The sequence below is a fragment of the Arthrobacter sp. DMZ02-1R genome (assembly GCF_057747935.1).
On record NZ_CM173230.1, the window covers coordinates 2,146,782 to 2,202,860 of the forward strand.

The window sequence follows — 56,079 nt, forward strand, 5'->3', positions numbered from 1 at the left end:
GGTGCGTTCCTGCGGTGATGCCGCCGGTGACGCCAGGAGCCTGGCTGCGTGAACATAGTCCGCGGCGAGCGTCGCCTTCAGCGCGGCGGTCCGGGCTTCCAGCCGGGCCACTTCGGCGAGGCCGTCCAGGCAATCATCCGCCAGGCGACGGAGCGGATCGGTGTCCCGTGGTGGATCGGCGTCTGGCGGGGAATCGAGGCCGGGCGTCTCGGCACGCACTGCGCCGGCGCCGCTGAAGGCAGCGAGCACAGCAACGGACGCGGCGACGGCCTCCATGGCCGCGCTGCTGTCCGCGCCCCAAGCTGTCCCTCCATCCATACCCACAGCATCCCAGGAGGCACCGACAATTTAGCGCCGCCGCTTGGGCTGGTACGCGACACCGAGCAGGCACCGACTGGCGCCGAGGAGACCGGCGCCCCGAGGAGTGTTTGGGCAGTCCCGCGCTCCTCCGTCGGTGACGGTTGCCGGTGGATGTGCTTGGCTTGGAAGAACTGCCCTGCCGGGCGAAACTAGGAGCCGGGCGAAACCAAGAGGAGCCAAAGTGCCTATCTGTCAGACAGCTACGTTTCAGGTCCAAGCCGGTGCCGTCGAGCGGGTCAAAGCGGCTATCGAAGTATTCGTAGACTACGTCAAGGCGAACGAACCGGGAACCCGGCTCTATTCTGCTTGGCAGGACGCTGAGGATCCCACCAAGTTCTTCCACCTGTTCATCTTCGAAGACGAGAGAGCACACGAGGCCCACGGGAGATCCGCAGAGGTGGCGGCATTCGAAGCCGTCTACCAGCCTGTCCTCACTGCCGGTCCGGTGGTGTTCACCGACTACGCAATGGTTGCCAGCAACATCTAAGAACCCCCGCCCTGCTCCAGCAAGGTCAATGTGTCACGTTCCGGGCGACGGCACGGCGGTTTCGTTCAAAGTACCCGTTTCAACAGACCGCTCCGCGGTAGGTCAGCTGGCGACTTCCCACAAAAAGGGGGGCCGGCGGCGTCTGGGGTAGAGAGCCCCGAGCCCCGGGCTCCAGGGGCCCTCCCGCCGTCGGCCCCGTCCAATGCCGGTCCCGGAGGGACGGCCGGTTTGTCTCAAGCCGCGGATGTATGCCTGTATTAATTCAACATCTTTTCCGGCCCTGAGGCACGAGTGCCGCCTACTCGTTTTCCAGGTAGAGCCGGCCAAACACGCGGGCAGCCCTACGCATGCAACGCGTTCTCCAACTCTTTGTCCACCCGTGCCAGCTCGGCAAGAAGCCGGGTCAGCAGCTCGGTACCCGATTGGCCACAGCCCTTGCGCCCCAGATCCTCCAGTTCCTGGCATAGGGATGCAGCACCGGTGGCCCCGATACTGGCGGCGGAGCCCTTGAGTGTGTGGGCGGCTTGTTCGAGTGCGCCTCCGCCACCATCGTCCAATGCCTGATGAAGCGCGGCGACGCTGGTGGGGACGCCGCGGCGGAAGGCTCCGGCAGCTGAGGGCAAGAGACCGTGCCCGTCCGCCGGACCCAATTCACGAAGAACCGCGAGGCGTCCCGGATCAACAGCCGGCGCTTCAGCTTCGGGACTTACCCCGCGGGGAACCCACCGCTTCAGGGCTTCATCCAGGGCAACCAGATCGACCGGTTTGCTGAGGTAGTCGTCCATGCCGGCGGAGAGGCAGCGCTCGCGGTCTTCGTCCTGGGCTCCGGCTGTCATGGCGATGATGGGCAGGCGCGCGGAGCGGCTCTCCCGTGCCCGAATGCTCCTGGTGGCTTCGAAGCCGTCCATGACCGGCATATGGCAATCCATGAGCACTGCCGCGTAGGAGTGGGCGGCGATGGCGGAGACAGCCTCGGCGCCATCGGCAACCACCTCTGCTTGGTAGCCCAGCTTGGCAACCATTTCGCAGGCGACGAGCTGGTTCACCTCATTGTCCTCCACCACAAGGATCCGGCCCCGGGAAGGCCTGTCCGGCATCGGAGGCCGCGCCAGTGAGGACACTGGTTCGCTCGCCGGGTTGCCCGCCACCAGCCGCATAAGGCGGTCGTGGAGTTCTGAGCCGCGTACGGGTTTCGTGAGCCATTCGCTGATTCCGGCCTCAGTCATATCGGCCTTGGATACCTGGGACGCGGACGTCAGCATCATGAGCCGGATGCCGCGCAGGGCGGGGTCGCTGGAGAGCTCCCGGGCAAGCTCAAGGCCGTCCATGTCCGGCATGCACATGTCGAGCACTGCAACGTCGAAGGGTTGCCCGGAGGCGGCTGCCGTCCGGGATCGTTCGAGGGCCGTGCGCGCGTCCGCCACCGCGTCCGGCCGCAGTCCCCACGTGTTCAACTGCGATTCCAACACGAACCTATTGGTGGCATTGTCGTCGACCACCAGCACGCGCAGGCCCGTCAGTAGGCCCGGAACCGGAGGGGCGGAAAGGCGCCCGCGTTCCTTAGCCAGCGGCAACCGGATAGAGAACCAGAACGTGCTTCCCTCACCCGGGGTGCTGGTCACACCGATTTCCCCGCCCATCACTTCCGTCAGACGCCGGCATATGGCCAGCCCCAGTCCGGTTCCACCGTACCGACGCGTGGTGGAGGCGTCCGCTTGGGAGAACGAATCGAACAAGCGCAGATGATCCGCGGTATCGATGCCGATACCGGTATCACTGACCTCGAACCGCAGTAGCGCGGTTCTTGCGTCCTGGTCCGCGACGTTCACCCGGATGGCCACCTCACCGGACGCGGTGAACTTTACGGCGTTCGAAGCCAGGTTCAGCAGGATCTGCCGGATCCGGCCGGCATCACCGGCTAGCTGTGCGGGAACATCGGGATGGCAGTACGCGATGAGTTCCAGGCCCTTGCCCTGTGCGGCTTCGGCCAGGAGCCCGGCAACCTGATCCATCAGGTACTGCGGATCGAAGGAGGTGATGTCCAGGTCGATTTTCCCCGCCTCCAGCTTCGAGAAATCCAGGATGTCGTTGATCAGGGTCAACAAAGCTCCGGCAGCGGTCTGAACCCCTTCGGCGTATTTGCGTTGCGCTTCATCCAATGGTGTGTCCAGCAGAAGCGTAGTCAGGCCTATGACTCCGTTCATAGGTGTACGGATCTCATGGCTCATCGTCGCCAGGAACTCGGACTTCAACCTGCTCGATTCCAGGGCCGCCTCCTGGGCAGCCCGCAGCTCGGCTTCAGCGGCACGCCGCGCGGTGATGTCCTGCCCGATGGTCGCAATTCCGACCACTCCGTGTTCGCCGCGGATCGGGGAAACCGTCAAGGACACGGGCACGATAGACCCATCCTTTCGCACCCGGTCTGTCTCGAAACTACGGGCCTGTCCGCCATTCAGGACAGCGGCCAGCACCCCGTCCTCCGCCTGGAGGTGGTCCGGAATGAGGAGCCGGACGTTCTGCCCGGTCGCTTCAGCGGCAGTGTATCCGTACAGCTTTTTGGCCCCAGGGTTCCAGCTGGTGATGAGGCCCTCAGGCGTCATACCAATGATTGCGTCAGCCGAGGACTCAACGATGGCGGCCAGGCCCTCCACTTGGGCGAGCGCCTCCCGCGCCTGTTCCCGTGCGAGCTGGCGGGAAGTAACGTCGCGGAAACTCCAGACCCGTCCCACGATCTCATCCCCGACCAGTTGAGGCCGGGAATACCGCTCAAACGTCCGCCCGTCACGGAATTCCAACATATCCAGGCTCTCCGCCCCTGGATCGGCGTAGAGTTCCTGGACCTTGCCTATGAAGCCGTCGGGATCCGTGAGCTGATCCAGGACGAAAGCCAACAGCCGGCCGTCGTCGTGGGACTCCATAAGTTCCGCGGGGATGCCCCACAGCGCGGCGAACCGTTCGTTCGCCCCCGCAATCGTCCCATCTGCGGCGACAACCAGGATGCCGTCCGCTGTGGACTCCAGGGTGGCACTGAGTAAGGAGAGGGCATCACGGAGTTCCGCGTCAACGCGGCTGCGGTCACTTACTTCTCGGATGGAGGCGACGAGCTGCATGCCGGGTCCGACGCCGAGGGGAGCGAAGCTTACCTCAATGGGAAACTCGGTGCCGTCACGGTTACGGCCGAACAGTTTCAGGTCAGTCCCCACCCGGCGTATTCCCGGATCACTGGCAAAGAGGTCTCGAATGGTGCCACCGTGGCCCTTGAACCGCGCCGGAAGCAGCATCTCATAGTGCTTGCCAAGCAGCTGGCTACGCGAATAGCCGAAGAGCTGCTCTGTATAGGCATTGCCGAATGTGATCTGCCCGTCCTCGTCGATCACCAGCAAAGCGTCCGGCACGGCCTCAACGAGGCCACGATAAGAGTCGACGCGATCAAGCGGCCGCATTTCGTTCGTCATTTCGGCCCCCAGAGCTGAATAGTGACAAGCCCGCCCACATTCGCGGACGCCTGGGTGTGCCGGTGTGGCCCTCCCCACGGACAGATTATCCGGGAACCGACCCGAAAGCATCACAAAATTGCCATGTACTTCCGACGCCGTGGCGAGCCGCCGTACGTCGCAGCCCGGCGCCCCCCAGGGGTGTCGAAGATGCGATTCATCCGCCTCTTCACAGCCACCTCTGCCGCTTCGGGAAGGGGATCCGGTCCAGGTCGTTCGCGGCCACGACGGCGGCCCCGCCGGACCGCGTCCGTGCTTGCTCCTCGAGCAGGCTGACGTCTGTGTAACGTGACGAGAAATGGGTAAGGATGAGCATGCCCGCTTCGGCAGTGGCAGCCAATGCCCCCGCCTGCCCCGCGGTGAGGTGGCGGTACTGCGCGGCGAGGTCGCCGTCGTCGTCGCTGAAAGTGGACTCAGCCACGAGAAGGTCGGCACCCTCGGCGAGTTCCTCAGCGCCGGCGCATGGCGCCGTGTCCATCACGAAAGCGAAGCGCTGTCCGGGCCTAGGCACGCTCACGTCTTCCAAGCGCACGCCGCCCAGACTCCCATCCTGCTGCAGGAGGCTGACGTCCGATCCGGTAATCCCGGCCGCCGCAAGCCGCTCCGGAAGGAGGCTTCGGCCGTCAGGCTCGACAACCCTATAACCGTATGTCTCGATTCGATGGAGCAGCGGGCGCACCTCTACTCCTGCGGCAATAGGCCCGGCGCCCCCGTGCGGATGAAGCCGAAGGTCGATCCCGGGAGACGCAACGGCCACGAGGGCGCGGATCATGTCCTCGCCGGACGCGGGATAGTGCACGTGGATTGGATGCTCAACTCGGTCCAGGGCCATGCGCGAAAGCACGCCCGGCAGCCCGAAACAGTGGTCACCGTGGACATGGGTGATGCAGATACGCGTGATCTGGCTGGCCGAGACACCAGCTTGGATCATCTGCCGCTGGGTACCTTCTCCGGGGTCGAAGAGCAGGCCCTCGCCATCCCAATGGAGCACATATCCGTTGTGGTTGCGGGTCCTGGTTGGGACCTGGGAGGCGGTGCCAAGAACCACGAATTCACGCATGGAATTGAGTGTCTCACTACTTGGCGGCCACGCCCACCAGCTTGCGCGCCCCGTAGTGCCCTTGCCCGGCGACAGTCTTGGGAGGAAGATGTGCGGCAAACTCAGGAGGCCTTTAGTGACGCAGCTCGGCAAATTTGAGAAGTACCTCGTCGAGGAATTCTTCGACGACTACCGTGCCGGAGACATGTCCCACGGTGCGTTCATTCGTCGGGTGGCCTTCATTACCGGGAGCATGGCCGCAGCTTCTTCAGCGATGCTGCAGCTCGGCTGTACCACCGATGAAGTCCCGCAGAGCACCGATCCCATGCCGAGCCCAATGGCTTCGTCGGCCCGGCTGCCAAGGGATGCGGCCTCGGGCGCGATGGCCGGAGGGCCAGTTCCGGGGGCGAAGAGTCCGCTCTCCGTCCCGGAGGGCGCGTCCGGCCTCGTGACGGCCACTGTACGGTTCTCCGCGGGCGGAACCGAGATCAGCGCGTACCTCGCCAGGCCTGAGGGGGCCGATCCGGGACCGGCAGTGCTCATCTGCCATGAGAACCGCGGACTCACCCCGCATATCCAGGACGTCGCGCGCCGTTTTGCCAAGGCCGGTTACGTCGCCTTGGCGCCGGATCTCCTGAGCCGGGAGGGAGGCACGCAGAGCCTGGATGCCGACGCCGTCCCCGGAGCACTGACGCGGGCCGGAGCCGAGCGACACGTTTCCGACTTTTCCGCGGGCTTCGACTATCTCCGATCATTGGATTTCGTGGATGGCGAGCGGATCGCTATGAACGGCTACTGCTTTGGCGGTGGCATCACCTGGCAGGCCGCAACCGAAATACCCAGGCTGAAAGCCACAGCGGCCTTCTATGGCCCCGCACCCGACCTGGACAAGGTTCCATCCATCAAACCAGCCGTCTTTGGCGTCTATGCCGAACTCGACCAGCGCATCACCGGCGCAATGCCTGCACTTCGGGATGCGCTCGCAGCCACCGAGGTGCGCCACAAGCTGACGGTCTATCCCGACGTCGACCACGCCTTCCACAACGACACGAGCGAGCGTTACAACCAAGCCCAGGCCACTGCCGCCTGGCAGGACACGCTTTCATGGTTCGGTGAGTACGTCTGACCAGACACTATTGCGAAAGAATGTTCGCATGAGTGACCCGGGTGAGTTCATCGATGAGGCGCTACGCCGTGAGAGCTCTTGGATCCGTGCAGAGGAGGCGCAGACGCGCCTGGGAAAAGGGCTCCGCTACTACGGATCCTCGATCGGGGCCATCCGGGGAACGGTCCGCGACACCCTCCGCCGCTACCCGCAACTCGCGCACGACGAGGTCACCGCCTTGAGCTCGGAGTTATGGGAGCTTCCCGTTTTTGAGCGCCGCTTCGCGGCAATCGTCCTGCTGCAGTCCAACGTCCATCTGCTGATGAATACCGACCTGACACGTCTTGAGGGTTTTGCCCGCGAAGGAAGGCTGCGCGAACTGGTCGATCCGCTAGCGGTCGACGTGATCGGACCTTTGATTGCCGGGCTGGAAGGGCAGGCCAGGGCGCGGGCGGGCAGCGTTCTGGATCGTTGGGTGCGGGAGCCTGACGCGTGGCTGTGCCGCGCCGCCCTGATGTCACCGCTGAGGGAGCTCCGTGCCGGTGAAGGCGACTGGGACGCTTTTGTACGCCGCGCCACTGCGGGGCTCGACGCCGCCAGGGAGATGGGCGGTGAGGCGGAGGATATCAGGGAGGCGGTTTCCTCCGTGCTGGCTGAGGTTTCCAAGCGCCGGCCTGAGCTGAAATTCCCCTCCTCAGTCGCCTGACCCGGTCACCGGGGCGCCTGCGAGGCAGCCAGTTCTGCCTCAAGGAGTTCGATGCTCGGCAGGCTTGAAGCGAGCTCCTCTGGCAACGATTCAATGATTTTGCTCTGCCATTCCGAGACGCCTATGGGCAGGTTGATTCCCCGCAGCGCATACTCGGCCACCACGTTGTTTTTCTCTTTGCAAGCGACGAAGGGTGGTACCAGGGCAATGTTGCAAGCGGCGCTTGCAACATTGGGAACTCCGGCCAAGCTTGCGCAAAGTCTTCATGTATCGGAGGTTCCTTGGCGAGAATCCCTTGGATCCAGGAAACCGGGATTGTATGTCCGCTGCAAGTCGGGTGACGACTTTCGAGCCCCAGCCTTGCTCGGATTCCCGCTGTGCCAGCTGCCGGCCGATGGACCAATAGGAAGCGAGCAACGCCCTGTTCGCTGCAATTCGATGGGCCACCTGCAAGCTGTTCCCACCGCAGCCCAACACTCGTAATCTGATCCTGGGAGGTGGTTCCTGTGGAAGCAGCCCAGGGAGATCGGATCATCATTCATGGCAGAACCGTCGGGGCATCTGACCGGCACGGCGAGATTCTCGAAGTGCGCGGTGCCAATGGTGCGCCGCCGTACTTCGTGCGCTTTGACGACGGACACGAGACCATTCTGTATCCGGGTGGCGACTTCACCGTCGACCACACAAGAAGGGCGACCTAACCCCCGGATCGTCCGTCTTCACAGGTGAGAAAAGGTAAGGCCTCCGCCTTTGGCGGCGGTCCTCCTGGTCCTCGCCCTTTGCCGGGCTTGCTGTCTGCCTGGTCATTTGCCGTCGACGTCGGACGGCTGTGGCGCCAGAAGATACAGTGGTCTGAGTTCCACTACCGGACCGGCGAAAGGGCAGGCGTTGAGTATTGAACTTCCGGACCTTGCGGAAGGCGACTTCTACTACGAATCGCTCGGCGACGGGCGTTTTCGCTCCACCATTCACGCCCAGGGCGCCTGGAATCCGCATGAGCAGCACATGGCGCCGGCCTCGGGGATCCTGGCTGATGCCCTGCTACGCCATGAGCCGCGTGACGACGTCCGCCTGGCGCGCCTGAGCTACGAAATCCTGGGACTGATCCCGGGCGGGGAGTTCGAGATCACCACCAGCACGCTCCGCCCCGGCAGGACGATTGAACTGATCCAGGCGGAACTCTCGGCGGCGGGTCGCGTGGCGATCCGCGCCACCGCCTGGCGGATGGCGACCAGCGACACGAGTGCAGTGGCCGCGATAGAAGACGTGGCCATGCCGGCCCCGGATGAATGCAAACCTTGGGACGGTTCGAACGTGTGGCCCGGCGGCTACATCCGGTCCCTGGAAATGCGGATCGCGGAAGGACACCGGGCAGGCTCGGGCAAAGTCTGGATACGAACCGAGCACCCGCTGACTGATGCGGCCGACAGCCGCGATCTCGCGAGGCTCGTCGGTCTCGTGGACACTGCCAACGGCATTGCCGCCCGCGTTTCACCCGGCAAGAATAGCTACATCTTCCCCAACCTCGACCTCCAGGTCCACATGTACCGTGAACCCGCGGGGGAATGGCTGGGCTTGGACAACATGGTCTCCTTCGGCAACGACGGCATCGGCCTCACGTCCACAGTGCTCCACGACATCAGCGGCCCCTTCGGCCGGGCGGAGCAGATCCTCACGTTGAGGAAGAGCTGATGGCCGGAGAGCCGGCCAGAACCCGGAGCACGCTGACGGTGGTGCGACAGGAAGAATCGCTCGGCGTCGCTGACGATCTGGATTTCGGGATCGAGCTCCTGAACCGGGCCCGCCGAGGGCAGTTGGCGCCAACACTCCGTTTGTACCGGCCCCGCCCCACGGTGGCGTTCGGGCAACGCGACGCCAAACTACCGGGATTCCAAGCCGCATCCGAGGCCTGCAGGGACCTGGGGTTCGAACCACTGATCCGCAAGGCAGGGGGGCGGGCTGCGGCCTACCATCGCGGCACCCTGGTGATAGACCACGTTGAGCCGCACGCTGACGCCATTGCTGGAGCCAAGGCCCGTTTTTCATACTTTGGCGAGCTCCTCGCGGGTGCACTCCGTCGCGTTGGCGTCCAAGCCGCCGTCGGGGAGATTCCCGGCGAGTACTGCCCGGGGGAGTTCAGCGTGCACGGCTTGGACCCGGATTTTCCGGCACACCAGATCAAGCTCATCGGCACTGCCCAGAGGGTGGTCTCCGGGGGGTGGCTGTTCAGCTCGGTGATAATCGTCGAGAACTCGACTCCCATCCGTGAAGTCCTGACGGCGAGCTATGAAGCCCTCGGATTGGAATGGGACCCGGCCACCGCCGGCGCCGCCAATGACCTCTTGCCGCAGCTGGATGTCCCCACGGTGGAAGACGCCGTCGTCAAGGCTTACGCAGAATACGCGGAACTGATCGACGGCGATTTCCAGAGCCTGCTCCCTGTCACGAGCACCAGCACGCCGTTGTAGACGGATACCGCCAGGACTACGCTTGAGGCCACAACCACGTGGTCCCGGGCGTCGCCTTCCACCGGACCCGGGATGTGCCGCCCTCCTGAAGCGAGGTAGAGCAATGGACAAGAAGCCGCCTGTTGTCCACGATTCCGACGCGGACCTCACAGTCGGTCCGCCCAAACGATCCGCCGCGGGCCTGCCCAGCTTGGTTGAATCGTTGCCGCATTCTTTGGGCCAAATGGGCCCGTCCCGCATGTGGAAGTCCCTGCGCGCGTTGAACCAGAAAGACGGCTTCGACTGCATGAGTTGCGCGTGGCCCGATCCTCCAGAGCGGAAGCTGGCCGAGTTCTGCGAAAACGGTGCCAAGGCGGTCGGGTGGGAGGCGGATCCGCTCAAAGTTCCGTCCGCGTTCTGGGACGAGAACGACGTCGAATCCCTCGCCCAGCGCTCGGAATACTGGCTGGGACAGCAGGGGCGGCTGGTGGAACCAGTCTACAAACCGGCAGGTGCGAGCCACTACCGTCCCATCAGCTGGGACAACGCGTTCCGGATTGTGGCCCGTGAACTGAACGCGCTGGATTCGCCGGACGAAGCCACGTTCTACACGAGCGGACGGACGAGCAACGAAGCCGCGTTTGTCTACCAGCTCTTCGTGCGTGCCTTCGGGACCAACAACCTGCCCGATTGCTCCAACATGTGCCATGAGTCCACCGGTCTGGCCCTGGGGGAGACCCTTGGCGTGGGCAAGTCCGCCGTCACCTATACCGACTTCGCCAAGGCGGATTTGATCATCATCATGGGCCAGAATCCAGGGACCTGCCATCCCAGGATGCTCACGGCCTTGGAAGAGGCCAAGCTCGCAGGTGCCAGCATTGTCGCAGTGAACCCGCTTCCGGAGGCCGGGCTCATCAACTTCAAAAACCCGCAACGTCCTCGCGGCCTGGTAGGCAAAGGAACAGACCTGGCAGACCAGTTCCTGCAGATCCGCCTCGCAGGGGACATGGCGTTGCTGCAGGCTCTGTCCAAGCGCGTCTTGGAAGCAGAAGAAGCGGCACCTGGGGCCGTGCTGGACCACGCGTTCATCGAGGAACACTGCCAAGGGCTGGAAGAGTTCAAGGCACACATTGCATCCTTGGATGAACAGGACGTCCTTGCCGCAACTGGCCTGCGGACCGAGGAAATCGACGAGCTCGCGTCCCGCTACCTGCGTGCCGAAAGGGTCATCGTTACCTGGGCCATGGGCTTGACGCAGCACAAGAAGGCCGTGGCAACCATCAAGGAAATCGCCAACCTGCTCCTGCTCCGGGGGAATATCGGCAAACCCGGCGCAGGCCCGTCACCGATCCGGGGACACAGCAACGTCCAAGGCGACCGCACCATGGGTATTTGGGAGAAGATGCCCGAGCCGTTCCTCAACGCCTTGCAGCGGGAATTCGGATTCGACCCGCCGCGGCTGCCCGGCGCCGATTCCGTGGACAGCATCCGAGGCATGCGGGACGGTCGGATCAAGGTGCTGGTTGCACTCGGTGGAAACCTTGTGCACGCCATGTCGGACACCACCGCGGCTGAAGCCGCTGTTCGGAAGACCAAGTTGTCCGTCCAGATTTCCACGAAGCTCAACCGTTCCCACGCTGTAGTGGGAGAACAGGCGCTGATCCTGCCGACGATGGGCCGGACGGAAATAGACCGCCAGGCCAGCGGCGAGCAGTTTGTCACGGTGGAAGACACAGTCTGCGCTGTTCACCGTTCGGCGGGCAGGCTGGAGCCGATCTCGGACAAAGTCTTGTCCGAAGTGGCGATCGTCTGCCGCATGGCCCGCGCGGTACTCGGCGACAAAGTCACTGTTGATTGGCGAGGTTTTGAGGCGAACTACGATTCCGTCCGCGAACACATTTCACATGTGGTGCCGGGTTTCGAGAACTTCAACCAGAAGGCCCGGAGCCGCGACGGTTTCGTCCTGCCGCATGGTCCAAGGGACGAGCGGAAGTTCCCCACCGCCACCGGGAAAGCGATGTTCACCGTCAATGACCTTCAGACCATCCAGGTCCCGCCGGGGCGTCTGCTACTCCAGACAGTCCGCTCCCACGACCAATTCAACACGACCACCTACAGCATGAACGACCGCTACCGTGGCGTGAAGAAGGGCCGCCTGGTGCTTTTTGCCCACAGCGACGACCTGGCCGATCTTGGCCTCGCCGACGGCGGCTATGTGGACGTCCACAGCGAGGCCGACGACGGCGTGGACAGGGTCCTGCGCCAGCTGCGGTTGATCGCGTACCCCACAGCCCGTGGATGCGTGACGGCTTACTACCCGGAGGCGAATGTCCTGGTTCCGCTGGATTCAACCGCTGAAGGCAGCAACACGCCGGCCTCCAAGTCTGTGGTGGTGCGCCTGGAACCAGCCGCACCACCGGACTTCAGCGCCAGTGCCCACTAGCGTTCCCCAAAAGGGGCGACGTGCCTAGTGTCCCCGCGCGATCCATTCCTCAAGCTGGGGCGCCTCGGCTCCAACGGTGGTGGTACTGCCGTGGCCTGTCAGGACGACGGTGTTTACGGGCAACGTCAGGATCCTTGAGCGGATGGAGTCGATGATCGTGGGGAAATCGCTATAGGAACGCCCGGTGGCTCCCGGTCCGCCCTGGAACAGCGTGTCGCCACTGAAAAGGGTTCCTTCGCTTTCCAGATGGAAGGACACGGAACCGGGGGAGTGGCCCGGTGTGTGGATGGCCCTTAGCCGGGTACCGGCGACCTCAAAGATCTCGCCCTCGGTGATGTCGGCGTCGGGATCGGCATCAGGGTAAACCGCCTCCCATAGCATCCAGTCGTCACGGTGCAAGTGGATCGGCGCACGGACGATGTCCCGGAAAGCTCCCGCGGAGCGGATGTGGTCGTCGTGGCCATGCGTGAGGAGGATGGCTTTGACCGTGCGGTCACCGATTGCCGCCGTGATTGCGTCCGGTTGGTGCGCGGGATCGATCACGATGCACTCGGAGTCGTCTCCGACGATCCACACGTTGTTGTCCACATCCCACGTGCCGCCGTCCAACGAGAAGGTGCCGGAGGTGACTACGCGTTCAACGCGGACAGTCTTGGTTTGGTTGGTTAGCGATTCATTCGTCACAGTTCTACCACCGATCGAAGGACGGATCCCGAGTGCATCTTGTCGAAAGCGTCCTCTATATCGGCGATGCCGATCCGTTCCGTGACGAAGGCGTCCAGATCGAGCTTGCCCTGACGGTAGAGGCTGACGAGCATGGGGAAATCGCGGGAAGGCAGGCAGTCGCCGTACCAGGAGGATTTCAGGGAACCGCCCCGGCCGAAGACGTCCAGCAGCGGGAGTTCGAGCGTCATTTCCGGCGTCGGAACTCCCACCAGCACCACCGTGCCGGCGAGGTCGCGCGCGTAGAACGCTTGCTTGTACGTCTCGGGGCGGCCGACGGCGTCGATCACCACGTCCGCGCCAAAACCGCCGGTGAGTTCGCGGATCTGTTCAACGGGGTCTCCCTGCGAGGAGTCCACCACGTGCGTGGCGCCGAGTTCGCGTGCCCGGTCCAGCTTCTTGGCGTCAATGTCCACGGCAATGATGGTGGTGGCGCCGGCCAGGGCAGCCCCAGCGATGGCGGCCACGCCCACGCCGCCGCAGCCGATAACGGCCACCGAATCGCCGCGCTTCACGCCTCCGGTATTGATCGCAGCACCCAGCCCAGCCATCACGCCGCAGCCGAGCAGCCCGACGGCGGCAGCATCGGCGTCGGGGTCGACTTTGGTACATTGCCCGGCGGCGACGAGCGTCTTCTCGGCGAAGGCGCCGATGCCGAGCGCGGGGGAGAGGACGGTGCCGTCCTCGAGTGTCATTTTCTGCGTGGCGTTGTGCGTGTTGAAGCAGTATTGTGCCTGGCCACGGTTGCAGGCGCGGCAATTGCCGCAGACTGCCCGCCAGTTCAGGATCACGCGGTCACCGGGAACGATGTCCGTGACGTCCGGACCGACGGCGCTCACAACGCCGGTTGCCTCATGGCCGAGGAGGAAGGGGAAATCGTCGCTGATGCCGCCCAACTTGTAGTGCAGGTCTGTGTGGCACACGCCGCTGGTCAGGATGTCCACCAACGCTTCGCCCGGGCCCGGGTCCGGGACGAGGATTGTTTCGAGGGTTACGGGCGCGCCCTTCGAGCGGACAATTGCCCCTTTGACTGCGTGGACCATGGAAAACTCCCCTGTGAGGTTCGTGGACCGCGGACGTCGCGTCCGGGTCTGATCTCAAACTGTCTATCACAGGGGCTGGATCCGTGACTAGGGTTGTTGCGCTTTGCGCGGCATGTTGCGTACTGTGCTACGCCGCGAACTCGGAAGCCGGAGGGTGAGCTCCCCGCGAACTGGCAGCAGATCACCGTCCCCGTCGTTTCTCGGGGTATCTAGTGCCAGTTCGCGCGAAGACGGAGCAACTCAGGCGGCCAGCCGGGCCTCGACCTCGGCTGCCGAGGGGTTGGTGGCCGCGGTGCCGTCCGGGAACAGGACGGTGGGAACCGTCTGGTTGCCGCCGTTGAGCTTCTCCACGAGTTCGGCAGTGCCCTCGACCTCTTCGATGTTGATCTCGTTGTAGCCGATGCCCTTGGCGTCCAGCTGCTTCTTGAGGCGGTTGCAATAGCCGCACCAAGTGGTCGAGAACATGGTGATGGTGCCGGATTCGGGGGTGAAGTCCACGGATTTCTCCTGTCGTCTTTGTTGGAACTACTCGCGTCAACGGTAACCCGGCGGGCACTATTCCTCCGCGGGCATGTGTCACATGACACGCAAAGGGGGGGCTGGCCCAGACGGTGACCGTGCTGTTAAGTGTTCACGACATAGAAACGGCGCGGCGCATCGCAAGCGCCCGCCCGAAGAGAAGAAATCGGCGTGCGGTTCCTTAGGACCGTAGCTATCCGGTCCTAAAGTGACTCTTCGACGGCGACGCCGGACTGGAAGTCGCGGCCGTCAGCTTCACTGAACGCGGTCATGACGTGTCCCTTGCCAAGACCATTGATTGCAGAGAGGGGGAAATGGCCCGTGATGGTATTCCCGGAGTGTTCAACGCCCTTAAGGTCGTAGTTCTCTTCGGCGCTTTGGTCGTGGTTGAAGGAGAAGAACGCGATCGCTTCCCCGTTCATGAACTCGATGCCCAATCTTCGTTGAGAGGAATAGTCCGGAGTCGCCGCGACCAAGCCCACGACATAGGCGCCGGAACCAGGGATGTTGCCCTCGATCTCGAACTTGGCCACGAGCGTGGCTTCCGTGGCGGTAATGCTGGCCTGCTTCAGAAGTGCCTCATGGGTGCTCATGGCTCAATCCTGCTCTGTGCGACTCCCGCCGTCCACCCCTGATTCGGGTTTTGTCGAAGCCGTTTCGCCGACCCGATCTGATCAGGCACATGGCCAAAATCGGCCTTGACCAGCCGGGAGACTTGCCGATACAGGTACCGGCAGTGCCTCCCTCGCGGGCAGGAAGGCTTCTAGGGTAGAGGACGTGGATCACCGGAATGAAAACAAGCAGCGTTTGATCGTCCCCTCGGCAGCGCTCTTGTGGGGGCTCCAATTCGCCTTCCTCAACCCCGCGCTGGCGCTCCTGCTGGTGGCCCTGTTCAATGCCACCCCCGCAGAGGTGGGCTGGGTTCTTGCCGTCTACAATGCCGCCGGCTTCGTGGCCTCCCTCCTCGTGCCGGCTTATGCAGACCGCGCAAAGGACTATCTGCGACCCCTGTTGGCTTGCGGCATCCTGACCTTGGCCTTGTCCGCCCTCTTGGCGGTGAGCACTTCGCTGCCGCTCGCCGTCGTAGGCTTGATCGTCCTCGGAGGGCCAGCCGGGGTGGGTAGTTCGCTCCTGTTCGCACATCTGAAACATTCAGGTGCCGGAGCCGCAGACGTCATGAACACCCGCGCGATCGTTTCCTTCGCTTGGGTGGCAGGGCCGCCCCTGGCGACGTTCGTCATGGGTGCGCTGGGCAATCGAGCCATCCTGCTCGCGCTCGGGGCGGTGGCAGTTCTCAATGTCGCCACGACCGCCGCCATGATTTCCCGACGGCGGGCCGCTCCCGTTGAGGCCCGGGCCAAGAGTGACGACCCCGACGACGGGCAACTGTTCTCAAAAGCGGGGGTCGCCGCCGTCGTCCTCGGCTTTATCGCGCTGCAGGCCACCAACAGTGCCGCCGTGTCGATCATGGGCTTGTTCGTGACGCAAGGACTCGGCGTGGACGTCATCTGGGCGGGCATCGCGCTGGGCGTCTCGGCTGCACTTGAGATCCCCGCGCTCTTCCTGATCGGGCGGCTGGCCCGCCGCTTTTCGAGCCGGGCGCTCATTGCTTCCGGATGCATCGCCGGAATCGCCTACTACGCGGCCATGGCCTTTGTCTCCAACCCTGCCACGCTGATTGCGCTCCAGGTTCTGAATGCCTGGTTCTTTGGGATTGTGGCGGGAGTGGGGTTGACGTTGTTCCAGCGGCTGATTCCCCGTCCGGGCTTGGCCTCGGGCTTGTACACCAACACCAGGCGCCTCGGCGCTATCGTCTCCGGCCCGATCATCGTTTTCGGTTCGACGACGGCGCTCGGCTACCAGGGCGTCTTCGCGGCTTGCGCGGCCCTCACGGTCCTAGCGCTGCTCGTTATTGTGTTGGCCGGGCGGGCGCCCAGGCGAGTGCCTCCGAAGGAACGTCTCGCCGCCGCATCAGCAGGGCAAGCATCGGGTGCTCGTCTTGACGCTATCGATGGAGCCTGGTAGCCCGCAGGGCGATGCCTACGGCGAACATTAGGACGCCCACGCCCGCCGATAGCGGGGGGAGGGTGGCTACCAGGACCACGCAAGCCAAGGCCCCGAACACTTGGAGTGCTTTGGGGTATCGCCGGTCTGCGGGCGGCTGGGTAAAGGCGGCAATATTGGCGACCAAATAGTAGATGAGCACGCCGAACGAGGAGAAACCGATCGCACCGCGCACATCGGCGACGGCGACAACCACGCAGATCACAGCGGCCAGTGCGACTTCGGCCCTGTGCGGGACGCGATAGCGCGGATGGACGGCGGCGAGCCAATGAGGCAGATCATGGTGCCGGGCCATGGCCAGCGTGGTCCGGCCCAATCCGGCGATGAGTGCCAGCAGGGCGCCCAAGGCGGCGACAGCGGCTCCCGCGCGGACCACTGGAACGGCCCAAGACAAGGTTCCGTTTTCGACGGCGGCGGCGAGCGGTGTTGGTGTACCAGCCACGCCGTCCGGGCCGAGGGCTGCGAGAAGGGTCACCGCAATGATGGCGTACAGAATTACTGTGATCCCCAAGGCGATCCCGATGGCGCGCGGGATTGAGCGCCGGGGGTCACGGACCTCCTCTCCCATGGTTGCGATCCTCGCATAGCCCGCGAAGGCGAAGAACAGCAGCCCGGCGGACTGGAGAATCCCGTACCAGCCGTGTGCAAGCAACCCGTCCCCAAGAACGTTTGCCGGCGCGGCAGCAGAACCGCCCCAGCAGGCCGCCACAGCAATGGCGAGGGCCGCCAGAACGGCGAGAACCAGAATGCGGGTCAGGCCGGCCGTGCGCGTCACGCCGTGATAGTTCACGGCGGCAAGGACGACGACGGCGGCGATCGCCACGGGACGCTCCCACCCCGCTGGGGCAGCATAGGCGGCGAAGGTCATGGCCATGGCCGCTGCGCTGGCGGTCTTACCGATCACGAAGCCCCACCCGGCCAAGTATCCGGACCACGGTCCCAGCCGCTCACGCCCGTAAATATAGGTTCCGCCCGACGTCGGGTATGCGGCGGCGAGCTGGGCGGAAGACGTCGCGTTGCAGAATGCCACAGCAGCCGCGACCACAAGCCCAATCAGCAGTCCTGATCCTGCGGCGGAAGCGGCCGGGGTGAAGGCCGCGAATACGCCGGCGCCAATCATGGAGCCCAAACCGATCACGACCGCGTCAAAGGTACCCAGCCGACGGGCCAGGGCCTGCGGGTTGCTCATGGGGTTCTCCTTCGGCGCTCAAACCCAGCCTAAGTCCTGGGGTCCTCCCCGAAATGCACGACGCAGTCGGGGCTGGTAGGAACGCTTAAGATTTCCCCGCGATAGTCAGGACGATGAGGACACAGTTGAGGCCGACGATGAGTGCCGCACTGGTCCACCCGGCAATCTTCAATACTGTTGAATCTGCGTGGATGCCCATGACTTCGCGCTTGCCAGTGAGCCGAATCAGCGGAATCAAGGCGAAAGGAATCCCGAAGCTGAGGAGGACCTGGCTCAATACGAGTGCCAATGTGGGTTCTATTCCGGCTCCGAGAATGATCAAGGCCGGGATCAACGTGATGACCCGGCGGAGCAGGAGTGGCACACGGATCTTGAGGAGGCCACCCATCACTGTTGCTCCGGCGTAGCATCCAACGGACGTCGAGGCCAGGCCCGAGGCTAGCAGGCCGACGCCAAAAGCGACTCCAATGATTGGACCAAGCGCCGAGGTGACTGCGGCATGGGCTCCTGCGATGGTGTCAGTGCCTTCGACTCCCCGCAGGCTGGAGGCAGCCAAAAGGAGCATGGCGATGTTCACAACCCCTGCCAGCATCAACGCCCCCGCGACATCCACCCGGGTTGCCCTGATGAGTTTTGTCCGCACGGCCGGATCTTGGGAGAAGCCATGCCTGTCACGCGCCAGGGCGGAATGAAGGTAGATGGCGTGCGGCATGACGGTGGCACCGAGCATGCTGGCCGCGAGGAGGACTGTGTCCGTGCCTTCGAAGCGCGGCACCAAACCTGCCAACACGCCTCCGGTCTCCGGCGGACTGACGAAGAGTCCCGAAACGAAACCGACGGCGATGACCGCCAACAGCATCATGATGGCGTATTCGAAGGACTTTTGGCCCCGTGACGACTGGAGGGCCAAGAGCATCATGGATGCCAGCCCGATGATGAAACCACCCATGAGAAGCGGCAGCCCGAAGAGGAGGTTGAGTGCTACGGCTCCGCCGATGACTTCAGCCATGTCAGTAGCCCCGGCAACGACTTCTGCCTGGACCCAAAACAGCCTGCGGCGGTGTGTTCCCAGCCGCTTACCGAGGAGTTCGGGAAGGCTGTGGCCCGTGGCCAAACCTAGTTTCGCCGACTGGTACTGCACCAAGACAGCCATGATGTTTGCTGCAACCAAGACCCATACGAGCAAGTAGCCGTAGTTCGCACCGGCAGTCAGATTTGCCGCGACATTTCCCGGATCCACGTAGGCGATCGCGGCCACGAAAGCTGGTCCCAACAAAAGCAGCCGGGACCGCCACCGGGGCTTGCTCGCCGGTTGCATCGCAAGAGTCGTGGCCATGGGTTCCTCAACATCGGGGATACGAACATGATGAGGATACCGTTAAGTTAGGCGTGCCGAAAAGTAGTTTTTAGGTATAGCTTGAGAATGCGCTTCTCACGCGTGGGTTGGTTCTTCGACGAGGGCGGTGGCGATGCTGTCAGCATCCTCAAGTGCAGCCAAATACCGCTCTGCATCCAAAGCAGCCGCGCAGCCTGTGCCGGCGGCCGTAATGGCTTGGCGGTAGCGGTGGTCCACCGCGTCACCGCAGGCAAAGACCCCGGAAAGATTGGTGACCGTGGTGGGGGTGTCAACCTTGATGTAGCCTTCGGCGTCGAGATCCACCTGGCCTGCAACAAGGTCAGTCCGAGGGACATGTCCAATGGCCACGAATATGCCCGTAGCCGCATGTTCGCGCGTTTCACCGGTGCGGGTATCAGCCAGGGTCACGCCGGTGACCTTGGCCTCGCCGTGGATGGCGGTGACGGCAGAGTTCCAGGCGAAGCGGATTTTCGGATTGTCCTTGGCCCGCTGGGCCATGATCCGCGAGGCTCGGAGCTCTTCCCTGCGGACGACGACGGTCACGGTCTTCGCGAACCGGGTCAAGAACGTTGCCTCTTCCATGGCCGAATCGCCTCCGCCCACCACGACAATGTCCTGCTCGCGGAAGAAGAAGCCATCGCACGTGGCGCACCAGGAGACGCCATGCCCGCTGAGTCTCTTCTCCTCCGGCAAGCCAAGCTCCTTGTAGGCGGAGCCGGTCGCAAGGATCACGGCCAGTGCCTTGTGGGAATCGCCAGACCCGGTGACCACGCGCTTCAGGTGCCCTGCCAGTTGGACTTCAGTGACGTCGTCGAACACTATCCTGGCGCCGAAGCGCTCGGCCTGCTCCTGCAGGCCATCCATGAGTTCGGGGCCCTGGATGCCGGCAGGAAAACCGGGAAAATTCTCCACATCCGTAGTGTTCATCAGCGCGCCGCCAGCGGTGACCGATCCGGCAAGGACCACGGGATTCAGGCCCGCCCGGGCTGCGTAGATTGCCGCAGTGTAGCCGGCTGGACCGGATCCGATGATGATCAACTGTTCTTTGCTCATGGGGGCTCCTGATGTGTCAATATTGCGGCGAGGACGGCGGCCGGGGGCGAAGTAGCGTCTGAGGACCCAGCGGGCCGCATAGACAAGTGCAACAAGGACTGGGACTTCAATCAAGGGCCCGTCAGTCCAAGTGCATAATGGGTGAATGTCTAGCGAAGCCGGAGCCGTCCTGATCCGGCCCATGAGTCCTGAGAATTGGCCCGAGGTCCGTGCGATTTTTACCGAGGGCATCGAGACCGGGCAGGCCACCTTCGAGGTGGCTGCCCCGGAGTGGGAACAATTCAACGCAAGCCGCCTTCCGGATCACCGCTTCGTCGCCGAAGTATCCGGTCACGTGTTGGGTTGGACGGCCGTTTCTGCGGTGTCAGCCCGCCCGGCTTATGCCGGCGTCGTCGAACACTCCGTCTATGTCGCCGGGTCTGCGCGTGGGCGGGGCGTCGGAAGCCTGCTCCTGCAAGCTCTGGCTTCGTCGACCGAACGGCATGGCATCTGGACCATCCAATCCAGCATTTTCCCCGAAAATCAGGCCAGCATCCGCCTTCACCAAGCGAATGGCTTCACCATCGTTGGCCGGCGTGAGCGCATCGCGCGCATGAACGCGGGGCCCCTGGCCGGCCAATGGCAGGATACGCTGCTGCTTGAGCGGCGCTCGCGCCGGGTCTGAAGCGGCGAGTCCGTGCACGGCGCCATTTGGTACAGGACGCGCTTTGTACGGTTCAAACCCCGCGCGTCAGTCTTGTTGTGCGCGGATGACAAAGTGTTCAACGCGACGGTCCGGAACCAGCCAGATAAGCGCCACCACAGTGTAGGCGGCGACGGCAAGCAATGGATGCACGAAGCAGAGGCCAAGACCGGCCAAATAGATGAGGGGCGACGTCTTTCCCTTCCAGTCCCGGCCAAGCGCCTGGGCGAGAGCCCCCTGCCGCCCCTGCTGACGGATCAACGCCTGCTGCAGGACGAAGTAGGCAATGGCGGCGAAGAGCAGGTTGAACCCGTATGCCAGCACGGGGACCTCCATGAACCCCGATTCATCCATCCAACGTGTGCTGAACGGGAAGAGCGATAACCAGAACAACAGGTGCAGATTTGCCCAGAGTATCCCGCCGTTGACTCGATCGGCCAAGTGGATCAGGTGGTGGTGATTGTTCCAATAGATCCCCACGTAGACGAAGCTGAGCAGGTAGCTAAGGAATGTCGGGAGGACACTCAGCAGGCCGGTCCAGGTTGGTTCCGGGGGTACCCGCAGTTCGAGCACCATGATGGTGATGACAATGGCGAGGACGCCGTCACTGAATGCCTCGAGCCGGTTCTTGTTCATCGGGTTGCCTTCATGGGGACATCATCGTTGGTGCGGACTCCCGTGGCCAAGAGATGCTCGCGGACAGCAGAAAGCCCCCACGAGGCACAAGCACGCGGCCAGAGCGACATTGCGAGTGCCCCGCAGGGACTTTTGGGAGGGACGAATCAGGTCTAGCCCAGTGTGGACGTGTCAATGACGAAGCGGTACCGCACGTCGGACGCGAGCACGCGCTCGTAGGCGTCGTTGATCTTGTCTGCCGGGATGACCTCGATCTCGGCACCGAGTCCATGCTCGGCGCAGAAGTCGAGCATTTCCTGGGTCTCGCGGATGCCGCCGATCGCGGATCCGGCAAAGGAGCGCCGTCCGGTAATGAGCGAGAACACGTTGACCGGGAGCGGCTCCGCGGGTGCGCCCACGTTCACCAAGGCGCCGTCGAGGGCCAGTAACTGCAAGTAGGAGCTGATGTCGATCGGGGCGCTGACGGTGTTGATGATCAGGTCAAAAGTGCCGGCGAGCGATTCAAACGTTGCAGGATCGCTCGTGGCGTAGTACTGGTCTGCGCCCAAGCGCAGGCCGTCTTCCATCTTCTTCAGTGACTGGGACAACACCGTGACGTCGGCGCCCATTGCGTGTGCGAGCTTGACGGCCATGTGGCCCAGGCCGCCGAGTCCGACCACGGCGACCTTCTTGCCGGGACCCGCGCCCCAGTGCCGAAGTGGCGAATAGGTGGTGATGCCTGCGCACAGCAGGGGAGCGGCGGCGTCGAGCTCTATTCCTTCAGGGATCCGTACCACGAAGTCCTCGGTCACCACAACGTGGGTGGAGTATCCGCCCTGGGTGATGGTCCCGTCGCGGTCGACGGCGCCATAAGTCCCGGTCATGCCCTTGAGGCAGTACTGCTCCTCGCCCTTGCGGCAGTTCTCGCATTCGCCGCAGGAGTTGACCATGCAGCCAACACCTACCCGGTCGCCGACCTTGTGGCGGGTGACTTCGACGCCGACTTCCGTGACAATACCGGCGATTTCATGGCCGGGAGCAAGAGGGTAGGACTGCGGTCCCCAGTCGCCGCGGACGGTGTGGATGTCTGAATGGCAGATGCCTGCGTACTTGATCTCGATCAGCACGTCGTGGGCGCCGACGTCGCGGCGCTCAATGGTGGTCGGGATGAGGGCCTCGCTCGCGGAAGGGGCGGCGTAAGCATTCACGGTAAGCATGTTTCTCCTGTTTATGGACGGAGGATTGACACTATCCATCCAACAGGAGATTTCCGATGTGAGGGAGTCCCTGCTGGTAGGGGTACTGGCAGGGACTCCCTCGGAATCGGATCTGTTCGGGACTAGCTCTTACCCAGGAAGATCGGGTTGGTCAACGCTGCCATGGGGCCGAGCGGGAGGTTCGCGCCCATCTCAGTACCGCTGCCCGACGTACCGTCGGCCTTAGGGTGCCTGACTTCGACGCGCACGTACGCCGCGAGTTGGGGGGTGGTGAGCCACGTGCTGGTGCCTTGGCCCGACGCGGGAAGCGTGATCTGCTGGGTCTGCCCTTCATCCGTGATGAAGCGCACGACGCCGTTCGGCACCCCTGCGATCTTCGCCGTCACGGTGACTGGAGCGTCTGCCGCGACGTCGAGACGATCGCCGACCGTCGCGCTCTTGCCTCCGGATGTGACCTTAAAGTCCACCGAGACGTCCGCGGACTCGGCGATCCAGTTCCGGCCATTGCGGATGCCGTCCAGCAGGGCATCGCGGGACAATGCGGCGGCGTTGACCACGTTGTGGGGCCAGCCGATGACCTGGGGGACGCTGTGCGCGTCGCTGTTGCCCATGGCTGGAAGCCATCGCCCGCCTGTACGCGCGGAGTGGGCCAGCATCGAGTCCCACGTGTTGACGGAGTACTCGTCGTCCAGGGTCCACGGGCCCGTCCACACTTCGACCGCGTCGGCGTCGTCATACCCGAACTTCCAGCGGCAGGCGACGTAGGGGCAATACGGATGTGCCGGGACAACAATCCCGCCGGAGGCGTGGATCCGCTGGGCTTCCTTCTCGAATCCCTTGTCGCGGGCCCGGTAGCGCCAGTCGATCCACTCGCCGGGCTCCAGGCCGAGGGCGAGGTAGTGACCGTTGCGCGTGGTGACTTCCTCGCCAGTGAGGATGAGCAGGTCATTGCCCGCGAGCGGTCCCCAGACGCCGTGCGACGCCGGTGTGTTGTGGTCCGTGGAGATCATGAAGTCGAGCCGCGCGGCGCGGGCGCCCGCTGCCACCTCTTCGCGGGTGCGCTTTCCATCGGAGTAGACCGTGTGCAGGTGCGCGTCGCCGCGACACCATCCTGCGCCGCGGCCGGCGATCTGCTGCGCCGGATACTGGGGTTTGAAAGGCGTACCGTCCGGTCCATACTCGAGCGTGACATTCACGGTGTAGTCAAGGCCCTGTTCGGCGACCTGGTACGGACCGAGAACAACGTTCCAGGTGCCCTTACCCACGGGTCCAGATGGCCGGCGATCGTCTTGGTCATACTGGTTCCGGTAGCGGCTGCCGCGAAGGAAACCGGTGCCAGGGTCAAAGCTGCGCTTGTCAGAGAGGCGGCCAGAAAACCGCGCCGGGTTGCGGGGAAGGGGACATTTTCGCTCGAATGGGCTTTGCATGGTGAACTCACCCCCTCGATGTTGCCGACCGTTACTGAACAGTAGGCAATGGAGCCAAGAACGCCGCATGAAACCACGGGCGGCAGCAAGCGGCGTCCATTTAGTGGACCCGTCCCGGTTGGACCCTTGCCACAGACGATTCCCGGGCTTACTGTTCTTGGCATGCACCTACGGCTGGGGCGACGGCGCGAACCTTTCCCACGGACCGAACAGGACGGTGTTTTAGATGTGCGATATTCCGGGTTTGATCAGTCGCCTGGAGGCCCAGGACCTCGCTAGATTGCGGGAACTCGGCAGCAAACAGCCCTTGGAACCACAACTGATAGCTGCCATAGACTCCGCGGCTGGCGGGCCAGGGGAAGGCCGTGGCTATTACGTGGTCAGTGGCTCCCTGTATCCAGTCGAAGCCAGGGACTACCACCTCCGGGAAGATGTAGCCGAAGCCGTGTTTGAAGCTGACAACACTTCTGTAGACGTCACGGCCTGACCAGCGCCGATACCGTTACTCCAGCCAGGGGCACCGGTCCACCCAGTCAAGCCCGGGTGGACCGGTGCTGTTCGGCTAGAGGGTTCCCAGCAGCTCCTTCATTTCCTTGATCTCAGCCTCCTGTGCCGACACGATGCCGTTGCCCAGCTTGAGTGCGTCCGCGTTCTTTCCATCAGCGCTTTCCTTCTGCGCCATGACCACGGCCCCTTGGTGATGGGCGATCATCTGGGTGAGGAACAGCTTGGCTGCTTCAAGCCCTTGGGCGGCCGAGAGTTCCTTCATGTCCTCATCGCCCATCATTCCGCTCATGGGGTGGTCGCCGGACATCTCGGCGGGTTCGTTCCAGGCTTTGAGCCAGCCGGTCATTTTCTCGATCTCGGGGCCTTGGGCTGCTTTGATCCTCCCAGCGAGTGCGGTCACCGGAGCGGGGATGTCCTTCTTTGCGAGCACCACGTCGCTCATCTGAACGGCCTGGGCATGGTGCGGGATCATCATCTGAGCGAAGGCTCCGTCCGCTGCGTTGTGCTCTCCGGCAGCGCCCACCACCGAACCAGGCGGGGACGAGGGGGTGCTTCCGTGGTTCATTCCGGGCATGTTGTTGCCGCCGGTTCCGGCTGCGCAGCCGGCCAGCGCGATGGCCGCGGCAAAGGCGAAAGAGGTCATGGTCAAGGTCTTCTTCATGGTTTGGGGTCCTTCAATCATTCAGCCGGAAAAGGTGCGGCTGCGTGGGACGCGCACAGCAAGCCCACTAACGGGCGGCGCGTCAGGGTGAAGTCTTGTGCAGCGGGCCGAACGGCTCGATGCGGCCGCGAATTTTACGTGCGACTGATGCAGAGATCCCCCGGGGAAGGACTTCCCGGACGGTGCGAATAGCCGGCAATCTGTGAGCCCGGCTCCCTGGTGCGTTGATCTGCATATGGCAGGACGCCTGGCAAAGGTGCCGTGAGCGAGTCATGGCTCGGGGCAGGTACGCAGACGGCACCCATGGCCGACATCGCCGTACAGGTGCCCGAGCTGGTGCAATGCGATGCGGGCAGCTGAGCCAATTGCCGGACGGACGCGCCGGCCGGTGGCGATGGATCACCCGATGGCTCGATGTGGCCACCGTGGGCGCCCGCCATTTCGACGTCGATCCCGCTCGCGAGGCCGTGCATGCTGTGGCTGGCGCCCATTACGTGCATCCCGAGGATTCCGGCGATGATCGATAGGAGCGCGGCCAGCAAGCCAATATGGCGGAGGAAGGCTGTGGCGCGGCCCCGTAGGGGGTCGGTCATGGTCTTCCTCCTTCCGAACTTGTGTTTGTAAGGCTACCGGCTCAGGCCGGGCGCTGCTACGTCGGTTCTGGGCGGCGACGCTGCTGAGTCTTCCGCTGTGGGCGGTTGAACTGCTTTCGCAGAGGCCGCTTCCCGGGCAAGGAATGCTCCGAGCTCGTTGATGGTGCTCATCAACGGAGCCGGGAAGACCACCGTGGTGTTCTTGTCTACGCCGAGTTCCACCATGGTCTGGAGGTTGCGCAACTGCAGCGCCAAGGGGTGGGCCATCATGGTGTCGGAGGCCCGGCCCAGTGCGGCTGCGGCCAAGGATTCGCCTTCGGCGGCGATGATCTTGGCGCGCTTCTCGCGCTCAGCTTCCGCCTGGCGGGCCATGGCGCGCTTCATGCTGTCCGGCAGTTGGATGTCCTTCAACTCCACCAGTGTCACCTCGACGCCCCATTCCAAGGTCAGCCCGTCCAGGATCTGGCGAATGTTGGCGTTGATCACGTCCGTTTCCGCGAGCGTTTCGTCGAGGGTGTGTTGCCCCACAACCTTTCGAAGCGTGGTTTGGGCGATTTGGTCGATGGCCGCATGGATGTTTTCAATCGCGATGACGGACTTGATGGCGTCCACCACCCGGAAATAGGCAACGGCGGAAATGTCCACGCTGACGTTGTCCCGGGTGATGATGCCCTGCGACTGGATGGGCACGGTGACGATCCGCAGGGAGACCTTCCTCAGCCGGTCAACGAACGGGATGATGACGACGAGGCCAGGTGACCTGACGCGCTGGACCCTTCCCAGCCTGAACAGGACGCCGCGTTCGTATTGCGTGACGATGTGGACGGCCATCCCGAACCAGATGACCGCTACGACAATGAGCACTATGAGAAGGGTGATGGAGTCCGCCGTCATAGCCACCTCAGGCTCCGTTCCTAGGCGCTGTTGAATTCGTGGCGGTGAGACTTCGGGGAGTTGCAGTGCAGCTGAAACAGGAGCCGAGATGCCGCCGTAATGAAAGGAACGCCCCAGCCAGGACATTCCTTTCACTTCTTGGGCTAGACCCTCTCGCGGGTCCGGTCGATTACCGGTTCCGGATCGTTCGTGAACTCACGGCGGCGGCGTGGGAAGGCCCAGAACGTGAAGTCCTTCGTGTCCACCTTGGGTTCAGGACGTTCCTCGGATTCCCGTGAGGCATCTTTCCTGGTGTCCCGCTGGAAATCTTTGTAGTACCCGTAGCACATCACTGACCTCCTTCTAGCGATTGCCCTTTAATCGTCCTCCCGATTCGGTAAGCAGTCCACCTTTCCGGCTCGGTTCCGCATGTATGCACAATGGAGGAGTGAATTCCCCACTCGTCCCGCCGGACGCCGCGCTTGCCTACAGACTCTTTGACCTTGGCGCGATCGGAGCAGGACTCGTTTTCGCGGACTCGTTGGAAGAACTCGCTGAAGCGCTCGGCGCAAGCGGGGCGGCTGGAACCGCCGTCGTGCAAGCGCCCCCAGGAACCGGCAAGACGACGCTCGTTCCGCCCCTGCTTGCCAATATCGCGGCCGACTCCGTCAACGTGGATGAACGCCCCCGCGTGGTGGTGACCCAGCCACGCCGGGTTGCTGCGCGCTCGGCCGCACGACGCCTCGCCGCCCTCGACGGTAGCCGCCTGGGTGACCGCGTCGGGTACACCGTCCGGGGAGAAAGCAAGACGGGTCCGGGAACCCTGATCGAGTTCGTCACCCCGGGAATCCTGCTGCGCCGACTGCTTGCCGATCCAGGGATTGAGAGCATCAACGCCGTGATTCTTGACGAGGTTCACGAACGGGGATTGGAAACAGACCTGCTGCTCGGAATGCTCATCGAGGTCCGTGAGTTGCGCGAAGACCTCGCCCTTGTGGCGATGTCGGCAACCTTGGACGCGCCACGGTTCGCTGCGCTGATCGGGCGTGCCGCCGTCGGGGAGGGCGGAACCGGAGAGCACGACGGCGCCGGACCGGCTCCGGTCGTCGACTGCCCTTCCGCGCTGCACCCCTTGGAGGTGGACTGGGCACCCGCGGCCGTGCCGCGAATGGATGCACGCGGGGTGGCCCGCGCTTTCCTGGACCATGTGGCGGATACGGCGGCGGCGTCGTACGCCGAAACGCTCGCGGCCGAGCCCGACATCGACGCCCTCGTGTTCGTCCCCGGTGCATGGGAGGTGTCCTACGTCGCGTCCCGGCTGCGCGCCCGCCTCGCTGCGAGGGTACCGGACGCGGAGGTGTTGGAGCTCCACGGACAGGCAAGCCCGGCAGAACAAGACCGGGCAGTTTCCGGGCGGGAACATGGCGGACCTCCCCGGATCATCGTGTCTACCGCATTGGCCGAATCCTCCCTGACTGTTCCGGGAGTCCGGCTTGTCATCGACGCGGGGCTATCCCGCGAGTTGCGGCGCGACTCCAACCGCGGCATGTCCGGCCTGGTTACGGTCTCCTGTTCCCGCGCGTCCGCGGAACAGCGTGCCGGACGCGCGGCACGCCAGGGGCCCGGACGGGTGGTCCGCTGCTACGAGCAAAAGGCGTTTGGAGCGGCGCCAGCCCACCCCACCCCGGAAATTGCGTCCGCGGACCTGACGGGCGCCGCCCTGGTCCTGGCCTGTTGGGGATCGCCGCGTGGCCGGGGACTGGCCCTTCCAGACACGCCGCCCCAAGCCGCGATGGATGATGCGGTGGAAGTGCTCCGGGAACTCGGCGCGATTTCCGCGGATGGACTGGCCACGGACGTGGGAAAGACCCTGGCAAGGATTCCCGCCGATCCGCGCCTGGCCCGCGCACTGCTCGATGGCGCCGCCGTCGTCGGGCGTCGCGCGGCGGCTGAGGCCGTTGCACTCGTTGCGGGGGATCAGCGCCCTCCTGGCGCTGATCTGACTCGCCTCCTTGCTTTGCTCCGGTCTGGCAAGGACCCCGCAGCCGTACGTTGGGCGGAGGATGTCCGACGCATGGAGGCGATCGCCCGCCAGGAGGGCTCCGGCGTCGTACGCTCCCTGTCTTCACGGGCGAGCCTGACTTCTCCGGCGAGCCCCGCGGAAGTGCTCGGGTTCGTGGTCGCCCTTGCTTTCCCGGACCGTGTGGCGCGTCGCGTTCCTGGCTCCGGGCCTGAGCGCTATTTGCTCACTTCCGGGACGCGCGCCGGGCTGCCGGCAGGAAGTCCGCTTGCCGGCCACCAATGGCTCGCAGTGGCCGAAGTGTCCCGCGCCGAGGGCCGGGATGCGGCAGGGACCGGCGCGGTCATCCGTTCCGCCGCGCCCCTGGCAGCGGACTCGGCGCAAGCTGCCGCCAGCCACCTCCTGAGCGACACTGTGGAAGCAGAATTCAAGCAGGGCCGGGTTGCCGCCCGGCGGGAACGGCGGTTGGGCGCGATCGTGCTTTCGTCGACGCCGATCCGGCCGTCCGTGGAAGAGGGACGCGCTGCCGTAGCCCGCGCCCTGGCGAAGGACGGCTTGGAGACGATCGGATGGTCGACGGCGGCGGATGCGCTGCGCAGGCGCCTGGCCTTGCTGCACCGGGAATTGGGTGATCCATGGCCGGACGTTTCCGAACCGGCGTTGCTGACGAGTCTGGACCGATGGCTGGCACCGGAGCTTGAAGCGTTGGCTGGAGGCGCCGCCACGAACGCGATCAACCTGGCCGAGCCATTACGGCGGCTGTTGCCGTGGCCAGAGGCGGCGCGCTTCGGTGATCTGGCGCCGGAATGGCTTGACGTGCCGAGCGGTTCGCGGGTGAGGATCGACTATCCGGACGCGGCGGACGACGGCGGCCGGCCGGTGGTGGCCGTCAAGCTACAGGAATGCTTCGGCTGGGCTGAGACGCCCCGCTTGGCAGGCGGGCGGGTGCCGGTGCTCTTCCACCTGCTTTCCCCTGCCAGGCGACCGCTGGCCGTGACGGATGACCTGGCTTCCTTCTGGTCCGGCCCCTACGCCCAGGTCCGCGCGGAGATGCGCGGCCGCTATCCAAAGCATCCCTGGCCTGAAGACCCTTGGACAGCGCCTGCTACGGCCAAGACCAAGCAGAGGATGTGACCCGGGGAGTGGCCTGGCTGAGGACTGGGAGGCATTCACAGGCTTCTTCTCTAGGATGCCACGGTGATGAACATGGAATTGCGTCCCGCTGACCTGGCCAACGACTGGTGGCAAGCTGTGGTGCGGGGATTCACCACGCCGGAGGTCCCAAACTTCTCGACGCCCGTTGTCTTGGGCATCCTCGCGGTAGCCGTCGTACTGAGTATCCCGCGGGCCACGTGGCGCTGGTTTGGCCTCTATGTGACGTTCGTGCATGAACTCGGACACGCGTTCGCTGCCCTCATGACGGGTCGGATCGTTCACGGGCTCAAGATTGGGCTCGACCACTCGGGCCAACTCCTCAGCAGTGGGCGTGGCAAGTTCGGAGCGGCCTGGTCCGGGTTCTGGGGATATCCGAGTCCCGCCGTGGTGGGCGTAGCGCTCATCTGGTCTGTGTTCGCAGGACGGTCGGCAGCGGCCATGTCCATTGGGGCGTTGGTGCTGCTGGTCGCCCTCATCTTCCTGCGGAACTTCACAGGAATCTTCGTTGCGCTCCTCAGCGCGGCGATCGCGCAACTGCTTCTCATGTTCGCTGGCGCCTCGACGGTCAGCCACGTCGTGTTGGGACTCGGAATAGCCTTGGAAGTGGGCGCCGTACGGGATTGGTTCAAGGTTGTATCGGTCCACACCCGGCGTCGGGATCGGCTGGCGTCGTCCGACGCCTACATCCTGGCCCGTTCCACCGGGGTGCCGTCGTTGGTGTGGCTCGTGGCATTCGCGGTAGTCATTGCCGCGAGCGCCGCCTTTTCCGTTCGCATGGTGTGGGGCATGCTCTCCTAGCCCTTGCGGGCGCGGTTTCAGGACCGTGAGTTGGCTTTCCTCTTGCCGTGCGCCGGTCGAGGGTGTGGAATCGGTTAGCAAGGGACGCGGGGGATTCGGCTTCTACTCCAGGAGGTGCTCATGTCGGTGAAAGGCTCAGGCAGTGCGACGAAGGGGTCGAACCGGACCAACCCCGATCTTCGGCGCGCGGACGCTTCGGCAACGTCAGCCGATCGGCCCGAGAATATCCGCAATGTTGTCTTGATTGGCCGCTCGGGTGCTGGGAAAACGATGCTGCTTGAGTCCCTCCTCTACGCCGCCGGCGTGGTAACCCGAATGGGGTCGATCGTCGAAGGCACCACCGTGAGTGACTCGGAAGCGACGGCCATCCACCAGCAACGTTCCATCGGTCTTTCGGCAGCACCCCTCGTGTTCGACGACGTCAAAGTGAACCTTCTCGACACCCCGGGCTACGCCGATTTCATGGGCGAGTTGCGTGCGGGGCTGCGTGCGGCGGATGCGGCGTTGTTCGTTGTGTCGGCCGTTGACGGGGTCGACGCCGGGACCACCGCGTTGTGGAGCGAATGCGAGCGCGTCGGCATGCCCCGGGCCGTAGTGATCAGCCGTCTTGACCATCCACGGGCGAACTACGATGCCGTCCTCGCTGAATGCCGCAGATCCTTCGGTGATTCGGTCCTGCCCCTCCATTTGCCGGTCCGCCATGGTGACACTGTCACGGGATTGCTTGGGCTTCTTTCCGGTTCGGTGTCTGAGTACACCCCCGGGGATCCGCGACCCGCAGTACGTCCTGCGGCTGCGGAGGAACTGGCCGGCTCGGACGGTGCCCGGGGTGAGCTTATCGAGGGCATCATCTCGGAGAGCGAGGATGAGACGCTGATGGACCGGTACCTTGGCGGCGAAGACGTCCCCGTCGACACCCTCGTGGAGGACTTGGAGACCGCGATCGTCCGGGGGACGTTCTTCCCGGTGCTGGCAACGTCCTCCGTGACCGGCGTCGGCACGGCCGAACTGTTGGAGGTCCTGACGCGGGCGTTTCCGTCGCCCACTGAGCGTAGGCAGCCTACCGTAACCGACTTGGGTGGGACACCCGTCGAACCGCTCACGTGCGATCCAGACGGCCCGCTCCTTGGCGAAGTGGTGCGGACTACCGTTGACTCATTCCTGGGGCGTGTCTGCCTTGTCCGGCTTTTCTCGGGGACGCTTCGCGAGGACTCTGCCGTTCACGTGGGCGGGCACGGCCTGGCCGAACGGGGCCATCCCGACCACGACAGCGACGAACGGATCACGCACCTCTACTCCCCGTTGGGGTCCAGCCTCCGGCCGGTGCCTTTCGCCGTGGCCGGGGACATTTGCGCGCTGGCGAAGGTAGCGAGCGCCGAAACGGGAGACACCGTTTCCGCCCGCGAGGCTCCGCTACTCGTGGAAACCTGGGACATGCCGGAGCCGCTGATGCCTGTCGCGATCGAAGCGGCCTCTCACGGCGACGAGGATGCACTATCCAAGAGCCTGGCCAAAGTCGCGGCGGGCGATCCGACCCTGCGGGTGGAGCGGAACGCTGAAACCCACCAGCTGGTCTTGTGGTGCATGGGAGAGGCACACTCGGAAGCGGTCCTCGACAGGTTGCGCGAACAAGGGGTGAAGCTGCAAACGGTGGACGTCATCACCCCGCTCAGGGAGACTTTCGCCGCCCAAGCCGCCGGCCACGGCCGCTATGTCAAGCAATCGGGAGGCCACGGACAATACGCGATCTGCGATATCGAAGTGGAACCCCTTGAACGCGGGGCAGGTTTCGAATTCGTCGACAGGATTGTCGGCGGAGTCATCCCCGGAACTTATGTTGTTTCGGTCGAGAAAGGCGTCCGGGCCCAAATGAACAAAGGGGTGCGGGCAGGCTTCCCGGTAGTCGACATCAGGGTGACCCTGGTGGGTGGCAAGACGCACAGTGTCGATTCCTCGGACGCGGCTTTCCAGGCCGCTGGCGCTTTGGCATTGCGGGAGGCCGCTGCGGCCAGCAGCATTCAACTCCTGGAGCCGATTTCGGCCGTTACCGTCCTTGTCGCAGACGATCACGTGGGCGCCGTCATGAGTGATCTGTCTTCCCGCCGCGGGCGTGTCACCGGTACGACGTCCGTGGGCGGGGAAAGTACTGAAATCAGCGCCGAAGTTCCGGAACAGGAATTGCTGCGGTACGCGATCGTGTTGCGGGGACTGACCGCGGGCAGTGGGCGATTCCGCCGGGAGTACCTGCGGCATGAGCCGCTGCCTCCTGGTATTGCAATTGCCGCCGCGAAGTCTTGATGACGTGCATCGGCTCAGCCGTTCCCGCGAAGGAACGCTGATACCGGCCCCGCCAAAGAGGCACCTACATCCGCGGCGCTCTTTTTGACTCCCACGCGATCAAAGGAATGGTCGCCGCCGTCCCACCACTCGATAGCGGCCGTCGGGCCAATCCGGGAAACAACGCCTTCGAGCAACTCGGGCGTTGCGAAGGTGTCTCGAGTGCCCTGCAGGAAGAGCATGGGCAGGGTGAGCCCGTAGAGGTGCTCGTCACGCAGCTTCTCTGGTTTCCCCGGCGGGTGCAAGGGGTAGCCGAGGTAGACGAGTCCAGCCGCGGGCATGCCTTCGGCTACTGCAATCGACGCCATGCGACCACCGAAGGACTTCCCTGCCGCCCAGAGCGGCTCGCCCTCTGAACGGGACGCCGCTTCCGCCATGACGGCCCGCCACGCCGCGATCGCCGCAGGTGGCCGGTCGGGGAACCTTTTGCCGGCTTCCCGGTAGGGGAAGTTGAATCGCAAGGTTGCGACGCCGTCGTCGTTCAATGCGCGTGCGAGGCCGCCCAGGAAGGGATGCTCCATGCCCGCTCCCGCTCCGTGGGCGAGCACGAGGGTCGCGAACGGCTTGGCAGGCCGGGCGTAGATGCCGGAGATCGGTGCGCCGTCGACGTCGATGGCGATCCGGGTTTCGTCGACGCTCATTCGAAACGGGAGGGATCGCCGGTGCCGCGCCTGACCACTTCCGCTGTGCCGCTTGAGAAGTCCACCACGGTTGTGGGCTCCGCGCCGGTGTCCCCTGAATCGATCACGGCTTCCACCAGGTTGTCCAAGCGTTCCTTGATTTCCCAACCCTGGGTCAAGGGCTCCTCCTCGTCGGGGAGCAACAAGGTGCTGGAAAGGAGCGGTTCACCCAGTTCGGCCAGCAGCGCCTGGACGAAGGTGTGGTCTGGAATGCGCACGCCGACTGTCTTTTTCTTGGGGTGCAGGAGCCGACGCGGCACTTCCTTGGTGGCAGGAAGGATGAATGTGTAGCTTCCCGGCGTGACGGCCTTGATGCTTCGGAACACATCGTTGTCAATCATGACGAACTGCCCCAGTTGTGCGAAGTCCTTGCAGACCAAGGTGAAATGATGTTTGCCGTCCAGCTGGCGGATCGAGCGGATCCGGTCGAGGGCTTCCCTGTTGCCAATTTGCGCGCCGAGTGCGTAGCAGGAATCGGTGGGGTAGGCGATCAGTCCGCCCGACTTCAAGATGTTCACCACCTGGGCAATTGCGCGTGGTTGGGGGTCCTGCGGGTGAACATCGAAGAATCTTGCCATGCCAAGAGCTTACGGGCAGGCCGTACTTCAGGACAGGACATCCTTGCTCGTGAACTTGCCATAGGCCAACGCCCCGGCTGCCAGGATGTAACCCGCTTGCAGCAAGGCGTTGTCTCCGAAGCTCGCCCATGAGATGGGTTGGCGCAGGAGATCAGCGAAGCCCAACCAGTAGTGGCTGAACAACCAAGGATGCAGCCACTCCAATTGCGGCAAATTGTCGGCCACTTGCGACACCACGGACAGCACGACGGTGGCCGCCATTGCACCGACGGGAATGTCCGTAAAGGTGGAGATTGCCAGCCCGATAGCGGACAGCCCCAGCAGAGAGACGGCAATGTACGCAGCAATCAGCAGGGAACGCACTACGGATTCGCCGACGCCGATAGTGTCGCCCGAGAGCAGCGTGACGGGGCCCACCGGGAACAGTACGACGCCGGCCAACCCACCGGTGGCGGCGACCGTCAGGGTCGCTGCCAAGCAGAACACGGCGGCGGCGGTGTATTTGATCAGCAAGAGGCGGACGCGTCCCGCGGGGGCGACGAGCAAGTACCTGAGTGTGCCCAGGTTCGCTTCTCCGGCAATCGTGTCGCCTGCTACCACCCCGATAGTGAGGGGCAGGAACAATGGCACCGAAACCACCAGCGCTGTCACGCCAACGAAAAGCCCGTTTTGGGTGATCCGATCCAGGAAAGGTGGACCCCGGCCCGGAGCCACCGGGTGTGAGCTCAGTTTGACCGCCGCGGCAATGAGAATGGGAATGGCTGCGAGCGCCAGCAGCATGGCCCACGTCCGTAGCCGCCTGAACAGTACCGAGAGCTCGGAGGCCATGAGGGACCACGAGCTTGATGGCCGGCCCTTCGGCGCGGCAGTCATGGCTTCAGTCCCGCGTTCAGCCAGCAATGTCGAAGCCCTCCCCGGTGAGGGAGACGAAGCGCTCCTCCAGGCTGGCGTTCTCCACGCCAAAGCCCCGGACTCGGACGCCGTCCGCGACGAGGGCCGCCACGATCTCCTCGGGCGCCACATCGTGCCCCTGTGAACCGGTGCTGACAAGACTCTGGCCATCGGGACCGGACGAGCCGGGCGACGGAGCTGACAGTTCAGACTGTAGGCCGAGCCTCGAGAGGACACGGACGGCGGCCTCAACATCAGGCGTGTGGAGCCGGATGGTGGCCTTCCCTGCGGCCCGGAGTTCCCGCAGGGTTCCTTGTGCCACGAGCTTGCCCACGCTCATGACGCCCACGTGCGTGCACATCTGCTCCACCTCCGCGAGGAGATGGCTTGAAACGAACACCGTGGTTCCTCCGGCGGCGAGGGAACGGACCAGGCTGCGCACCTCCCTGGTGCCCTGTGGATCCAGGCCGTTGGTGGGTTCATCGAGGACAAGGAGCTCCCTCGGCCGCAGCAGCGCATGTGCGATCCCGAGGCGCTGCTTCATCCCGAGGGAGTAGGCGCGGACTTTCTTGCCTGCGGCGTGGGACAACCCCACGCGCTCGAGTGCTTCGTCACCCCGTGCCGCCCGGGTTGACGGGGAGGCATGCGGGTCGGCGCTGTCCAGTCGCCGAAGGTTCGCGGCCCCGGACAGGAAGGGGTAGAAAGCCGGCCCCTCCACCAAGGAGCCAACATGGGGCAGGACTGCTGCTAGCTGGCGTGGCATTTCCCCGCCAAGGACCCGGATGTTGCCGCTTGTTGCGGACGCCAGGCCAAGCAGCAAACGGATGGTGGTGGTCTTGCCGGAACCATTGGGGCCGAGGAAGCCAAAGACGGATCCGCGGGGAACTGCCAGGTCGATTCCGTCGACCGCGGCCCGGTGGCCGAACTGCTTGCTGAGGCCCCGTGTTTCTATCGCCAGGTCAGCTGGCGGGGATGCCTCCGTCATTGCGGGGCGGCTGCAGCTTGCAGCCGCTCAAGTGGGACCATTCCCGCGAAGACGCGGCCGTCGTCGAGCATCAATACAGACAACAGGCTGGTAGTCAGCGCGCGCCCGCCCGGCACTGCCTGGGTGAGCTGGGCGAACATCGGGGCAGCCCGGACATCAGTCGGCACTGTGCCTGCCGGCAAGCTGATCACCGCGTCCCAGCCGCTGCCCGTGATCGTGGGCCGGCCAGTTGCTGCCTTCGCAAGCGGTGCCTGGCCGGTCTTTCCGGGCAGGGTACGCAGTTGTGGAGATGCTTTCTCTTCCACGGCGGCCCCGCGAGGTGGAGTGAAACTGAACAGGCCGGCGTCGGGCGCGGACAGGTTCAGGTCAGTGAAGGAAACCGAAAAGGCTGCTGCGGCCTGGCCCCGTGCACGCACATCGACGCCGAGCGGCAGGCCGGAGGCGGAGTCGACGGCGATCGTCACGGAGTCGACGAGAGTTCCGGTACTGCGTGGCTTGATCACCAACTGATAGGCCGTGCGTCCGGCCACAGTGGTTCCGTCGCCCACGGCCACTTCCGTGCTGGGCTCGACGGCTGCGAGGAAGTGCTGCGCGACGACGTCAGGTGTGGCCATTCCGGGGGTTGGTGTCGCGTGCGGGGCAGGGCTGCCGGTCTTGGGCGGCGCAGGCAGCGTCACATGCGCCGCGCTGTTGTCGGCCGAGTTGTAGAGCCAGAGATCGTTGCCATTGCGGACGAGATCGCGCTCGGCGAGCATGTCCATCACCTGGAACCTGGCCTTGGAGGGGCCGTCCAAGTAGACCCGGGCCGTGTGTGATCCGCTCAAGAGTTCTATCACGGAAGCTGGACCCTGAGTGGCAGCAGGTCCGGTGGAGGGGAGTTGGGGGAGTCCCAGTTCGGAATTCTGCTGAAGCGTACCGGACAAAGCGCGGACTTCGGAGCGCCCGATCATGGCGATGACTTCCGCGGCCGTCTTGTGCGGCAGGCTCGTTGCAGCTCCCGCCTGGTAGGAACCAGCCAGGGCTGCCGCGGCAATGGCTACCGGAACCATCGCGGCAGGCAACCAACGCAACCAGGGGCGAGTCATGGCAACCTCGCGAACCATCCACCATCGGGGAAGTTCATGCTTCCAGACTACTCCTGGTGCTGTGGGTGATCACGGGTTCCAGCCTCCTAGGAAGCCAGCGTCCTTCGTACGAAGTCGGCGCTCGGCCGGGAATAGGCGGCCCCGAGGCGCTCGAACAAGGCGATTCCCGCCATGCCGGGCCAATCCTCGGGCAAGAATTCAGCCGGCAGCCCCGGGTCCAGATACGGAATGATCCGCCAGCGGTCTATGCATCTGACATAGCTGGCGAAGGTTTCAGCCGAGGCCTCGGGAGACGCTCCCATCAGCTGGTGAGCATCACCCGAGCCGCCGTCGGAAGAGCCGCTCGAACTGCCGCCGTCGGCCGCGGAACCATGATGCCGGATGAAGTCGCGATGCAGTTCCGCAACTGCGTCGAGATCCCACCAAGCGGACGCGGCATCTCGGAGGCTGCCGCCAACCAAGGGCGCATCCGTGACGAAAACGGTGGCCATGCGCCGCAACTCGAGGTCCTCCAGGATCTCCTCCACCTCATCGCGCAGGGAATCCGGGCAGATCCACAGCCCCGCTGCCACCGTGCCGCAGCCAATCCAGTGGAGCCTTCGCCGCAATTGGTGCCGCTTTTCCCGTTCGGTCTCCGGGATGGAAAAGGACACGAGGCACCAACGGTCCCTGGACGACATCAGCCGGGGATTGTAGATCCGCCGGTCGCCGCGGGCAAGCATGGCCGCGGCGCCGCCGGTGAGGGCGAAGCCGGGAACACCCTGACGCGGCCGGGGAAGGACGATTTCCTTCTTTTTCAACCGTGACAAGGCCGTCCGGGTCACAGCCGCGGAGACCCCGAGGGCTTCCATGAGGGCGATGATGTGCCTGGTGGACATCCATCCGCCGGCATCGCGCAGGTATAGGCCGATGACCGTGCGCAGCAACGACGTGGTACTCCCGGGCCGGGAGTCCATGTCGTCAAGGACAGCACTCACAAGAGTTCGGCGAGGACGTCCCGGATGGCGGTCACGCCCAGCTCAACCTCGGCATAGCTGGTGCTGAGCGGCGAGAGGCCGATCCGCAGTCCGTGCGGCGGGCGGAAGTCGGGGATGACTCCCTGCTCCCAGAGTTTCTGGGTGACTTCGCCGAAGAGGGGATGGTCCACCGTGATGTGCGAGCCACGTTCTGCGGTGTTGCGCGGGCTGACGATCTCGGCGCCCAGCGGGACCAACATTTCCTCTGCCAGGGCAACGGCGTATTCGGTGAGCTTGATGGACTTCTCCCGCACAGCGTCCATCCCGACGGACGCAATGAGCTCCACCATGTCCTTGAGCGGCTGCATGGCGAGAACGGGAGGAGTGCCGGTGATGAAGCGGCGGATTCCCTTGGCGGGCGTGTAGCTTTCCGTCATGCCGAAGGGGTTGTCGGCGCCCATCCAGCCCCAAATGGGCTGCTGCAAGCGGTCTTGCTGCGCCGCGTTGACATACGCGAACGCGGGGGAGCCCGGGCCGCCGTTGAGGTACTTGTACGTGCAACCCACTGCAAGATCGACACCCCACGCGTCCAGTTCGAGGGGCACCGAGCCTACTGAGTGGCACAGGTCCCAAAGCATGAGCGCACCGGCGGCCTTGACCAACGTGGTGATCGCCTGGGCATCCGCAAGGAAGCCGGAACGGTAAGCCACGTGGCTGAGGACGACGACGGCGGTCCGCTCGCTGAGCAGTCCCTCAAGGTCTGTGGTCCGGACGCCGCTGGCCGGGTTGGAGGCAACCCACTTGATGGTGGCGCCCTTTTCCGCCGCGATGCCCTCGATGATGAAACGGTCGGTGGGGAAGTTGTCGCGATCAACCACGATCTCATCGCGGCCCGGCTGGGCGTCCACCGCGGCACGGATGAGCTTGTACAGCATGACGGAGGTGGAATCGCCCACGGTGACCTGGCCGGCTGCCGCGCCCAGCGTGACGGCGCCTATCCGGTCGCCGACCCGCGTGGGCTCGTCCATCCACTGTTCGTCCCAACCCCGGATAAGGCGGCTGCCCCATGCATCTTGGACGAATGAAGCCAGTTTCGCCGACGTGGCCTTGAGCGGGCGCCCGAGCGAGTTCCCGTCGAGATAGGCGGCGAGTTGCCCCTCCTCGGGGGCGTAAAAGGCCTCACGCTGTTCGGCGAGGGGATCGGCGGCGTCGAGTTCGCCCGACGTCGGCCGTTGGGTTTGCTGCACGCTGTTCATGTCTCTCCTGAAGAAGTTTCTGTTGCGGTTGCTGGACGTGTTGCTTGATGTCTTGTTTGGGGCTCAGTTGCCGATCTCGGTGCGTACGGCGTAAAGCTCCGGGAAAAATGTCAGGTCGAGTGCCCGCTTGAGGAAGTCGACCCCTGAGGAGCCGCCTGTACCCACCTTGAAGCCGATGGTTCGTTGCACCGTGCGCAAGTGGCGGAAGCGCCAAACGTGGAAATTGTCCTCGATGTCTACGAGATCTTCGCACGCCTCGTAGAAGCCCCATGGCGTGGCTTCGGATTCGTAGATCTCCTGGAATACCGGGACAAGGTCCTTTTGGAACGTCCACGGCTGGCTCTTGTCACGTTCCAGGATTTCGGCGGGGACGGCGTAGCCGGCCCGCGCCAGTACCGCGAGGAAGGCATCGTAGAGAGTCGGCTGTTCGAGGAGCGCGGTGAGCTGGTTGTGAGCTGCCGGATCGCTTTCGAAAACCCGGAGCATGTCGCGGTTCTTGTTGCCCAGGATGAACTCAACGCCGCGGTACTGGTGGGACTGGAAGCCCGAGGAACTGCCCAGGAAGCGACGGAATTGGGAGTACTCACGCGGAGTCAGCGTACCCAGGACCGACCACTGCTCGGTCATGGTTCGCTGTACCGCCTTGACGCGTGCGATGCATTTGAGGGCCTTGGCAAGGTTGTCCGCATCAAGGAGCCGGCGGGCCTCAAGGAGTTCATGCAAGACGAGCTTGAGCCACAGTTCGCTGGTTTGGTGCTGGATGATGAACAGCAATTCGTCATGGTGTTCCGGTGTACTCAACGGGTGCTGGGCAGTCAGGAGGCGGTCAAGGTCCAGATACCCGCCGTAGGACATGGCCTGGCTGAAGTCGGTGCGGACCGAATCCTCGATGGGCCTGATGCTTTGGGCGGAGTGGCCGGTGCGGTTTTCCATGCCTCGAGCGTATCAGTTCTGTGACGGACGTCAAGATAGTGAATTTTCTCGGAACCTCCATTGACCGGGCCCGCGCAGTCGGCGCTCTTGTGTCTTACGCTGGGCTTATTGCCAAGTCCGGGAGGGGGCCAGTGAGCATCGTTACGCTGTATCTGGACGTCGACGGCGTCGTGAACCCCTTTGGTCCCATGGGCTTCACCGATTGGGGTACTGAGTGGAAAATCGCCGACGCCGGAATACTGGACGTCGTTTACGCCGCCGAGCTGGTTGACGAGCTCAATGCCCTGGCCGCACACCCCGCAGCGAGGTTTGTCTGGCTGACAACGTGGCAGCGGCTCGCCCCGGAGTTCCTGTGCCCGGCAATCGGACTCCACGGTGAACGTTGGCCCGTCTTGACCAGTGACGGCTGGGACCAGACTGCCGATTGGTGGAAGCTGGACGTTCTACAAAAGGACGTCCAAGAGTCCGGAGCGGAACGCTTCGTGTGGATGGATGATCAGTTGGCCCATGAGGCTGCTGCCCGCTCCTGGGCGGAATTCCTTGGTGACCGTGTGCTTTGGATCTCACCGGATCCGCGGCGCGGCCTGTCACGGAGCGATATCGAGGCTGTTCGGCGATTCCTCGGCTGAATCGATGTTTGGCCAAGCAGACAATGGCACGTAAGATTCTTAAGGTTTCACGCCCGCCATAGTTAATTCCGCCAGTGCAGTCAGATGAACGGTCGCTGAACAGTGCTCTGCACGGCAGGCCCGGGGAAGTGGAACTGCGCATCGTCGACTCTGCAGATTGGGCACCAGGTGGAAATCACCTTCATGGTCGCGCTTGTCATAGCGCTGGCCTTATTTTTTGACTTCACCAACGGGTTCCACGACACTGCGAACGCAATGGCCACCCCGATCGCTACCGGCGCTATCAAGCCCAAGACGGCGGTTGCCCTTGCCGCTGTGCTTAACCTCGTGGGCGCGTTCCTGTCGACCGAAGTGGCGAAGACCATTTCCGGAGGCCTCATCCGCGAGGGCACGGACGGCATCCACATCACGCCGGAGATCATTTTCGCCGGGCTGATGGGGGCCATTCTGTGGAACATGTTCACATGGCTCAAGGGGCTGCCTTCAAGCTCTTCCCATGCGCTCTTCGGTGGGCTCATCGGGGCGGCCATCGTTGGAATCGGATTTCACGCGGTCAATTTCGATACCGTGCTGCAAAAGGTCATTCTTCCGGCCATCTTCTCGCCCCTGCTTGCCGGTGCCGTGGCCTATCTTTGCACCAGGCTCGCCTACGCCCTGACATCCCGGCACGACCCCGAAACCGGTGACAAGCTGACCCAGAAGCGCGGTGGATTCCGTACCGGACAGATCTTCACCTCCAGCCTGGTCGCGCTGGCCCACGGCACCAACGACGCGCAGAAGACCATGGGCATCATCACCCTGGTTCTCATTGCCGCCGGAACCCAGCGGGCCGGCAGCGGTCCGCAGCTCTGGGTCATCGGGGCCTGCGCGCTTGCCATCGCCGTCGGAACCTACGCCGGAGGGTGGCGCATCATCCGGACCATGGGGTCCGGCCTCACCGAAGTCAAACCCGCCCAGGGCTTCGCTGCGGAAGCAAGTACTGCTTCGGCCATTCTCGCTTCCTCCCATCTGGGTTTCGCGCTATCGACCACCCAGGTTGCTTCCGGCTCGGTCATCGGCTCGGGGCTCGGACGTAAAGGCACAACAGTGCGTTGGGGAACCGTGGGGCGTATCGCCACCGGCTGGCTCTTCACCCTCCCGGCCGCTGCCATCGTGGGCGCCCTGACGGCATTGCTTGTCGGCATCGGCACCGTCGGCGTGGTCATCGCGGCAGGTGTGGGCACCGCCGTCGTCGTCTATATGTTCATTTACTCAAGGAAGTCGCACGTGGGCCACCACAACGCCGTCGAAGTCGAGGAAGCCGGCACAGCAGTCCGCTTCCGCAAGAAGAATGCCAATAAACAGACTCCGGACAAGAACTTGAGTGAGGACATCCAGGCATGAAGTGGTTGGATCTGGTTCAGGTAGCCGGGGCAACCCTGGTTGCGGCCGTGCTCTTGGTAGTGCTGTATTCGCTCGGCGTTCGACTCACGGCGATCGCGGGCGACGCCCGGCAGAAATCGCCGGCAGTCGTTCGGTCCCTTGCTTATCTGTGTTTCGTGTCCTGCGGAATCGCCGTGCTTTTCGGGATCTATCTGATCGTCCCGTATTTCACCAAATAGCCTCGCCCTCGGGAACGCAACATCTGGCAGTCAAGTCCTTCCGACTACCCGGAACGCTCCCAACTCCTGCCCACCGCCGTCGTCTACAGTAAGGAACGGCTGGCCGTTACCGCCCCCAATGTCCACGAGGAAACCGCCGGGACCGCGTGGAGTATGGGAACCCATCGGCCGAATGAGTAGGGTAAGGCCATGTCGGATTTCCAGTATTACGTGGCATCCTCTCTTGACGGGTTCATTGCCACCAATGAAGACGATCTCGGCTGGCTGCTCCAGTTCGAAGAGGCCGAGGGCGTCACCGAAAGCTACGAAGACTTCATGGCCGGCATCGGCTGCATTGTGATGGGTGGCCAGACGTATCGCTGGCTCATGGAACACGAACCCGGGAAATGGCCTTACCCGGGTATCCCATGCTGGATCTTCACCCACCGCGAATATGCCGCGCCGGCCGGTGCGGACGTCACGTTCGTGCGTGGTGAGGTCCAGGAGTTCGCTCCGGACCTGCTTGCGGACGCCGGCGACAAGAACGTGTGGCTGGTTGGCGGCGGAAACCTGGTTGCCCAATTTGCCAAGGAGGGATTGTTGGACGAGATCATTGTCACGCTTATCCCGGTCGCTTTGGGCTCCGGCAAGCGCTTGCTTCCCGTGGAGAGCGCGACGGCGCCGCTTGAGCTGGTCTCGTCCCGCCCCCTTGGTGGAGCGGCAGTGGAGCTGCGTTACCGGTTCCCCGCGCGGTCACAGTGATCCGGCGGGTCGATGCGGGGCGCGACGTGTCAGTGGGGCCTGTTGTCCCGGATCATGTTGGTGATCCGGGCCGTTGAGAGCCGGCGCCCGTGTTCGTCAGTCATGACAATTTCGTGTGTGGCGAGCGTGCCGCCAAGGTGGATGGCCGTGCATGTGCCGGTGACCAGGCCGCTTGCTACTGAGCGGTGATGGGTTGCACCCACCTCGATTCCCACAACATGGCGTCCGGCTCCCGCGTGCAAGGCCGCCGAGAAGGAGCCCAGAGTCTCGGCAAGAACTACGTGGGCTCCGCCATGGAGGATGCCGGCAACTTGGGTGTTCCCTTCCACCGGCATGGTGGCGACGGTCCGTTCGGGGCCGAGTTCGAGGAACTTGATGCCCATCTTTGTCACCAGCGATCCCACGCCATAGCGCGAAAGCCAACCATGCAGCTCCTGCGGAACGCCAGCTGCATTGAGTTCGTCGGTGAACCGGCCCGGCGTGAAATTGTCCATCATGGCAACTAGGCTGGCACCTGTGAGCGAAACAACCAAACCGGACTCAGTTCCAACCGAAACGTCAGCGCCTGTGGCTACTGTCACCGCAACGGCACCAGACCCTTCAGCAACCCCTGCCGGCACGGTGGCGGGTGGACGTCCCCGGCTTTTGGTCCTGGATGGGCACTCCATGGCATTCCGGGCGTTCTATGCTTTGCCGGCAGAGAACTTCGCCACCTCCTCGGGCCAGCACACCAACGCCGTACATGGCTTCACCTCGATGCTGATCAACCTCATCAAGGACCAAAAGCCCACCCACGTGGCAGTTGCCTTCGATGTCTCCGACGACACCACGTTCCGCAAGGCTGAGTACAGCGAATACAAGGGTGGCCGCAACGAAACCCCGCCGGAATTCCGCGGGCAAATCGATCTCATTGACCAGGTCATGGAGGCCTGGGGCATCAAAACCATCAAGATGCCGGGCTATGAGGCAGACGACATCCTCGCCACACTTGCGGCCCAGGGCGACGCCGCCGGCTTCGAAGTCCTCCTTGTGTCGGGAGACCGCGACGCGTTCCAGCTCATCACGGACAATGTATTCGTCCTCTACCCGAAACAGGGCGTATCCAACATTCCTCGCATGGACGCGGCGGCGATCGAAGAGAAGTACTTCGTTCCGCCTTCCCGCTACTCAGATCTTGCCGCGCTGGTGGGGGAGTCTGCCGACAACCTCGCGGGCGTACCCGGTGTGGGCCCCAAGACCGCTGCCAAATGGATCAACCTTTATGGCGGCCTGGACGGGATCCTCGAGAATTTGGATTCGATCGGCGGCAAGGTGGGGGGAGCCTTGCGGGAAAACATCGACGCCGTCAAGCGCAACCGCCGCCTCAACCAACTCCTGAGCGATCTCCAGCTCCCTGTGACGCTCGCCGACCTCGAGGAGCCGCGTCCCAACCGCCAAGAGGTCGAGACGCTGTTCGACACCCTTGAATTCAGGACCCTCCGTACCCGGCTGTTCGCGCTCTATGGAGACGACACGGCCGGAGCTGCGCCGGAAACCATCGACGCCCCTGCCTACAAAGTCCTGGGTGACGCTGCCGCCCTGGAGGAGTTCTTCGCTGCCGGTGCGGGGAGCCGTGCCGCCGTCGCCGTGCAGTTGGTCCCCGGACGGATTGGTGATGACGCCGATGCCCTCGCCATCGTGCGCGCCAACGGCGCTGCCTACATCGACCTTCCGTCGCTGGATGCCGCGGCTGAGACTGTCCTGGCCAAGTGGCTTCGCGACCCCGAAGAAGCCAAGGTCATGCACGAGTTCAAGGACGCGCTCGAGGCCCTGCACAACCGCGGATTGGGCCTGGAGGGCGTAGTGGATGACACCGCCATCTCGGGTTACCTGATCCAGCCGGACCGCCGCAGCTACGAACTCTCCGAGCTCGCCCAGCACCACCTGAAAATCACGCTCACCACGGCCGCGGCACGGACAGGCCAGTTGGAACTCGAACTCGGTGACGGACCGGATGGGGCCGCAGCCACCGCGCTCGTCCAGCAGGCCGCCGTCGTGCACACGCTGAGCAAGCACTTCGAAGGCGAGTTGGCCGAGCGCAAGGCTGAAGCGCTCCTGACCACGCTTGAGCTGCCGGTCGCACGGGTGCTGGCCCAGATGGAACTCTCAGGCATTTCCATCTCGATGGACCGTCTGAACGAACAGCTCGCCGACCTCGCCAAAGTGATCGACAATGCCCAGGAGCAGGCGTTTGCCGCTATCGGCCACGAGGTCAACCTCGGCTCGCCGAAGCAGCTTCAGACCGTCCTCTTCGAAGAACTTGGCTTGCCCAAGACCAAGAAGATCAAGTCTGGCTACACCACGGACGCCGCCTCATTGAAGGCGCTCCTGGAGAAGACCGGCCACGAGTTCCTTGTGCAACTGATGGCCCACCGGGAATCCTCCAAACTGGCCCAGATGCTGGAGACGCTCAAGAAATCGGTGGCGGAAGACGGCCGTATCCACACGACCTACGCGCAAAACGTCGCGGCCACGGGACGCATCTCCTCGAACAACCCTAATCTGCAGAACATCCCCGTGCGCAGTGAGGAAGGCAGGCGCGTCCGCGGAATCTTCGTCGTCAGCGAGGGCTACGAATGCCTGTTGTCGGCCGACTACTCACAGATCGAAATGCGTATCATGGCGCACCTGTCCGGCGACGAGGGGCTCATCCAGGCCTACAAGGAAGGCGAGGACCTGCACCGCTATGTGGGCTCGCACATCTTCAACGTGGCACCGGAAGACGTCACCAGTGCCATGCGTTCCAAGGTCAAGGCCATGTCCTACGGCTTGGCCTACGGGCTGACCTCGTTCGGCCTGTCCAAGCAACTTGAGATCTCCGTGGACGAAGCCAGGACCCTCATGAAGGACTACTTCGACCGCTTCGGCGCAGTGCGGGACTACCTTCGTGGCGTAGTGGAGCAGGCCAGGATCGATGGCTATACCTCCACGATCGAAGGCCGCCGCCGCTATCTTCCGGACCTGACCAGCACGGATCGCCAGCACCGCGAGATCGCCGAACGCATTGCGCTGAACTCGCCGATCCAGGGTTCGGCGGCGGACCTCATGAAGCGCGCCATGCTCGGAGTTTCAGCCGAGTTGACCAGCCAGGGGCTAAAGTCCCGGATGCTTCTGCAGGTCCATGACGAACTCGTCCTCGAGGTGGCCTACGGCGAACGCGAAGCGGTCGAGAAGCTCGTGACGGAACAAATGGGTTCGGCAGCCCAGCTCACGGTCCCGCTGGACGTTCAGGTCGGCGTCGGCTCCAGCTGGTACGACGCCGGGCACTAGCCGGGGGAACGGTCCACGGTTTTTGAGGGCTTGCACGGGGCACGCCGCCGCTCACGGTGGCGTGCCCGGTGCTGTCTGGATAGGCTCGGGACGTGGCTGATCCCAAGGAAACAAACGAAAAATACAACGTCAAGCGCTTTCGTTCCGTAGGCAAGGAGAACCCGGACTACGCACAGGCACGCGATTGGCTCCGGGCCGTCAGTTTTGGATTCCACGACGAGCAGCAAAGCGATGAGGTCATAGACAAGATCCTCGCGATGTACCAAGCGGACAATCGTGAACTGACGGGCGTCTACGTCAACGATGAACCCCCGTTGCATGCCCTCAACCCGGGCTTTCCGGTGGCAACGTTCGGGACGCTGGAAAACAAGCTGAATATTGGCTTTGGGCAGGAACTGCGGACGCGCCAGATCACCGCTGTCAGCGTCCGCGGAACGCATCGGCGTCACGGCCTCTTGCGGGGGATGATGACCGCCGATCTCGCCGCGGCCAAGGATGATGGCTTCGCCATGGCGGCCCTGACGGCTTCCGAGGCATCCATCTACGGCCGTTTCGGGTTTGGCGTCGCAACCTTTGAGCGGAGCATCAAGGTGGACACCGGTCCGAAATTCCGCATCCGCCACGAACCCGTTGGCCGGGTGGAAATCGCGGACCCCCGGGTCCTTCTTGAACTCGCTCCCGAGGTTTTCGAGCGCGTTCACCAGGGGACGCCTGGGTCCATTGTGCGGCAGGACGCCTATCGCCATCACATTTCCGGAGCCATGAAACGCGATGGCACGGAGGATAAAGCCATCAAGTGTGCCCTCCACTATGGACCGGACGGCACCATTGACGGCTACGTCTCCTACAAGTTCGCGGGCTGGGACACCAAGCCATACACCATGTCAATCGTGGACCTCGTTGCCGTAACAGACTCCGGGTACTTGGAGCTGTGGCAATTCCTGGGCAGCATTGACCTGGTCGAGCAGGTCTCCTGGCCTGAAGCTCCCGTTGAAGACCCCCTGGCATGGGCGCTCGTGGACGGTCGCTGCATCACGTCGTCCGACTATCGGGACATGTTGTGGTTACGCGTCCTGGATGCTCCTGCGGCCTTGTCGGCTCGCCGCTATGGCGCCGATGGCCGGTTGGTGCTGGAGATCCGGGACGAGCTCGGTTTTGCGGACGGCACGTGGGAATTGGCGTCCGACGGCGGTGTGGTCTCAGTCAGCGACGCCCGCGGCGGGGGTCAGGATTCGAGCCCGGACTTGAGCATGGACGTCACGGATCTGGGGTCCGTCTATTTGGGTGCCGTCAGTCCGGTAACCTTGGCTTCGGCAGGCCGGATCCGCGAGCACACGCCGGGCGCAACATTGGCTGCCCAGCAGATGTTCGCCGTCGAACGCCCCGCCCACTGCCTGACGCATTTCTAGGCAAGAATCTCACCCGCAGGATCTACGACAGAAGAAGGATTCCATGGGGGAATTCCATCCCGGTGGCGACTCCACCGGCCAATCAGCGCTGCCCGGCAGGCGGTCATTGTTGCTGGCTGCCGCCGGACTAGCCGCGGCCGGCCTGAGCGCATGCGCTCAACAGCCCGACGCCACCACTGCCCCCCGTCCGGCTCCGGTTTCAACGCCGGACGTGGAGGTGGCCGGCCCCCACGCGGTTGTGCCCGAAACGCGGCCGGCACCGCCGTCGAAGGCACAGATCGTTGCAGAATTCTCAGGACGCAAGCCCGTTGAATGGGGGCTCGGCGTCGCTGGCGTAGTCACGAAGACGGCGTCAACTCATGCGGTTTTGACTTTTGACGCCTGCGGCGGACCCCGGGGAACAGACTGCGATCAACGCTTGCTGAAGGCGCTGCGGAAGCTCAACATTCCCGCCACCCTGTTCGTCAACGGTCGATGGATCAAGGCCAACCCCGGACTGGCCGCTGAACTCGCGGCCGATCCTTTGTTCGAGCTGGGCAACCACGGGTTCCGCCACCAACCGCTTTCTGTCAGCGGGCGTTCCGCCTACGGCATCGCGGGCACGTCCAACGTGGGCGAGGTGTACGACGAAATCATGGGCAACCAGGAAGTCATGGAGCAGCTTTTGGGAAAAGCGCCGCGCTTTTTCCGGCCGGGGACGGCCTACTTCGACGAAGTTGCCGCGGCGATCACCCACGCCCTCGGACTGGTTCCCGTGAACTTCACGGTGAACGGCGACGGCGGTGCGACATTCCCTGCCCCCACTGTGGCGGCGGAGGTTGGCAAGATCGGCGCGGGGCAGGTTGTGATTTCGCACTTCAACCAGCCTGCCGGCGGCACCGCGGAAGGCTATGAACGTGCTTTGCCCCGTTTGCTGGACCGCGGCGTGACGTTCGCGCGGCTTGGTGACACGCTGCCGCTTTGACCCTCCTTGCGGCGAACGACTAGAATAAACGGGCGCGTACTACGTGCGCGAAAATTTATAATCCACAATTCAGGATGACCCGGCGTTTTGCCGTGTCCTGCAGACCGGGAACGGAAAGCGGGCGGTTTGCCTGACCGATACTCTATCCACAACGGAGCCCCTACTACATGACCATCACCTCCACCGAGAAGCCCGGTACCCCCGTAGTCGCGATCAACGACATTGGTACCGCTGAGGACTTCCTCGCAGCTGTCGACGCCACCATCAAGTACTTCAACGACGGAGACCTCGTCGAAGGTATCGTCGTCAAGGTCGACCGCGACGAAGTTCTGCTCGACATCGGTTACAAGACCGAAGGTGTCATCCCTTCCCGCGAGCTTTCCATCAAGCACGACGTTGACCCCGGGGACGTCGTCTCCGTTGGCGATCAGGTCGAAGCCCTTGTGCTCACCAAGGAAGACAAAGAAGGCCGTCTGATCCTCTCCAAGAAGCGTGCTCAGTACGAGCGCGCCTGGGGCGACATCGAAAAGGTCAAGGAAGAAGACGGTGTTGTCACCGGTACCGTCATCGAGGTTGTCAAGGGTGGTCTTATCCTCGACATCGGTCTGCGTGGCTTCCTCCCCGCATCCCTCGTCGAGATGCGCCGCGTCCGCGACCTCGCTCCGTACATCGGTCAGCAGATCGAAGCCAAGATCATCGAGCTGGACAAGAACCGCAACAATGTCGTTCTTTCCCGCCGTGCGTGGCTCGAGCAGACCCAGTCCGAGGTCCGCTCCACGTTCCTCAACAAGCTGGAAAAGGGCCAGGTCCGTCCCGGCGTCGTTTCCTCCATCGTCAACTTCGGTGCATTCGTGGACCTGGGCGGCGTAGACGGCCTGGTTCACGTTTCCGAGCTGTCTTGGAAGCACATCGACCACCCGTCCGAGGTTGTCGAGGTTGGCCAGGAAGTCACCGTCGAGGTTCTCGAAGTGGATCTGGACCGCGAGCGCGTGTCCCTGTCCCTCAAGGCAACGCAGGAAGACCCATGGCAGACCTTCGCCCGCACCCACGCCCTCGGCCAGGTTGTTCCGGGTAAGGTCACCAAGCTGGTTCCGTTCGGTGCCTTCGTCCGCGTTGAGGACGGCATCGAGGGTCTGGTTCACATCTCCGAGCTGGCTGTCCGCCACGTTGAGCTTGCCGAGCAGGTCGTCTCCGTTGGCGACGAGCTCTTCGTCAAGGTCATCGACATCGACCTCGAGCGCCGCCGCATCTCCCTCTCCCTCAAGCAGGCTAACGAGGGCGTTGACGCAGACAGCACCGAGTTCGACCCGGCTCTGTACGGCATGGCCGCTGAGTACGACGAAGAAGGCAACTACAAGTACCCTGAGGGCTTCGACCCCGAGTCGAACGAATGGCTCGAGGGCTACGAGACGCAGCGCGCCGCTTGGGAGCAGCAGTACGCTGACGCCCAGGCACGTTGGGAAGCTCACAAGAAGCAGGTTTCCCAGCACGCGGCTGACGACGCCGCTGCTGCCGTTTCCGGCGAGAGCGACTCCGGTACCACCAGCTACTCCTCCGAGCCGGCTGCCACCGAGTCCACCGCGGGCACCCTGGCATCCGACGAGGCCCTCGCCGCTCTGCGCGAGAAGCTGACCGGCAACTAATTGCCACTGGTCCGGATTTCCGGGCCGGAATGAAAGCGGCTCCTGCGATTCAGTACGAATCGCAGGAGCCGCTTTCTTTAATACTGTTTTGCTCCCACGGGACATGCCCCGCTTTCGCATCAAGGACCGGACATATACCCACTATGTCCAGTGGTTGCGATCAGGGGAGGGCATGTCCCCGTAGTTGCGAGCTTAACCCGGGACGTCGACCCATTCCGTTCCCAGTAATTGGAGCCCAGAAGCGCCGCCGGTCAGGGCGGCAAGCCGTTCGCCGGCGTCGGCGATTGCCTTTGGATCGTCAGGCAGCGCCAAGCGCAGGACGGTCTCCGTGGGCTCGTAGCTTGTTTCAGTCATGACGTAGCCGGCCGAGCGCAGATCGTTCTCCAACCTTCCGGCAGTGTGGTGGGCCACAGCCACGGCGCAAATCCGCAGGCGGCGTCGCTGAACCAGCGGAGCGGAGTCCAGCGCAGCCGAGACTGATTCGGAGTAAGCGCGGACTAGCCCCCCGGCGCCCAGGAGGATCCCGCCGAAATAGCGCACGACGACGGCACTGACGTCGCTGAGGTCGGTCACCCCGGGCAATGTTTCCCGTTTGATGAGTGCTTCGAGCATCGGTATGCCGGCTGTTCCGGAGGGTTCGCCGTCGTCGTTGGAACGCTGGATGACGCGATCCGGACCGAGGACAAAAGCGGAGCAATGGTGCCGGGCATCATGGAATTCTTTCCGCAGTTCCGCCACCAAGGCGCGCGCGGCGTCTTCGTTGGAAGCGCGGCGCATTACGGTGATGAAGCGCGAACGCTTGATCTCGAGTTCGTGGCGGAAATCGTCACCGAGCGCCAACGTTGTGTACGCCGTCGCTCGGCTTTCGTCCTGATCTGCCACCGACCCAGTCTAGTGTGGAGGGGTGTTGAAGATTGGACTTACCGGCGGGATCGCCTCCGGCAAATCACTCGTCTCTGCCCGGCTCAAGGAGTTGGGCGCTGTTTTGATCGACGCCGATGCGCTGGCCCGTGAGGTGGTTGAACCGGGTACCCCCGGGCTCGCCCACGTCGTGGCTGAGTTTGGTGAAGACATCGTCGACGCCGAAGGCCGCTTGGACCGTCCGCGCCTCGGGGCGATTGTGTTCGCCGAGCCGGATCGCCGGGAGGCGCTCAACGCGATCATCCATCCCCTCGTCAGGGAACGGGCCGGTGCGATGCTCGCCACGGCAAGTCGCGGAGACGTCGTGATCCAGGATATTCCGCTGCTGGTCGAAACCGGGCAAGGGAGCAACTTCCACCTGGTGCTGGTGGTTGACGCGCCGGACGAGGAACGCATCCGGCGCATGACGGAGATCCGTGGCATGACGGTCGACGACGCCGTGTCCCGGATGGCTGCCCAGGCCGGCAGGGATGAACGTCTGGCGGCAGCGGACATCGTGCTGGAAAACTCGGGAAGCGTTGAAGACGTCACGGCGCTCGTGGACACTTTGTGGCAAGAGCGCTTGGCACCGTTCGCCCGTAATCTTGCCGCGGGTCGCCCGGCGCCGCGATCAGGCGGTCCCGTATTGTCCGCACCTGACCCCACCTGGCCGCTGCAGGCCGAACGGCTGCTTGCGAGGATCCGGAAGGCATCTCCGGAAGTACTGGGCGCGGACCATATCGGTTCAACCGCCGTACCCGGCCTCCCCGCCAAAGACATCGTCGATCTGCAGGTCACCGTGGCCTCGCTGGAAGTGGCGGATCGGATAGCTCCGGCGTTGGGCGCGGCCGGTTTCCCGTTGCGGGAAGCTTCCGCGCGTGACACACCCAAGCCGCCGCACCTGGATCCCTCGGCTTGGCTAAAACGCTTCCATTGCAACGCGGACCCTGGACGGGCCGCCAACGTCCATGTCCGGGTCCTTGGAAGCCCGGGCTGGCGCTACGCGTTGTTGTTCCGGGATTGGCTCCGTGCCAACCCTGTTGCCGTGAAGATGTATGCGGACATGAAACAGGAGCTCGCCGAGGTGCACGCCGGAGACCGCCGGACGCTGGCGTATGCGGAAGCCAAGGAGCCATGGTTTACCGAGGTCGCCTGGCCGCTCATGGATGCATGGGCAGAGAGCAGCGGGTGGCAGCCGCCGTCGTACTCCGTGGCGCGAGGCTAGAAACGCGGACAGTACCTGTCCGCGGGCGGGGGTACATTGGATTCATGAGTCTTGCCCAGGAGATCAACCGTGTTGTCGCGCCCTTTGAGGTCATTAGCGAATTCAAGCCGGCAGGTGACCAGCCAGCTGCCATCGCGGAGCTGACCGAACGGATCAACAATGGCGAAAAAGACGTCGTGCTGCTCGGCGCCACCGGTACGGGCAAGAGTGCCACCACCGCTTGGTTGATCGAAAAGGTCCAGAGGCCCACTTTGGTGATGGTCCAGAACAAGACCCTCGCTGCGCAGCTCGCGAACGAGTTCCGGGAGCTGCTGCCCAACAACGCGGTGGAGTACTTCGTGTCGTACTACGACTACTACCAGCCCGAAGCCTACGTTCCACAGACGGATACCTTCATCGAAAAGGACTCCTCCGTGAATGAGGAAGTCGAGCGGCTGCGGCACTCGGCCACCAACGCGCTGCTGACCCGCAGGGATGTCATCGTTGTGGCTACCGTGTCCTGCATCTACGGCCTCGGTACCCCGGAAGAATACATCGCCGGGATGGTCACGCTCACCAAGGGCGCCGAGATGAACCGGGACCATCTCCTGCGCAAATTCGTCTCAATGCAGTACACCCGCAACGACATGGACTTCCACCGCGGCACTTTCCGGGTCCGTGGAGACACCGTGGAAATCATCCCCATGTACGAAGAGCTGGCACTGCGCATCGAGTTCTTCGGCGACGAGATCGAGAACATTTACACCTTGCATCCGGTAACGGGCGATGTCATCCGCGAGGAAACCGAAATGTACATCTTCCCGGCCTCGCACTATGTCGCGGGCCCTGAGCGCATGTCCCGCGCCATCACCGCCATCGAAGAAGAACTCGCGGAGCGGCTCAAGGCCCTCGAAGGCCAGAACAAACTGGTGGAGGCCCAGAGGCTGCGCATGCGCACCACCTACGACCTCGAGATGATGCAGCAAATGGGTTTCTGCAACGGGATCGAGAACTACTCACGCCACATCGATGGCCGCGGCTCCGGCACCGCCCCGCACTGCCTTATCGACTACTTCCCGGACGACTTCCTGCTGGTCATCGACGAATCCCACGTGACAGTTCCACAGATCGGCGCCATGTACGAGGGCGACATGTCGCGCAAGCGCACCCTCGTGGACCATGGGTTCCGGCTTCCTTCAGCCATGGACAACAGGCCGCTCAAATGGGATGAATTCCTGGAGCGAGTGGGCCAAACCGTCTATCTCTCCGCGACCCCCGGCAAGTACGAGCTCGGCAAGGCCGACGGTTTCGTCCAGCAGATCATTCGCCCCACCGGCTTGATCGACCCCGAAATCATCGTGAAGCCGACCAAGGGCCAGATCGACGACCTCCTCGGTGAGATCCGGGCGCGGGCGGAGCGCGACGAACGCGTCCTGGTCACCACGCTGACCAAGCGCATGGCCGAGGACCTCACCGACTACCTCCTGGGCCACGGGGTCAAGGTTCAATACCTGCACTCCGACGTCGACACCCTTAGGCGCGTTGAACTGCTCCGCGAACTCCGCATGGGCAGCTTCGACGTCCTGGTGGGCATCAACCTGCTCCGCGAAGGCCTCGACCTCCCTGAAGTGTCACTTGTCAGCATCCTCGACGCTGACAAGGAAGGCTTCCTGCGTTCTGCCACTTCGCTGATTCAGACCATCGGCCGCGCCGCCCGAAACGTCTCGGGCCAGGTCCACATGTACGCCGACCGGATCACCGACTCGATGGCCAAGGCCATCGAGGAAACCAACCGCCGCCGCGAAATCCAGGTCAAGTACAACACCGACAACGGTGTCGACCCCCAGCCGCTGCGCAAGAAGATCGCTGACATCACTGACCAACTTGCGCGCGAAGACGCCGATACCCGTGAGCTTCTTGCGGCGACCAGCAAGAGCGGCCGGACCGGAAAGGGCAAGGGCGCCACGAAGGTCCGGCAAGACGGCCTGGCCGCGGCCCCCGCGGAAGACCTGGTGGGACTGATCGAACAGCTGACCGAGCAAATGCACGCGGCTGCCGCCGAACTGCAGTTTGAGATCGCTGCACGGATCCGTGACGAAGTCGGTGAGCTCAAGCGCGAACTCCGCCAGATGCAGTCTGCCGGACACGCCTAGGGTAAAGTTGAGCCTACGTAGGGGAGTATCCCAAGCGCTACGTCCGTCAACACGCAAGGCATAGACGCCTCGCCGGGCATAGCGGATCACCGTACAAGCGTTGGTTGCCTTCCGGCACGCAGACGCAGGCAGGTCGGAGAGACTTACGCCGTTTTGGCGTACCTGCGAAAGGCATTTTTGATGCAACTCCCCATCTGGTTTGAGATCGGCTCATTCGTCGTTCTCGGAATCATCCTCCTTGTAGACCTCTTTTTGGTCGTCAAGCGTCCGCATGAACCCTCCATGAAGGAAGCCGGCCTGTGGGTTGCGTTTTACGTCACCCTCGCTTTGGTGTTCGCCGGAGCGATGTTCGCCTTCGCCGGCCCCGAGCAGGGCAGCCAGTTCATCGCCGGTTGGGTGACTGAATACAGCCTGAGCATCGACAATCTCTTTGTCTTCATCATCATCATGGCCCGCTTCTCGGTGCCCCGTAAGTACCAGCAAGAGGTGCTGATGGTAGGAATCATCATTGCCCTGGTCCTGCGTGGCATCTTCATTGCCCTTGGCGCGGTGGTGATCGAGCAGTTCAGCTGGGTCTTCTACATCTTCGGCGCGTTCCTGCTGTGGACGGCCTGGAAGCAGGCCAAGGACGGCGGCGAAGACGAAGAAGAAACCTCCGAGAATCCCCTTATTGCCCGCATCCGCAAGGTTGTCCCGATGTCGGAAAAGTTCGACGGCGGCAAGCTGCGCACCACGGTTGGCGGCAAGAAGCTCTTCACCCCCATGCTGATCGTATTCGTGACCATCGGCATGACGGACCTCCTGTTCGCAGTGGACTCGATTCCAGCCATCTTCGGGTTGACCCAGAGCGCGTTCATCGTCTTCACTGCCAACATCTTCGCCCTCATGGGCCTGCGCCAGCTGTACTTCCTGCTCGGCGGCCTCATGAACCGCCTGATCTACCTCAAGCACGCACTGTCGGTCATCCTTGCGTTCATCGGCGTCAAGCTGGTCCTGCACGCAATGCACGTCAATGAACTGCCCTTCATCAACGGCGGCCACCATATTGAATGGGCTCCGGAGATCCCAACATATGTGTCCCTGGCAGTCATCATCGGCACTATCGTGGTGGCGGTAGTCGCGAGCCTCCTGAGCCCGGCCCCCATCAAGTCCAAGCTGGACGCCCGGCTCGAGGAAGATTCCCGCAAGAGCATGCACAAAGTCTCGGGCCACTAACGCCCGTCGCCGCGGTGCGCGGCGGACCTTAGC

The 56,079-nt window shown here is 63.7% G+C and carries 53 protein-coding genes (1 of these 53 cut by a window edge); 24 read left to right on the plus strand and 29 right to left on the minus strand.

Going from position 1 to position 56,079, the window contains the following annotated elements:
• Positions 1 to 318: the 5' portion of an HNH endonuclease signature motif containing protein gene (locus AC3ANQ_RS10505; protein WP_488305001.1), read on the minus strand. 1,350 nt of this gene lie to the left of the window's left edge; 318 of the gene's 1,668 nt are visible here — the first part of the coding sequence; the start codon lies at positions 316 to 318; its stop codon lies beyond the left edge, outside the window.
• A gap of 223 nt (positions 319 to 541) precedes the next feature.
• Here AC3ANQ_RS10505 and AC3ANQ_RS10510 point away from each other — a divergent pair, with 223 nt between their 5' ends.
• Positions 542 to 847 carry a putative quinol monooxygenase gene (locus AC3ANQ_RS10510; RefSeq protein ID WP_488305002.1) on the plus strand — a complete coding sequence of 102 codons (306 nt, stop codon included), beginning with the start codon at positions 542 to 544 and terminating at the stop codon, positions 845 to 847.
• 341 nt (positions 848 to 1,188) lie between these two features.
• Here AC3ANQ_RS10510 and AC3ANQ_RS10515 read toward each other — a convergent pair whose 3' ends face one another.
• Both AC3ANQ_RS10515 and AC3ANQ_RS10520 read right to left on the minus strand, forming a co-directional pair.
• Positions 1,189 to 4,302, minus strand: a complete 3,114-nt coding sequence (locus tag AC3ANQ_RS10515) for a PAS domain S-box protein (RefSeq protein ID WP_488305003.1) — start codon at positions 4,300 to 4,302, stop codon at positions 1,189 to 1,191.
• 208 nt (positions 4,303 to 4,510) lie between these two features.
• A complete protein-coding gene (locus AC3ANQ_RS10520) occupies positions 4,511 to 5,401 on the minus strand; it encodes a ribonuclease Z (protein WP_488305004.1) in 891 nt (296 codons plus the stop codon).
• Positions 5,402 to 5,516: 115 nt separating this feature from the next.
• On the opposite strand from AC3ANQ_RS10520, the gene AC3ANQ_RS10525 reads away from it, so the two are divergent.
• Together AC3ANQ_RS10525 and AC3ANQ_RS10530 are read left to right on the plus strand one after the other, a co-directional pair.
• On the plus strand, positions 5,517 to 6,506 hold the full coding sequence (locus AC3ANQ_RS10525) for a dienelactone hydrolase family protein (RefSeq protein ID WP_488305005.1): 990 nt from the start codon (positions 5,517 to 5,519) through the stop codon (positions 6,504 to 6,506).
• A gap of 28 nt (positions 6,507 to 6,534) precedes the next feature.
• Positions 6,535 to 7,191, plus strand: coding sequence for a DNA alkylation repair protein (locus tag AC3ANQ_RS10530; protein WP_488305006.1), 657 nt, complete (start codon positions 6,535 to 6,537; stop codon positions 7,189 to 7,191).
• Positions 7,192 to 7,196: 5 nt separating this feature from the next.
• Here AC3ANQ_RS10530 and AC3ANQ_RS10535 read toward each other — a convergent pair whose 3' ends face one another.
• Positions 7,197 to 7,355: a hypothetical protein gene (locus AC3ANQ_RS10535; RefSeq protein ID WP_488305007.1), complete on the minus strand. Its 159-nt coding sequence runs from the start codon at positions 7,353 to 7,355 to the stop codon at positions 7,197 to 7,199.
• On the minus strand, positions 7,282 to 7,668 hold the full coding sequence (locus AC3ANQ_RS10540) for a DUF1016 N-terminal domain-containing protein (RefSeq protein WP_488305008.1): 387 nt from the start codon (positions 7,666 to 7,668) through the stop codon (positions 7,282 to 7,284). The genes AC3ANQ_RS10535 and AC3ANQ_RS10540 overlap by 74 nt, the downstream gene beginning before the upstream one ends.
• Before the next feature lie 29 nt (positions 7,669 to 7,697).
• On the opposite strand from AC3ANQ_RS10540, the gene AC3ANQ_RS10545 reads away from it, so the two are divergent.
• From AC3ANQ_RS10545 to AC3ANQ_RS10560, 4 genes are all read left to right on the plus strand, one after another.
• Positions 7,698 to 7,892 (plus strand): DUF1918 domain-containing protein, encoded by a 195-nt coding sequence (locus AC3ANQ_RS10545; protein ID WP_488305009.1) that lies wholly within the window; start codon positions 7,698 to 7,700, stop codon positions 7,890 to 7,892.
• A 187-nt stretch (positions 7,893 to 8,079) separates the two neighbouring features.
• Positions 8,080 to 8,883 carry a thioesterase family protein gene (locus AC3ANQ_RS10550; RefSeq protein WP_488305010.1) on the plus strand — a complete coding sequence of 268 codons (804 nt, stop codon included), beginning with the start codon at positions 8,080 to 8,082 and terminating at the stop codon, positions 8,881 to 8,883.
• Positions 8,883 to 9,659 carry a lipoate--protein ligase family protein gene (locus AC3ANQ_RS10555; protein ID WP_488305011.1) on the plus strand — a complete coding sequence of 259 codons (777 nt, stop codon included), beginning with the start codon at positions 8,883 to 8,885 and terminating at the stop codon, positions 9,657 to 9,659. The genes AC3ANQ_RS10550 and AC3ANQ_RS10555 overlap by 1 nt, the downstream gene beginning before the upstream one ends.
• A gap of 103 nt (positions 9,660 to 9,762) precedes the next feature.
• Positions 9,763 to 12,081: an FdhF/YdeP family oxidoreductase gene (locus tag AC3ANQ_RS10560; protein ID WP_488305012.1), complete on the plus strand. Its 2,319-nt coding sequence runs from the start codon at positions 9,763 to 9,765 to the stop codon at positions 12,079 to 12,081.
• A 24-nt stretch (positions 12,082 to 12,105) separates the two neighbouring features.
• Here AC3ANQ_RS10560 and AC3ANQ_RS10565 read toward each other — a convergent pair whose 3' ends face one another.
• The 4 genes from AC3ANQ_RS10565 to AC3ANQ_RS10580 form a co-directional block, all read right to left on the minus strand.
• On the minus strand, positions 12,106 to 12,765 hold the full coding sequence (locus AC3ANQ_RS10565; protein ID WP_488305013.1) for an MBL fold metallo-hydrolase: 660 nt from the start codon (positions 12,763 to 12,765) through the stop codon (positions 12,106 to 12,108).
• Positions 12,762 to 13,847 (minus strand): S-(hydroxymethyl)mycothiol dehydrogenase, encoded by a 1,086-nt coding sequence (locus tag AC3ANQ_RS10570; protein ID WP_265977624.1) that lies wholly within the window; start codon positions 13,845 to 13,847, stop codon positions 12,762 to 12,764. Before AC3ANQ_RS10570 ends, AC3ANQ_RS10565 begins: the two co-directional genes overlap by 4 nt.
• Positions 13,848 to 14,087: 240 nt before the next feature.
• Complete coding sequence (locus AC3ANQ_RS10575; protein ID WP_059389319.1) at positions 14,088 to 14,345, minus strand: mycoredoxin; 258 nt, start codon at positions 14,343 to 14,345, stop codon at positions 14,088 to 14,090.
• Positions 14,346 to 14,569: 224 nt separating this feature from the next.
• Entirely contained in the window at positions 14,570 to 14,959 is a 390-nt protein-coding gene (locus AC3ANQ_RS10580) for a hypothetical protein (RefSeq protein ID WP_488305014.1), read from the minus strand.
• Positions 14,960 to 15,143: 184 nt separating this feature from the next.
• Between AC3ANQ_RS10580 and AC3ANQ_RS10585 the strand changes: the two genes are divergently transcribed.
• A complete protein-coding gene (locus tag AC3ANQ_RS10585; protein ID WP_488305015.1) occupies positions 15,144 to 16,391 on the plus strand; it encodes an MFS transporter in 1,248 nt (415 codons plus the stop codon).
• Here AC3ANQ_RS10585 and AC3ANQ_RS10590 read toward each other — a convergent pair.
• From AC3ANQ_RS10590 to trxB, 3 genes are all read right to left on the minus strand, one after another.
• Positions 16,372 to 17,619, minus strand: coding sequence for an APC family permease (locus AC3ANQ_RS10590; RefSeq protein WP_488305016.1), 1,248 nt, complete (start codon positions 17,617 to 17,619; stop codon positions 16,372 to 16,374). The two genes, AC3ANQ_RS10585 and AC3ANQ_RS10590, sit on opposite strands and share 20 nt — an antisense overlap.
• An 85-nt stretch (positions 17,620 to 17,704) precedes the next feature.
• Positions 17,705 to 18,955: an Nramp family divalent metal transporter gene (locus AC3ANQ_RS10595; protein WP_488305017.1), complete on the minus strand. Its 1,251-nt coding sequence runs from the start codon at positions 18,953 to 18,955 to the stop codon at positions 17,705 to 17,707.
• A 96-nt stretch (positions 18,956 to 19,051) separates the two neighbouring features.
• On the minus strand, positions 19,052 to 20,029 hold the full coding sequence (gene trxB / locus AC3ANQ_RS10600; protein WP_488305018.1) for a thioredoxin-disulfide reductase: 978 nt from the start codon (positions 20,027 to 20,029) through the stop codon (positions 19,052 to 19,054).
• Between the two features lie 145 nt (positions 20,030 to 20,174).
• Here trxB and AC3ANQ_RS10605 point away from each other — a divergent pair, with 145 nt between their 5' ends.
• Positions 20,175 to 20,693 carry a GNAT family N-acetyltransferase gene (locus tag AC3ANQ_RS10605; RefSeq protein ID WP_488305019.1) on the plus strand — a complete coding sequence of 173 codons (519 nt, stop codon included), beginning with the start codon at positions 20,175 to 20,177 and terminating at the stop codon, positions 20,691 to 20,693.
• Positions 20,694 to 20,759: 66 nt separating this feature from the next.
• On the opposite strand, the gene AC3ANQ_RS10610 is transcribed toward AC3ANQ_RS10605, so the two are convergent.
• The 3 genes from AC3ANQ_RS10610 to AC3ANQ_RS10620 form a co-directional block, all read right to left on the minus strand.
• Positions 20,760 to 21,347, minus strand: a complete 588-nt coding sequence (locus AC3ANQ_RS10610) for a TMEM175 family protein (protein ID WP_488305020.1) — start codon at positions 21,345 to 21,347, stop codon at positions 20,760 to 20,762.
• 152 nt (positions 21,348 to 21,499) lie between these two features.
• Positions 21,500 to 22,543 carry an NAD(P)-dependent alcohol dehydrogenase gene (locus AC3ANQ_RS10615; RefSeq protein ID WP_488305021.1) on the minus strand — a complete coding sequence of 348 codons (1,044 nt, stop codon included), beginning with the start codon at positions 22,541 to 22,543 and terminating at the stop codon, positions 21,500 to 21,502.
• Between the two features lie 122 nt (positions 22,544 to 22,665).
• Positions 22,666 to 23,808 carry a CehA/McbA family metallohydrolase gene (locus tag AC3ANQ_RS10620; RefSeq protein ID WP_488305022.1) on the minus strand — a complete coding sequence of 381 codons (1,143 nt, stop codon included), beginning with the start codon at positions 23,806 to 23,808 and terminating at the stop codon, positions 22,666 to 22,668.
• A 406-nt stretch (positions 23,809 to 24,214) separates the two neighbouring features.
• On the opposite strand from AC3ANQ_RS10620, the gene AC3ANQ_RS10625 reads away from it, so the two are divergent.
• The gene (locus AC3ANQ_RS10625; protein WP_488305023.1) at positions 24,215 to 24,457 is read left to right on the plus strand and encodes a hypothetical protein; all 243 of its coding nucleotides are present in this window, start codon (positions 24,215 to 24,217) and stop codon (positions 24,455 to 24,457) included.
• A 75-nt stretch (positions 24,458 to 24,532) separates the two neighbouring features.
• On the opposite strand, the gene AC3ANQ_RS10630 is transcribed toward AC3ANQ_RS10625, so the two are convergent.
• The 4 genes from AC3ANQ_RS10630 to AC3ANQ_RS10645 form a co-directional block, all read right to left on the minus strand.
• Entirely contained in the window at positions 24,533 to 25,138 is a 606-nt protein-coding gene (locus AC3ANQ_RS10630) for a DUF305 domain-containing protein (protein ID WP_488305024.1), read from the minus strand.
• A 134-nt stretch (positions 25,139 to 25,272) separates the two neighbouring features.
• Positions 25,273 to 25,731 carry a hypothetical protein gene (locus tag AC3ANQ_RS10635; protein ID WP_488305025.1) on the minus strand — a complete coding sequence of 153 codons (459 nt, stop codon included), beginning with the start codon at positions 25,729 to 25,731 and terminating at the stop codon, positions 25,273 to 25,275.
• A gap of 33 nt (positions 25,732 to 25,764) precedes the next feature.
• A complete protein-coding gene (locus AC3ANQ_RS10640) occupies positions 25,765 to 26,625 on the minus strand; it encodes a slipin family protein (protein ID WP_488305301.1) in 861 nt (286 codons plus the stop codon).
• Between the two features lie 143 nt (positions 26,626 to 26,768).
• A complete protein-coding gene (locus tag AC3ANQ_RS10645; RefSeq protein ID WP_488305026.1) occupies positions 26,769 to 26,954 on the minus strand; it encodes a hypothetical protein in 186 nt (61 codons plus the stop codon).
• 83 nt (positions 26,955 to 27,037) lie between these two features.
• On the opposite strand from AC3ANQ_RS10645, the gene hrpB reads away from it, so the two are divergent.
• The 3 genes from hrpB to AC3ANQ_RS10660 all read left to right on the plus strand — a co-directional run bounded on the left by hrpB (position 27,038) and on the right by AC3ANQ_RS10660 (position 32,875).
• Positions 27,038 to 29,758, plus strand: a complete 2,721-nt coding sequence (hrpB, locus tag AC3ANQ_RS10650; protein WP_488305027.1) for an ATP-dependent helicase HrpB — start codon at positions 27,038 to 27,040, stop codon at positions 29,756 to 29,758.
• Between the two features lie 66 nt (positions 29,759 to 29,824).
• Positions 29,825 to 30,577 carry a M50 family metallopeptidase gene (locus AC3ANQ_RS10655; protein ID WP_488305302.1) on the plus strand — a complete coding sequence of 251 codons (753 nt, stop codon included), beginning with the start codon at positions 29,825 to 29,827 and terminating at the stop codon, positions 30,575 to 30,577.
• A gap of 120 nt (positions 30,578 to 30,697) precedes the next feature.
• Entirely contained in the window at positions 30,698 to 32,875 is a 2,178-nt protein-coding gene (locus tag AC3ANQ_RS10660) for an elongation factor G-like protein EF-G2 (RefSeq protein WP_488305028.1), read from the plus strand.
• A 14-nt stretch (positions 32,876 to 32,889) separates the two neighbouring features.
• Here the strand turns inward: AC3ANQ_RS10660 and AC3ANQ_RS10665 are convergent, their stop codons facing one another.
• From AC3ANQ_RS10665 to kynA, 8 genes are all read right to left on the minus strand, one after another.
• Positions 32,890 to 33,555 (minus strand): alpha/beta hydrolase family protein, encoded by a 666-nt coding sequence (locus tag AC3ANQ_RS10665; protein WP_488305029.1) that lies wholly within the window; start codon positions 33,553 to 33,555, stop codon positions 32,890 to 32,892.
• Positions 33,552 to 34,172, minus strand: a complete 621-nt coding sequence (locus tag AC3ANQ_RS10670) for an L-threonylcarbamoyladenylate synthase (RefSeq protein WP_488305030.1) — start codon at positions 34,170 to 34,172, stop codon at positions 33,552 to 33,554. The genes AC3ANQ_RS10665 and AC3ANQ_RS10670 overlap by 4 nt, the downstream gene beginning before the upstream one ends.
• Positions 34,173 to 34,199: 27 nt before the next feature.
• Positions 34,200 to 35,045 (minus strand): ABC transporter permease, encoded by an 846-nt coding sequence (locus AC3ANQ_RS10675; RefSeq protein WP_488305031.1) that lies wholly within the window; start codon positions 35,043 to 35,045, stop codon positions 34,200 to 34,202.
• A 16-nt stretch (positions 35,046 to 35,061) separates the two neighbouring features.
• A complete protein-coding gene (locus AC3ANQ_RS10680) occupies positions 35,062 to 36,048 on the minus strand; it encodes an ABC transporter ATP-binding protein (protein WP_488305032.1) in 987 nt (328 codons plus the stop codon).
• Positions 36,045 to 37,133, minus strand: coding sequence for a LolA family protein (locus AC3ANQ_RS10685; protein ID WP_488305033.1), 1,089 nt, complete (start codon positions 37,131 to 37,133; stop codon positions 36,045 to 36,047). The genes AC3ANQ_RS10680 and AC3ANQ_RS10685 overlap by 4 nt, the downstream gene beginning before the upstream one ends.
• Positions 37,134 to 37,219: 86 nt before the next feature.
• Positions 37,220 to 38,110, minus strand: coding sequence for a PaaX family transcriptional regulator (locus tag AC3ANQ_RS10690; protein WP_488305034.1), 891 nt, complete (start codon positions 38,108 to 38,110; stop codon positions 37,220 to 37,222).
• Positions 38,107 to 39,345 (minus strand): kynureninase, encoded by a 1,239-nt coding sequence (kynU, locus tag AC3ANQ_RS10695; protein ID WP_488305035.1) that lies wholly within the window; start codon positions 39,343 to 39,345, stop codon positions 38,107 to 38,109. Before kynU ends, AC3ANQ_RS10690 begins: the two co-directional genes overlap by 4 nt.
• 63 nt (positions 39,346 to 39,408) lie before the next feature.
• Entirely contained in the window at positions 39,409 to 40,278 is an 870-nt protein-coding gene (kynA, locus tag AC3ANQ_RS10700) for a tryptophan 2,3-dioxygenase (RefSeq protein WP_488305036.1), read from the minus strand.
• A gap of 131 nt (positions 40,279 to 40,409) precedes the next feature.
• Between kynA and AC3ANQ_RS10705 the strand changes: the two genes are divergently transcribed.
• The 4 genes from AC3ANQ_RS10705 (at position 40,410) to AC3ANQ_RS10720 (ending at position 43,249) form a co-directional block, all read left to right on the plus strand.
• Positions 40,410 to 40,907 carry an HAD domain-containing protein gene (locus AC3ANQ_RS10705; protein WP_268021480.1) on the plus strand — a complete coding sequence of 166 codons (498 nt, stop codon included), beginning with the start codon at positions 40,410 to 40,412 and terminating at the stop codon, positions 40,905 to 40,907.
• Positions 40,908 to 41,075: 168 nt separating this feature from the next.
• On the plus strand, positions 41,076 to 42,290 hold the full coding sequence (locus tag AC3ANQ_RS10710; RefSeq protein ID WP_488305037.1) for an inorganic phosphate transporter: 1,215 nt from the start codon (positions 41,076 to 41,078) through the stop codon (positions 42,288 to 42,290).
• Complete coding sequence (locus AC3ANQ_RS10715) at positions 42,287 to 42,508, plus strand: hypothetical protein (RefSeq protein ID WP_488305038.1); 222 nt, start codon at positions 42,287 to 42,289, stop codon at positions 42,506 to 42,508. Before AC3ANQ_RS10710 ends, AC3ANQ_RS10715 begins: the two co-directional genes overlap by 4 nt.
• Positions 42,509 to 42,697: 189 nt before the next feature.
• Positions 42,698 to 43,249 (plus strand): dihydrofolate reductase family protein, encoded by a 552-nt coding sequence (locus tag AC3ANQ_RS10720; protein ID WP_488305039.1) that lies wholly within the window; start codon positions 42,698 to 42,700, stop codon positions 43,247 to 43,249.
• A 29-nt stretch (positions 43,250 to 43,278) separates the two neighbouring features.
• Here AC3ANQ_RS10720 and AC3ANQ_RS10725 read toward each other — a convergent pair whose 3' ends face one another.
• Positions 43,279 to 43,746: a hotdog fold thioesterase gene (locus tag AC3ANQ_RS10725; protein WP_265977589.1), complete on the minus strand. Its 468-nt coding sequence runs from the start codon at positions 43,744 to 43,746 to the stop codon at positions 43,279 to 43,281.
• A 169-nt stretch (positions 43,747 to 43,915) separates the two neighbouring features.
• Here AC3ANQ_RS10725 and polA point away from each other — a divergent pair, with 169 nt between their 5' ends.
• The 4 genes from polA to rpsA all read left to right on the plus strand — a co-directional run bounded on the left by polA (position 43,916) and on the right by rpsA (position 50,574).
• On the plus strand, positions 43,916 to 46,558 hold the full coding sequence (gene polA, locus AC3ANQ_RS10730; RefSeq protein WP_488305303.1) for a DNA polymerase I: 2,643 nt from the start codon (positions 43,916 to 43,918) through the stop codon (positions 46,556 to 46,558).
• A gap of 92 nt (positions 46,559 to 46,650) precedes the next feature.
• On the plus strand, positions 46,651 to 47,967 hold the full coding sequence (locus AC3ANQ_RS10735) for a GNAT family N-acetyltransferase (protein ID WP_488305040.1): 1,317 nt from the start codon (positions 46,651 to 46,653) through the stop codon (positions 47,965 to 47,967).
• A 43-nt stretch (positions 47,968 to 48,010) separates the two neighbouring features.
• Entirely contained in the window at positions 48,011 to 48,931 is a 921-nt protein-coding gene (locus tag AC3ANQ_RS10740; RefSeq protein WP_488305041.1) for a polysaccharide deacetylase family protein, read from the plus strand.
• A 167-nt stretch (positions 48,932 to 49,098) separates the two neighbouring features.
• The gene (gene rpsA / locus AC3ANQ_RS10745) at positions 49,099 to 50,574 is read left to right on the plus strand and encodes a 30S ribosomal protein S1 (protein ID WP_265977586.1); all 1,476 of its coding nucleotides are present in this window, start codon (positions 49,099 to 49,101) and stop codon (positions 50,572 to 50,574) included.
• Between the two features lie 192 nt (positions 50,575 to 50,766).
• Here rpsA and AC3ANQ_RS10750 read toward each other — a convergent pair whose 3' ends face one another.
• Positions 50,767 to 51,456, minus strand: coding sequence for an IMPACT family protein (locus tag AC3ANQ_RS10750; RefSeq protein ID WP_488305042.1), 690 nt, complete (start codon positions 51,454 to 51,456; stop codon positions 50,767 to 50,769).
• A 22-nt stretch (positions 51,457 to 51,478) separates the two neighbouring features.
• On the opposite strand from AC3ANQ_RS10750, the gene coaE reads away from it, so the two are divergent.
• The 3 genes from coaE to AC3ANQ_RS10765 all read left to right on the plus strand — a co-directional run bounded on the left by coaE (position 51,479) and on the right by AC3ANQ_RS10765 (position 56,046).
• Entirely contained in the window at positions 51,479 to 52,699 is a 1,221-nt protein-coding gene (coaE, locus tag AC3ANQ_RS10755) for a dephospho-CoA kinase (protein WP_488305043.1), read from the plus strand.
• Between the two features lie 44 nt (positions 52,700 to 52,743).
• Positions 52,744 to 54,831, plus strand: a complete 2,088-nt coding sequence (gene uvrB / locus AC3ANQ_RS10760) for an excinuclease ABC subunit UvrB (RefSeq protein ID WP_488305044.1) — start codon at positions 52,744 to 52,746, stop codon at positions 54,829 to 54,831.
• A gap of 180 nt (positions 54,832 to 55,011) precedes the next feature.
• Positions 55,012 to 56,046, plus strand: coding sequence for a TerC family protein (locus AC3ANQ_RS10765; protein WP_488305045.1), 1,035 nt, complete (start codon positions 55,012 to 55,014; stop codon positions 56,044 to 56,046).
• Positions 56,047 to 56,079 lie beyond the last annotated feature (33 nt).

What these genes read in the sequence shown, in the direction of transcription:
- AC3ANQ_RS10515 (WP_488305003.1), bottom strand. Translation starts at nt 4,302, where the DNA reads ATGACGAACGAAATGCGGCCGCTTGATCGCGTCGACTCTTATCGTGGC.
- AC3ANQ_RS10520 (WP_488305004.1), bottom strand. Translation starts at nt 5,401, where the DNA reads ATGCGTGAATTCGTGGTTCTTGGCACCGCCTCCCAGGTCCCAACCAGG.
- AC3ANQ_RS10530 (WP_488305006.1), top strand. Translation starts at nt 6,535, where the DNA reads ATGAGTGACCCGGGTGAGTTCATCGATGAGGCGCTACGCCGTGAGAGC.
- AC3ANQ_RS10555 (WP_488305011.1), top strand. Translation starts at nt 8,883, where the DNA reads ATGGCCGGAGAGCCGGCCAGAACCCGGAGCACGCTGACGGTGGTGCGA.
- AC3ANQ_RS10560 (WP_488305012.1), top strand. Translation starts at nt 9,763, where the DNA reads ATGGACAAGAAGCCGCCTGTTGTCCACGATTCCGACGCGGACCTCACA.
- AC3ANQ_RS10570 (WP_265977624.1), bottom strand. Translation starts at nt 13,847, where the DNA reads ATGGTCCACGCAGTCAAAGGGGCAATTGTCCGCTCGAAGGGCGCGCCC.
- AC3ANQ_RS10580 (WP_488305014.1), bottom strand. Translation starts at nt 14,959, where the DNA reads ATGAGCACCCATGAGGCACTTCTGAAGCAGGCCAGCATTACCGCCACG.
- AC3ANQ_RS10590 (WP_488305016.1), bottom strand. Translation starts at nt 17,619, where the DNA reads ATGAGCAACCCGCAGGCCCTGGCCCGTCGGCTGGGTACCTTTGACGCG.
- AC3ANQ_RS10595 (WP_488305017.1), bottom strand. Translation starts at nt 18,955, where the DNA reads ATGGCCACGACTCTTGCGATGCAACCGGCGAGCAAGCCCCGGTGGCGG.
- trxB (WP_488305018.1), bottom strand. Translation starts at nt 20,029, where the DNA reads ATGAGCAAAGAACAGTTGATCATCATCGGATCCGGTCCAGCCGGCTAC.
- AC3ANQ_RS10605 (WP_488305019.1), top strand. Translation starts at nt 20,175, where the DNA reads ATGTCTAGCGAAGCCGGAGCCGTCCTGATCCGGCCCATGAGTCCTGAG.
- AC3ANQ_RS10610 (WP_488305020.1), bottom strand. Translation starts at nt 21,347, where the DNA reads ATGAACAAGAACCGGCTCGAGGCATTCAGTGACGGCGTCCTCGCCATT.
- AC3ANQ_RS10615 (WP_488305021.1), bottom strand. Translation starts at nt 22,543, where the DNA reads ATGCTTACCGTGAATGCTTACGCCGCCCCTTCCGCGAGCGAGGCCCTC.
- AC3ANQ_RS10630 (WP_488305024.1), bottom strand. Translation starts at nt 25,138, where the DNA reads ATGAAGAAGACCTTGACCATGACCTCTTTCGCCTTTGCCGCGGCCATC.
- AC3ANQ_RS10635 (WP_488305025.1), bottom strand. Translation starts at nt 25,731, where the DNA reads ATGACCGACCCCCTACGGGGCCGCGCCACAGCCTTCCTCCGCCATATT.
- AC3ANQ_RS10640 (WP_488305301.1), bottom strand. Translation starts at nt 26,625, where the DNA reads ATGACGGCGGACTCCATCACCCTTCTCATAGTGCTCATTGTCGTAGCG.
- AC3ANQ_RS10645 (WP_488305026.1), bottom strand. Translation starts at nt 26,954, where the DNA reads ATGTGCTACGGGTACTACAAAGATTTCCAGCGGGACACCAGGAAAGAT.
- hrpB (WP_488305027.1), top strand. Translation starts at nt 27,038, where the DNA reads ATGCACAATGGAGGAGTGAATTCCCCACTCGTCCCGCCGGACGCCGCG.
- AC3ANQ_RS10655 (WP_488305302.1), top strand. Translation starts at nt 29,825, where the DNA reads ATGAACATGGAATTGCGTCCCGCTGACCTGGCCAACGACTGGTGGCAA.
- AC3ANQ_RS10660 (WP_488305028.1), top strand. Translation starts at nt 30,698, where the DNA reads ATGTCGGTGAAAGGCTCAGGCAGTGCGACGAAGGGGTCGAACCGGACC.
- AC3ANQ_RS10665 (WP_488305029.1), bottom strand. Translation starts at nt 33,555, where the DNA reads ATGAGCGTCGACGAAACCCGGATCGCCATCGACGTCGACGGCGCACCG.
- AC3ANQ_RS10670 (WP_488305030.1), bottom strand. Translation starts at nt 34,172, where the DNA reads ATGGCAAGATTCTTCGATGTTCACCCGCAGGACCCCCAACCACGCGCA.
- AC3ANQ_RS10675 (WP_488305031.1), bottom strand. Translation starts at nt 35,045, where the DNA reads ATGACTGCCGCGCCGAAGGGCCGGCCATCAAGCTCGTGGTCCCTCATG.
- AC3ANQ_RS10680 (WP_488305032.1), bottom strand. Translation starts at nt 36,048, where the DNA reads ATGACGGAGGCATCCCCGCCAGCTGACCTGGCGATAGAAACACGGGGC.
- AC3ANQ_RS10685 (WP_488305033.1), bottom strand. Translation starts at nt 37,133, where the DNA reads ATGACTCGCCCCTGGTTGCGTTGGTTGCCTGCCGCGATGGTTCCGGTA.
- kynU (WP_488305035.1), bottom strand. Translation starts at nt 39,345, where the DNA reads ATGAACAGCGTGCAGCAAACCCAACGGCCGACGTCGGGCGAACTCGAC.
- kynA (WP_488305036.1), bottom strand. Translation starts at nt 40,278, where the DNA reads ATGGAAAACCGCACCGGCCACTCCGCCCAAAGCATCAGGCCCATCGAG.
- AC3ANQ_RS10715 (WP_488305038.1), top strand. Translation starts at nt 42,287, where the DNA reads ATGAAGTGGTTGGATCTGGTTCAGGTAGCCGGGGCAACCCTGGTTGCG.
- AC3ANQ_RS10720 (WP_488305039.1), top strand. Translation starts at nt 42,698, where the DNA reads ATGTCGGATTTCCAGTATTACGTGGCATCCTCTCTTGACGGGTTCATT.
- AC3ANQ_RS10725 (WP_265977589.1), bottom strand. Translation starts at nt 43,746, where the DNA reads ATGATGGACAATTTCACGCCGGGCCGGTTCACCGACGAACTCAATGCA.
- polA (WP_488305303.1), top strand. Translation starts at nt 43,916, where the DNA reads ATGGCATTCCGGGCGTTCTATGCTTTGCCGGCAGAGAACTTCGCCACC.
- AC3ANQ_RS10740 (WP_488305041.1), top strand. Translation starts at nt 48,011, where the DNA reads ATGGGGGAATTCCATCCCGGTGGCGACTCCACCGGCCAATCAGCGCTG.
- rpsA (WP_265977586.1), top strand. Translation starts at nt 49,099, where the DNA reads ATGACCATCACCTCCACCGAGAAGCCCGGTACCCCCGTAGTCGCGATC.
- uvrB (WP_488305044.1), top strand. Translation starts at nt 52,744, where the DNA reads ATGAGTCTTGCCCAGGAGATCAACCGTGTTGTCGCGCCCTTTGAGGTC.
- AC3ANQ_RS10765 (WP_488305045.1), top strand. Translation starts at nt 55,012, where the DNA reads ATGCAACTCCCCATCTGGTTTGAGATCGGCTCATTCGTCGTTCTCGGA.